The sequence below is a fragment of the Nitrospira sp. Ecomares 2.1 genome, assembly GCF_965152585.1.
On sequence record NZ_OZ224219.1, the window covers coordinates 1 to 57,671 of the forward strand.

Consider the following 57,671-nt stretch of genomic DNA (forward strand, 5'->3'; position numbering starts at 1 on the left):
GAAAGTGGTTTGAGTTTTAAAAATATCTGGGTGAAAGTTGTGGATAGAGGGCATGAAGTTTATGGTAGAGGGTGTTGATAGGAATCGGAAAGAGTCTAATAAAAAATGGCAGGACCATGATTGGTGTCGTTACTATTAACATCTGTGAATAAAATTGTGAATAAGTTGAATTTACCTAATATTAACAATGAAAAAGTTTGGGTAGACGTGTTGAATTTTGTCAGCCCACGTGTGGGGGATGACACCATTGAAACATGGTTTCAGCCTTTGGTTTTAGAGGGTCTTAATGAAGATCAGGCTCAGATCCGTGTTCCAAATAGATTTTTTGGGGAATGGTTGGGCAGAAACTATAAGGATTTACTCAAAGAAGCCTTTCAGTATGTCGAAGGGGTGAATCCGGCAGAGATTATTTTTGTCATGAAAGAGCAGGATGGGGAAGGGAAACCTTTGCCCGAGCTTAAAACTGAAGTTCGAGAAACCCGTGGGCCCGTTCAACTTCAACGGGTAAGACGGCAACCTCTTCCTAATCCAAAATATACCTTTAAAAACTTCGTGGTGGGAGCAAGTAATCAATTTGCCCATGCGGCATGTCTTGCTGTAGCGGAATCCCCTGCCAAAGCATATAACCCGTTATTCATTTATGGCGGCGTAGGATTGGGGAAAACCCATCTTCTCAACTCTATAGGGAATTATATTGCCGATCATGGTGATCTCCGTATTGCCTATGTCACAACAGAGCAATTCACTAATGAGGTCATTAATTCCATACGCTATGACAAAATGATTGAATTGAGAAGGCGATATAGAAATGTGGACATGCTGCTCATTGACGATATTCAATTTTTAGCAGGAAAAGAACGTACTCAAGAGGAATTTTTTCACACATTTAATTCTCTCTATGAGGCTGGAAAACAGATCGTGTTGTCGAGTGATCGTTTTCCCAAAGAAATGCCCTCAATGGAGGAACGGCTTCGGTCCCGGTTTGAGTGGGGGCTGATTGCCGATCTTCAACCACCGGATGTGGAAACTCGAATTGCCATTCTCCGAAAAAAATCGGAAGAAGAAGGTATTGCGATCAATGAGGATGTCATCCAGTTGTTGGCAGCGAATTTAAAAAGCAATATTCGCGAGATTGAAGGAGCACTTATTCGGCTTGGTGCCTATGCGTCGCTCACGGGTCAAAAAATCACTGTGGATATGGCAAAACATATTCTCCGTGATCTCCTGGGTGGGAAACGAAAGGTGATTACGACAGAGGATATACAAGAAGTGGTCGCCAACCGCTTCCATGTCAAAATATCCGACTTGAAGTCGAAACGACGGACGAAAACGTTAGTGTACCCTCGCCAAATTGCCATGTTTCTCAGTCGTGATATGACGGACTCCTCCTTTCCGGAAATAGGAAGAGATTTCGGGGGAAAAGACCATACAACAATTATTCATGCCTGCAAGCAAATGCAGAAGGCTCAGGAAACAGATTCCACTCTTCGAGCCACCATCGAAAGCCTGAAGGAAGAAATCGGCAAGGGATAGAACCACCGTTCATAGGAAACATATGAAAATTCAAATTACCAGGGAGGATTTGTTAACCGCACTCCAACGGGTGCAGGGTGTGGTGGAGAAGCGGAATACCATGCCGATCCTGGCGAATATTCTGTTGGAGGCCAAGCCGGAAGGCCTGGATATTGTGGCGACTGATTTAGAAATTGGCATGAGAGGATTATATAAAGCCACGGTTCATGAGCCGGGGTCGGTCACATTCTCCGCTCGAACACTTTTTGATATTTTAAAAGAGATCAGACATTCCGACATTGAATTGGTCGTGGGTGAAAATAATTGGGTGACGGTGAAGGCCGGGAAAAGCCAATTTCGTGTGGTGGGCTTACCCAGTAAGGATTACCCTGCCCTTCCAACTATTGAACGGGAAGGGTTGATGGCGCTCCCCGCCCAAGGGTTGTTGCAGCTTTTAAAAAAGACGGTATTTGCCGTGGGCGAAAAAGATACACGTTATGTGTTGAACGGGCTTCTTCTCACCCTGATTCCTACAGGAGCCACGGTGACACTTCGTCTGGTGGGCACCGATGGCCATCGGTTAGCCTGGGCTGAGCAGGAAGTGACTCCCGAGAAAGCCGCAATCCCCGAAGCCGAAATTAAGGTCATTATTCCCAAGAAAGCTGCCATAGAAATTCGGCGACTCCTGGAAGAAGACGACGAACAACCGTTCCTCGGGTTTACCAAAAATATGTTAATCTTTCGGAAAAGCGGGTTGGTGTTAACTTCCCGGATTATGGAAGGGACCTATCCCAACTACCAGCAGGTGGTACCGAAAGAAAGTTCCAAAAAAATTACCGTCAATAAGTCCGATCTGGAGGGTGCCCTTCGAAGGGTAGCTATCCTTTCGAAAGATAAGGCCCATGCCGTGAAACTGTCCATCAACCCCGATCACATTCATCTTTCTTCAAAAAGTCCGGATTTAGGAGAAGCAGATGAGGACATCCCGGCTAAATTTGTGGGAGAAGGCTTTTCAACCGGATTCAACGCAAGATATTTTTTGGATGTGTTATCTGTCATTGAAACGGAATCGCTGACCCTTCAAATGGAAACACCCTTAAGCCCGTGTTTGATTCAGGAGCAGGGAAATCCCGCGTTCAAAGCGGTGGTGATGCCCGTGAAGGTTTGACGGATTTGACCCAACAGACATTTCTTCTTCCACACGTAGCCAAAGCCTAAAATTGTATGGAATCCGAAACAAACCCTAGCCAAGAATCTGCCCACTCGGCAGACCGCCAACATTCTGATGTTCGGTACGATGCCGATCAAATCCGTGTCCTGGAAGGACTGGAGGCGGTTCAAAAACGGCCCGCCATGTATATCGGCAGCACAGGGGTCGATGGCCTGCATCATATGGTGTACGAGGTTGTTGATAACAGTGTGGATGAACACATGGCAGGCTATGGAAGTGAAATACAGGTTGTGCTTCAGGTGGATGGTAGTGTCCTGGTCTCGGATAATGGAAGAGGGATTCCCACCGGCCTGCATTCCACACAGAAAAAATCGGCAGCCGAAGTTGCATTAACAGTTCTCCATGCCGGCGGAAAGTTTGAGGAGGGTGCCTATAAGGTGTCGGGAGGATTGCATGGTGTCGGGATATCCGTCGTGAATGCCCTCTCGGAATGGCTGGAATTGGAAATTTGGCAAAATGGGGAAGTATTCGAACAACGATATCATCGTGGGAAGCCGCAGACACCATTAACGGTTGCGGGGATCACTAAAAAACGCGGAACAAAAGTGGTCTTTAGGCCGGATCCCCTCATTTTTGAAACTGTGGAATTCAGTTTTGATGTATTGGCGCAACGACTTCGTGAATTGGCCTTCCTGAATAAGGGGTTGGAGATCTGCTTAAAGGATGACCGGGCGGGAAAAGAAAAAGAGCAGGTATTTTGTTACATAGGAGGAATCGTCTCTTTCGTCGAACATCTGAATGAAGCCAAATCTCCCCTTCATCCTCCCATTGTCGTGGAAGTGGAAAAACCCGAGATGATTCTCCAGTTGGCCCTTCAATACAACGAAGGGTATTCGGAGAATTTGTATTCCTTTGCCAATAATATTAATACCCGCGAGGGCGGCACGCATCTCATCGGATTTAAGTCCGCCTTGACGCGCACCATCAATAGTTACGCGACCGCCAATGATTTGTTTAAAAAAGATTCAGAATCGCTGAGCGGAGAGGATGTGAGAGAAGGTCTGACCGCCGTGGTGAGTGTGAAAATCCGCAATCCGCAATTTGAGGGCCAGACCAAAGCCAAATTAGGCAATAGTGAGGTTAAGGGCATTGTGGAGTCGGCCGTCAATGAAGCCTTGGGATCGTATCTTGAGGAAAATCCCTCGGTAGCCAAAAAAATCGTCGGGAAGTCTGTGGATGCGGCACGGGCCAGGGAAGCGGCAAGAAAAGCCAAAGAGCTGATTCGCAGAAAAGGCGCGTTGGATGGGGGGTCACTTCCTGGAAAATTGGCCGACTGCTCAGAAAAAGATCCGCAATTCAGTGAACTGTATCTCGTAGAGGGTGATTCGGCAGGAGGGTCTGCGAAACAGGGGCGCGATCGACGTTCACAAGCCATCCTTCCACTCAAGGGCAAAATTCTGAATGTCGAAAAAGCCAGATTTGATAAAATGCTTGCCAGTGAAGAAATCCGAACCCTCATCATGGCGATCGGCACCGGAATAGGGCGGCCACGGGAAGATGCTGAAAAAGGCAAGGAAGATAAAGACGCCTTTGATATCAATCGAGCCCGGTACCACAAAATCATTATCATGACCGATGCGGACGTCGATGGCAGCCATATACGGACCCTGCTTCTGACGTTCTTTTTCCGGCAAATGCCGGAACTCATCGAGCGAGGCTATATCTACATTGCTCAGCCTCCCTTGTTTAAGGTCAAAAAAGGGAAGGGAGAAAAGTATCTCAAAGACGAAGCGGCAATGAATACCTATCTGTCCAATCTCGCCGTGGAGGATACGCAACTCTTTCTTCCGGAACAAAACGAATTTGTGACCAGAGATGAACTTATCCCGATTTTAGACAAGCTGGTGGCCTTTGAGGGGCTCTTAACTCGTCAGGGGCAAAAGCAAATTGAACCGGCGCTGCTCCGCGTATTGGTGGATTTTCCACAATTAACGAAAGATCTGTTAAAAAATCGTGGTGACTTGGAAGTATTAATTGAGGAGGCCACTCGTCGGCTTCGACTGGCGTTCCCCGAAGGCACCGTGGATCTGACGATTCAGATCGATGAAGAGCATCAGGCTCACCACATCCTCTGTCGGGTGGCAGGGAATGGCAGTCAGAAGTTTTTGAACCTGACTCACGACATGGTGGGTTCTGCAGATTTCAGAGAATTACAAAAAATCTCTCCTTCGGCGTTGGGGTTGGGACGACCCCCTTACCGGTTAAAACGCAAAGACACGGAAGCGGAATTTTCCACCAGTCAGGATCTGGTGACAGAGTTTTTAGAAACCGGGAAAAGGGGCATGTCCATTCAGCGCTACAAGGGTTTGGGCGAGATGAATCCGACACAACTGTGGGACACCACCATGAATCCGGAAACCCGCAGTCTTCTGCAGGTGACATTAGAAGATACCACCGGAGTGGATGAAATCTTTACCATATTGATGGGTGATGAGGTTGAACCCCGCCGGAATTTCATTCAACGACATGCCTTGGAAGTTCGAAATTTAGATGTCTAGCAGGTGCCTTCGTTTGCTTACCGCTCTGTTGAACCGAAGGTCGAATCCTCGGCTTGGTCTTGAGTGCAGAGAGCGATGGGCCGGACCAAGTCCCGTGAATGTGCGGAACATGAAGTGCGATGATCTCTTTCGAGGAGTGACGTATGCCGGTTGAACCACGTCTGACGCAAGTTGCCATTGAAGATGAAATGCGTTTGTCCTATTTGGACTACGCTATGAGCGTCATTGTCGGACGGGCATTGCCGGACGTGCGAGACGGACTGAAGCCGGTTCATCGGCGCATCCTGTATGGCATGAATGAAATGAGTCTGGGTTCCGGGAAGCCCTACAGAAAATCCGCAAAAATTGTCGGTGAAATCATGGGTAACTATCACCCGCATGGTGATTCAGCCATTTACGACACGTTGGTCCGCATGGCCCAGGATTTCAATATGCGGTATCCCCTCGTGGATGGTCAGGGAAACTATGGGTCGGTCGATGGGGATCCACCGGCAGCCATGCGCTACACCGAAGCCCGCTTAACCAAGCTGGCCGAGGAAATGCTGGTGGATATTGACCGGGAGACCGTCAACTTTACTCCGACGTATGACGAGTCGTCCCAAGAGCCCGTCGTATTGCCGGCTCGGATTCCGAATCTATTAGTAAATGGAGCGGGAGGAATCGCGGTCGGGTATGCCACCAATATTCCTACGCATAATCTGGGGGAAGTCGTGGCGGCGCTGATTGCCCTTATTGAGCGACCCGAAGTGACCATTCAGGAGCTCATGGAATTCATTCCAGGGCCTGATTTTCCCACGGCCGGATTTATCTATGGCACGCAAGGGATTAAAGACGCGTATGAAACGGGACGTGGCCTGTTGTCTCTTCGGGCGAAGGCGGACATCGAGGTTGATGAACGCACCGACCGGTCGCGCATCATCGTGACGGAACTGCCTTTCCAGGTGAACAAAGCCAAACTAATAGAAAAAATCGCCGACCTCATCCACGAAAAACGGGTGGAAGGGATTTCCGATCTTCGCGACGAATCCGACCGGGACGGACTCCGCGTGGTGATCGAACTCAAGAGAAATGAAAACGCATCGGTCTTACTGAATCAATTATATAAACACACCCAGATGCAAACCACCTTCGGGGTCATCATGCTGGCCTTGGTGGGGAACCGTCCTGAGGTGTTAACCCTCAAACAGATTCTGGCCGCGTTCCTTGAACATCGTAAAGAAGTGGTGATTCGCCGGACCGCGTACGACCTTCGCAAAGCCGAAGAGCGGGCCCACATCTTAGAGGGCTTAAGACGTGCCTTGGAATTCCTGGATGAGGTCATTGCCCTCATTCGTGGAGCGTCTTCTCCGGAAACCGCTCGCCACGGCCTGATGAGCCAGTTTACCTTAAGCGAGGTGCAAGCCACCGCCATTCTGGAAATGCGGTTGCAACGCCTGACCCAACTGGAACAGGACAAGCTGACGCAGGAATATAACGAACTGGTTTCCCGCATTGCCCATTTGCGCACCATATTAGCCTCTGATGCGATGGTGCAACAAATCGTGAAACAGGAATTAATAGAAATCAAAGATCAATATTCCGATGAGCGACGAACGCAGATTCTCCCGGCCGAAGCCGAGTTACAAATGGAAGATCTGATCGCCGAGGAAGAAGTCGTCGTCACCATTACGCATGCCGGGTATATCAAGCGAAATGCCGTGTCCATCTATCGGGCCCAACGCCGTGGCGGAAAAGGGAAAGTCGGCATGGGGGTCAAAGAGGAGGACTTCGTCGAACAAATCTTTACGGCCTCAACCCATGATTACCTGTTGTTCTTTACCGATGCCGGTCGGGTCTATTGGCTCAAAGTGTATCAGTTGCCGGATGTCGGACGGTCCAGCAAAGGGAAAGCCATTGTGAATTTGTTGACCATCAGCCAGGGGGAGCGGGTCACCGCGACTCTGCCGGTCCGGGTGTTTGCCGAAGACCAGTATGTGGTGATGGCCACGCAAAAAGGCTATATCAAAAAAACCGATCTGGCCGCATTCAGCCATCCCCGGCAAGGCGGAATTATTGCGTTGACGCTGGAGGAAGGTGACCGGCTCATCGGTGTGGATATCACCGATGGCACGAGGGAAATTCTTTTGGGCACCCGCATGGGTATTGTCATTCGCTTTCGTGAGGAAGATGTCCGTCCGGTGGGACGAACGGCCCGTGGAGTCAGGGGCATCACGTTGGCGAAGACTAATGAGGTCATCGGGATGGTCACGATTACCAGTGAAACGCAATCCTCAATTCTGACTGTCACCGAACGCGGGTATGGGAAACGGACGCAGGTCGAGGAATATCGGCTCCAATCTCGGGCGGGCAAGGGCGTCATCAGCGTCAAAGTCACCGAGAAAAACGGGCCGGCCATCTCGTTCCATCAAGTCTGGGAAACGGATGAAATCATGCTCATGTCCGCAGAGGGCATGATCCTTCGTACCCGCATGGGGGATATCAGGGAAATTGGGCGCAATGCCCAAGGGGTTCGGCTGATCCACTTGCCCGATGACGATCGAGTAGTAGGCGTGGCCAAACTCGCAGAGACCGATGAAAGTGACCAACCGGATCCGGATGAACTCAATGGCGAGATGCCGGACGAACCGGCATCCTCAACGGAATAAGGTCACGCGACCTTCTCAAACCTGCAAACCGAAGACGTTGGTGTGTTCCGAGATGACCAGAGAAATTGAGCGGTCATCAATAATACGGCAATCCCTATCCTTGGTAAGGAGGGACGCAAGATTCGATGAGGCCGTGCAAGGGATGGGAGATCGAACTGCCGTTCGCCTGCTCGTTTCTCCCTCATCACTCCCCTACCTCTACCTCACCTGGAAAACGGGAGGAAGCAGGAAAAAGAGATTGCATCCGGGAAGGTTGTAGCGTTGGATTTCCCTCACAAAGCCTCTGAGCCACCAGGAAGACGCAAAAAATTAGACCCCATCGTCATCATGGGATTGGGCATTTTGATCGGAGGAATAGGTGTCATCTCCCTCGGTATGTTTCTCTCAAGACCAGACCGCACCATCCCGCCCTATAGTATCGGTGCCCAAGAGGGGTCGTTGGTAGCCGTCCACGTCCCTTCCTATACCAGTGATCCCGAAATAAAAACCCTGATTATGCGGTTCGGCGATGTCGGCCGCGCCACTCGCGATTTTGGGGACATGAAAATCCGTCCAACCACTCCTGACGATCCTCGCGGACGATACCAAACGTTACAGGTCATCATTTTTTCGGATCCATTCTGGACGGAACCGGATAACCTTCATCAGTATGTCGCCAATGAGGCCGATGACGCTTCGGAAAAGACCTTTCGAAAAAACTTTGAAGAGGCCGTTCGAGCAGGCTATCGTGCTGATGCCGAAGGTCAGGCGGGATGGATCGGTCCCTGGAACCGGAGCGGTTCAACGGATCGAACACTTACCATGCAGTGGGTATTTCAAGAGACCTGGGAGGAGGCGAGTTCTAAACCTCAGGCTTCTTCGCCGGCTCTGTAGTGGAGGACGGTGGTTCAGCCAGGGCTTTAGTGATAGTCTGAGAAAGAAGGACTTGAAGGTCAGGGTCACTCAGGCGTTTAGCTAAGCCGGTGGCAAAGGGCGATGATTCACCGATAAAGGGAGGAGGCTCTTGGGGTATCGGATCCGGTTGAGGGGGAGCCTGTGGAATGGAGCCGATACGTAAGACGACCTCGGTTAAGGCCAGTTCCGGCATCATCGAGTGAATCGCTTCCAAAATAGCCGGTTTCAAAAACATGAGTTGCTGAAGCCAAATGGAATTATCCGCCACCAGGTGCAGTTTTTTAAAGCGGATACTCTCAGGGTAGGAATGCTTGGCCATCGTCGAACCCACAAGGTGTTCCCACTCCTGTTGAAGTTGAACCTCGGAAAGCTTGAGGCCGAGCGGATTACCCTTGGAAAAATCTTGTATAAGGCTCTGAATCGATTCAAAGGAACTCATGGTGAAAATATTGTATCGTATTGTCCAAAATGATTCATCCGTCTTGGGCATATACCCATTTTGTCATCTCGACCCGAGAGAGAGAGATCCTTTTCCCGGCATCTTGTAGGCAGCGGGGGCCTATCGAATAATTGAAATTCTGTTATTTCAGACGACTCTGGTTAGGTATACGATAAAATAAAGTGGGGCTGTTCAAAACTTGTCCTGAGCTTTGCCGAAGGAAGGCCGTCCAGCAAGGCCGCAAGTCGCGAGGAGGGCGAGGCGTACCGGGTAGGTACGTTGAGCCCTTCGAAGCAATGAAAACGACGCTGGCGGCCATTTTCAACAGTCCCGATAGCGGCATCATCCCATACTTCAAGATATAATTACCCATGGCCAAACAAAAAACAGACCCCTCCAGCAAAGTTCTCAGTACTAACCGGAAGGCCTTCTATGACTACATGATAGAAGAAAAGCTCGAGGCCGGCATCGTCCTGGTCGGGACCGAAGTCAAAGCCTTACGGGAGGGCCGCCTGAATTTGAAAGAGAGTTACGCCGCCATCATCAATGGCAAAGCCATCCTGCATAACTGCCATATCGGCACCTACAGCCACGGCAATCAAATGAATCACGAGCCGTTACGCGCACGAACCCTGCTATTGCATAAAAAAGAGATCGAGCGGTTGGCCGAAAAAGTTCAACAGAAAGGACTCACCCTCGTCCCGCTTCGGCTTTATTTCAATGACAGAGGACGGGTCAAGTTGGAAATCGCCCTAGGGCGCGGGAAGAAAAACTACGACCGGCGGGAGACCATCAAAAAGCGGGAAGCCGGCCGCGAAATCGACCGTGCCATGAAAGAGTCGCGCTCATAGTAAATCTGTCAGGGTTACGTTGCAATTGTGAGCCTTTGGCAATAATAGCGGTAGCACTTCCTTAAGCATCATCTTCTCTGGTCGGATGGTCTTTTTTTTGTAAGATGATTGGGTAGAGAAGGGCGACACCGAATAGTCCAATAATCATTATTCTGAATTTTTTCGATACAAAAAGAACGGAAAATTGTTGAATTTCTATTTAAACGGCCTTTATTTCGTTAAGAAGTTTTAGAGTGCCGTTACCAAAAATTTTATTCACCCTGAAGGATTTTTTTGAACAACTTATTAACAAAAACTTAGAAAATGAAAGTAACAACGCACCCAATTCGAAAAAGCATTCTAAATCGCCTGGTTTATCTGAAAGGTCATAAAAAGAAGGGGACTTTTTCCAATATTCCGAAACCTTTTGCAAATAATCACCAGTTGGTGCTTTATTTTCATAGGGATACCACACTCCAAGAGTATGTTGATAATTTACCTGATTTCTTATCATCGAAAGCCAATTACCCTTACAACCGGATTTGGTTATTCCATCCCTAATCATGACTAATAAATCTCTCGCAGCAAGTTTTTGGGAACCTAATGCTGCCGTAGTTTCGATTGTCTTAATTATTTCTTCAACAAGTTTCAAAAAAGACCCCCAGGTATCTTTGTGAGAGTCTTTTATTTTTTTGAATGAGACTGTGCCGAAATCAGGAGCCACATGGATATAATAAAACCCACTTTCAATTTTCCTGACTTCACCCTCCTTGTTTAAAGCGACCGCCATTTCATAAATCTTTTTTAAATGTTCTGCCTCTAGTTGAGAGCAAGATCTACCAAATAGTCTAAGAACAGTATGAGCGGCGAAAAATGCTGCATAATATGAGCGAATTATCCCCCACGCACCACTTCTGGGAAGGCGAGGTTCCTTTTGGATTCCAGCCATAGTTTCAAATGAGGCCATAGCCATTCTATTGCAATCATTTGCTATCGCTGCTTTAAGAGTAGGTGTGTTATTTACCCTAAGAACGAAGGAATCGGCAGAAATATTTTCATCTATTAAATAACTCTGATTTGCAACCCATCCTCTTATATCAATTTTCGTGTTGGTAACTTCTCCAAAAATATCAAGATATGCTAATTGGGCAATGACACTAGAAATTTCCGACATGATCAGAGAGTGAAGGATTTTTTTAATGACTCTTCAAAGATAAGGGCTAATGGTTTATACGCCCCTCCGGGCTTTTTAAGGTTAGAAGACTTAATGGAATCTCCTACGCCTTTCAGGAAATGATGGAAATTGTCGGGAGTATAAATCCCTCCAAAACGATCCTTTACTTTTGCTGCAACTATAGCGAAAAAAGCACAAATAGCTCGGAATACTGTTGTGTTGTAAAGTTGTTCATGCACCCCATTGGCTGACAGGACTGCCTCGTCGAATGCTGTGAGATAGTTATTGAAAATTTCGTATGTTTCTTCGGCCGTTTTTCCGAGAAAAACCTTTATCATAGGCTTAAGGGCTGTATTGAAAGTAGCTCGGGTTATCTTCCCCTTGGCTTTCTGTGATGGTGATAGTCTGCCATACAACACACTCTTTCCATCATGTAAAAAAATATCAAAGACTTCTCGAAGAAATTCTTCCTGGGTGTTTTCGTATTCAGCCAGCTTTTTAATATCCAGTAGTAGTTCAGGCGGGACGCCCTTCTGCTTGGAATTGATATCTATGAAAAGCCTGGTTTCATCTCTTTTTGATAAATCTGAATAAATAACCACAGGTACTCTAAGTGTTGTTTTTGCGTGCATAAAACCAAAAACCCGATGTTGACCATCGATAATTAAAAAGGCTTTTGGAATTTTTAAAAAACTGACACTCTTTTTTTTGGAATCATATTTCAGTTCTGCTTCTTCTTGAGCCGAGAGTACAATTGAGCTTGGTATTGTGCCTAAGCCACTATCAATATATACGGCTATCTCCTTAGCTCTTTTTTCATCTAACTCTCGCTGGAAACCCTCAATTGGGTCTTCTTCACGGTTCACTACAAAACACGTTTTTTCCAAAATTTCACTAGGCATTGTTAAGGAGTAGAATCGATGGGAACCTTGGCGTACTAGACTGACACTGCCGAAACTTTCTCTTTCTTCATTTGCCATTTTGGTAATCTTTCAAATAATTTTTTCTGGCTCTCAAGCAATGGTAAGGGATTTTAGGGAGGTGGGGAAATTTAATCAAAGCCTTGGGAAAGTATTATCGTTCGGAGTAATAAGGTAATTTACTAAAACAACCCTCTTTGTCTAAACAACTGGCGAAGGATCACATGAAACCTTTTCTGGTCATTTAACAAAAAGGAAAAACCTTCTAGACACCTAAGCTGTAGCAACTTTTATTGTTAAATTTTAAGCCATTTTTGAGGCAGATCTAGTTGCTCCACGTGGACCAGGATCTCCAATAAAGCGTCGCACAAGTACATGAGTGATAACTGGATGTCCTTTTGAAGTATTAACGGAATCATCCCAGGCATCAGCAATCTGAGTTTTCACATATCCATAGAAACATGTCTTATATTTGTCGTATGGGACATCATGGGCTCCCTCGACGTGCTTCTTAAGGGCGCCACCTTTTCCACAGTTCAACCCGCAGACGTTGCACATTACACCCTTCCCTGATCGTACAGCCCCCTTTTTTCGTCCTGACATGCATCACCTCCAATTCCTTATTAAAGCTGATGTTCCATCTCGTATAAAAGAAGTAGGTAATTGTTTCCATAGTTCGTGGAGTTCCCAAATTTAGCCTAAAAAATATAGAAACATGGCGAAAGTCATTAGCCGAAAGACTAGCATTATTACAACCATTATTGGCTTTCATAGAAAGATGGACCATAACAATAAATCCGTAGAATGAATAACGGGCTAGTTAATCAACATGGCACACCGATCTGCAAGTCATGTGTTCAGATACCACCTGACATGAGGTTTTCGTTGCCAACCTTGGAGTGAGCTTCTACACTCCCTGTTATGTCCAATCCCACTGATCAGCTCTCTTCACCAGATCCGGCGGCGCCTGTCTTTCGGCCTGGAGAGTTTAAAGGCCGTGAGGGATTAGTCCGCAATATGTTGCGGCGGCTGGAACGAGGGGAATCTTTGAGCCTTGTTGGAGGGCCAAAGTTAGGGAAAACTTCTTTACTGCTCCACCTAGCCTGGCAACTGAATCATGCAGGCCCTTCTCCCAAGTCAACCGGGCCTTCTGCGTTGTACGTGGATGTTGCCGACGAAGCTGATTGGAAACGATTCCATTCCCGTCCGCCAAATCCTGATACCATTCTTCTCCTTGATAACTGTGACCTGCTGGTTGAAGGGAAGACTCGTTCGCTTTCAGACATTGATCTTTTGCCTGGAGGATCCACGGTCTTTGCCGGAGGACGAGCATGGAGGGAGGTGGTGAGAGAAGGCAATTTGCCACACACACTGAAGTCTATTCCGTTGGCAGTGTTTTTGGAAAAAGAGGCCCAGCAGCTATTCAGCCCGGATCTTTCCATAGAACAGCAGGCCACCCTCCTCACCTATGCAGGGACTCATCCTTATATCTTCAAGGTCTTCCAGGCTGAAATATTACGTGAAGGAAACCATGGTCGATCTGAACAGGTGGTTAATGATGTCAAACAATCGCTTTCTTCATTTTTTCAGGACTGTGTGAATCAACTGCGGGAACCCCTCGAACATGAGGTGCTGGCCTATGTGATTGAAGCGGACAAACCGGTGAACCCAAGCGAGGTGGCGCGGGCCGTTGGCTTGCTGACGATCAAGCCGGTTGCCGATACATTGTGTGCGTTGGGATTGGTTGCCAGGTGGATTCGGGATGAAGAAGCTACGCTTTCAGCAAGCAGCCGGTTGTTTAACGAATGGTATAGGGAAACGCTGGCCTCCTAAGATATGATGGCCCGGTGGCCTCATGATGACTCATGCAGGATGGTCGTCAACTTCTCTGTTCGTCTATTAATGAAAAAGAGGAACTGATCGTGGGAGCGTTTAAAATATTTTCTGCTGAATTCAAGGCGAGTTGCGGGACGGTTGAGCAATTCCTGAAACCGACGCTTCCGGAAGTGGCCATCGTTGGCCGGTCCAATGTGGGGAAATCATCGGCCATCAATTGCCTGGTCAATCACAAAGGGTTGGCCAAGGTCGGGAAGACTCCCGGGAAAACACAAACCATTAATTTTTTTGAGATTGCCACGAACGGACCCCGGTTTATGCTAGTCGATCTTCCCGGGTACGGATTTGCCAAAGTGCCTGAACGGATTCGAGAGCTTTGGGGGCCTTTAATTGAAGCCTATCTCAGTAAACGCCAGAACCTACAGGGTGTCGTGGTGCTGGTGGATTCCCGCCGGGTGCAGGAATCAGATCGGGCCATGGTCGAGTGGCTGATGGGATTGAGGATTCCCGTGATGGTGGTGGCCACCAAGGCCGATAAGGTTACGAGGGGAAATCGCCAGGCGGCGCTTCGGGAATTACGTGAGGGGTTGGGCATGGAGGAGGATCCGCTTTTCCTATCGGCCTACACCGGGGAAGGCAAACAGATGCTGTTAGACCAGTTGCGGGAGCTGCTCACACTGGACTCTCCCCTTCCCTAAGGGAATGTTGAAAAAGGCCGCCAGCGGCGTTCTCGCCGCGTGGTCGTGCTCACGTACTCCTCCGTACGCTCCGCTCGCCCAAGCGGCTGCGGCCTTCCCTTCGAGAAGCACCAGGACAGAACGTCCCTTTTTGAGCACTCCCTCAATTTCCTTTGCGAAGTCTTTGTCACACATAGGCCGATGAAAAGCCCAAATATTTGATATATTTAATAGCCTCCGACTCTCATTCTTTCGGTATCCGCCACATATGCTTTCCTGGCTGTTTTCCTTTGGAAGTTGAAGAACTTCCATGAGATCTCCTATTCTGACGAGTCCCACAATTTTTACCATGCTGTTTTATTCATGCCTGGCCGGCAAATGAAATCGCCGGCTCTGCCTGTGTATGTATCCATTTCTTAATATGAAGGTAAGCCATGCCATTGTTTGGTGATACGAATACACCCATGACCTTTTCCCCTCCCTCCAGACTGGACCGGATCGGACCATCGCAAATTCGCGAAAATATGCGAATTGCCATGGAGCATGAAGCCATTAACCTGGCTCAAGGCCGTCCGGACTTTCCCACTGCGCCTGTGGTGAAACAAGCCGCGATTGATGCCATTGCCCATGATCTCAATCAATATTCCGTGACCTGGGGATTGGCAGAGTTGCGCGAAGCCATTGCCAGACATGTCCATGAACGTCATGGTCTTACCTTTGACCCTGAGACAGAGATCACCATTACCTGTGGGGTGACGGAAGCGATCGTGGCGGCGATGCTGGCGTTAGTCGAGGTTGGCGATGAAGTTATCATCATCGAACCCGCCCACGAAAATTACGTTCCGGCTGTGTATTTTGCGAGCGGGACGCCACGGTTTGTGACCCTCCGCCCACCTGATTACGCCTTACCGCTGGATGAACTGCGAGCAGCCATCAGTCCTCGCACCAGAGCCATTATCCTGAATACTCCCCATAATCCCTCCGGCCATGTGTTCACGCGGAAAGAACTGAACGCCATTCTGGCTTTGGCCGACCAACATGGGATCTATGTGGTGACGGATGAAATCTACGATCATCTCTACTACGAACCCTATCGGCATATTGCCCCGGCCACCCTTGCGCCGGACTGGAAAGGCCTGGTTATCACCGGGGGCTTGTCCAAAATTTACGCGGCAACCGGATGGCGTCTTGGCTATGTCTTGGCCTCAAAGGATGTGACGACGGCGATCCGGACCGTCCATGATTACCTCACGATCTGTGCGCCGACGCCCTTTCAATACGCGGCGGTCACGGCTCTGGCCTTACCCGAGAGCTATTACACCGACCTACGCGCGAGATTCCTGCGGCGTCGGGACCTCACCATGCAGATGCTGATTGACAGTGGATTTGAGCCCTATGCCCCTCAAGGGGCTTATTACCTGTTAGCCGGTTACGGGCCATGGAAACACCAGGGTGATTCCCAATCGTTTGCCAGGCGGTTGATTACGGAGGCGAAGGTGGCGGTGGTTCCCGGTGGTGCCTTTTACTATCAGGCGACAGATCTGGGACAGCACCTCGTCCGCTTTGCTTTTGCCAAAACGAGCCAGGTTCTCAAGCAAGCCGGCGAGAATCTCGCAAAGGCGTTTCACAATCGTTGAGGGAGAACTTACCGGAACGGTTTCATGCCCCTCTGTTTGAAAACCCTGGCAACTCCAAACCAACCGTCTAGTGTAGGGAAGGGAATGGTGTATGACCATATCAGTATGGGATGAACTGTCTCAGCAGATTGCCGAACTGGATACCCTGGCAGGCATTGGAGGGCTATTGGGTTGGGATCAGCAAGTGACCATGCCCTCGGGGTCGGCAAGGGGCCGTGCTCAACAAAGTGAATTGATCGGACGGTTGTATCACGAACAAGCCACCTCACCTCGACTGGGTGAACTGATTGAGGCGGTTGCCGCCCTACCTGATTTGACTCCGGAGCAACAAGCCGCAGTTCGTAATATGCGCCGAACCTACCGCCGGGCGACTTGTGTGCCGTCGAAACTCGCCAGCAGGATCGCGAAGGCCGGTGCCAGTGGTGTCGCCGCTTGGGGAGAAGCGAAAAAAGAAAAAAATTATCTTTTGTTTGCAGAGAGCCTTCAGACGAATGTGGATTTGGCGCTTGAGCGAGCCCAAGCCATTGATCCCAACCGTCATCCTTATGATGTTCTACTTGAAGACTATGACCCCGGCACGACAGTCGAGGAGTTACGCCGGATGTTCGGGGCCCTGCAACAAGGCCTGACCGATATCCGGCAACAGGCCCTGGCCCGGAAAGGGTCGGTTGACTTCAACGGCCAATTCGATCAGGCCAAACAATTGGCGATGCACCAGGATGTCATTAAGGCGGTGGGATACGACACGACACGAGGTGCGTTGCACGAGGCGGAGCATCCATTTTCATGCCGGGTGGGCAGCGGGGATGTGCGTATTGCCACGCATGTTCACGAACGGGATCTGCTCAGTGGATTGGCGGCGACGATGCATGAACTGGGGCATGCGCTGTACGAGCAGGGTATCCCGGAGGGACGAGGTGGATCAGCCGTGTATGCGGCGACGTCAACCGGCATGCATGAATCACAATCCCGCCTGTGGGAAAACATGATTGGACGATCCCGTGGGTTCTACCGGTGGCTGCGGCCGGTGTTCGACCGACATTTTCCTGGCCAGGCGTTTGATCCGGAATTGGTTTTCCTCGCTTCCAATCGGGTGAAGTCTGGAAGCATTCGGATTTTTGCGGAGGAAGTTTCCTACAACCTGCATATCATTCTGCGGTTTGAAATGGAGCTCGCTCTGTTGGAGCGACGCATTACGGTTGAAGATGTTCCGGCTGAATGGGCCAAATTGAGTGAGCAGTACCTGGGAGTGCGACCAAAGGATGATGCGGAAGGTGTGTTGCAGGATGCCCACTGGGCGGGTGGGGCTTTTGGGTATTTTCCGAGTTACACATTGGGAAATCTTTACGCGGCTTCGCTCTTTGCTGTCTTACGGGAAGGCTTCCCGGATTTGGAGCACCGTATCGAAGAGGGGGATTTCGCGACCATTCTGAATTTTTTGCGGGAACGGGTTCACCGCCATGGCCACCTCTATGAAACCCCGGATCTTCTCCGAATGGCCGTAGGAACTCGTGACCATGTGAAAGATTTATTGAGCTATCTCCGGGAGCGGTATATCAACCCTTGAGCCCCGGTGGCCTCCTCCCTTCAATCTTTTAATTCTGAATTCTTATTTCGAAAATTTTGTTTGTCGATGTGGTAGGCATTGAGCTTGCGCAGGAGCGTTCGGCGACTCATGCCGGCCTGATTGGCTGACTCGGCAATGCGACCGCTATTTTTGGACAGCACGGTTTCCAAATACTCTTTCTCCAGGGTGGCGAGGTGTGGCTCAAGGTAGGCCGCCAGCGTGAGGGCCGGATTGAGGGACGGAGTGTGATCACCCTGGCTTTGGAGGGGTTGGTTCACGCTTTCTGTTTCAAGAGCGGTCGGAGCTGAAGAAGACCCAGGAATATCCTGTGAATACAACACCTCAGCCAGATCTTCCCCGGTCAATTCACGGTTGTGGCCTTTTAAGACCAGACGTTGCGTGAGGTTTTCCAATTGTCGGACATTGCCTGGCCAGGTCTGCTCTAAGAGCAGATCCATGAAGGATTGGTGCAATTCCGGACAGTCCATTCCATAGTCGGCACAGACGCGTTTCAGAAAATGCCCGAACATATAGAGGATATCCTCCGGTCGCTCTCGTAAAGGCGGCACTTCTAAGCGAATGACGTCAAGCCGGTAGAAGAGATCTTCGCGAAAGGAGCCGGTTTGAACGGCGTTGGCTAACGAGGCGTTGGTCGCGGCAATGACACGCGCATCAATGGGTACTTCATGATGAGACCCAACCGGCCTCACCGTCTGTTCCTGCAATACCCGTAAAAGACTGAGTTGAGTTTGAACCGGCATATCCCCAATCTCATCCAGAAGGATGGTGCCGCCATCGGCATACCGAAATAATCCCTGCTTTTGTTGATGGGCTCCGGTGAAAGCCCCGCGTTCATGGCCGAACAATTCCGATTCAATAATTTCCGGACTGATCGTGCTGCAATTGACGGCCACAAATCGTCCGGTTCGCCCGGACTGACGGTGAATCGCCCGAGCCAGTAAATCTTTACCCGTTCCGGTTTCCCCCACAATTAACACTGTGGCGTCCGAACTCGCGGTGCGGGTAATGGTTTCAAAAATATCCCACATGGCTCCGTTACGGCTGAGAATGCCTTCAAAGCTTCCCACCCTTTTGCGTGTATCACGCAAATCCGGGGTATCGGGAGAAAACTTTTGATTGTTCTGAATGGCCTCTATGGCTTGATGAAGTTTTTCATGTGAATCCTCGTAAATCACATCCGCTGCGCCGTTTTTCAAGACAGAATGAACATAGCCGGCATCGGCGCCCGGCTTAAATACCAGCACATCAAGATAGGGTCTGTGTTCTTGTATGGTCTTCATCATCTCAAACATCCGGGAGTCTCCAAGATGTTGACCGTCGAGTATAACCAGGCGGGTCTGTGAACCAATCGACAGGGTCTTCACATTTTCCGGGGTTTCCAACCGTACAACCCCAAGGCCTTCACGATTCAAAGCCTGTTCCAGCTCCGGGGAACCCATAATGACTATAGAAGTTGAATCCGGCATTGAGACAATGTTGTCTCATAATATGCAAATGAGTCAAGTGTGTCCCAATTGTAGGGACATTGCAGTCCCAAAATTCAATAAATTTTCAAATATCAACCATTTAACTGCTGGAACAGGTCTTGCGAAGTGTTAGTAGGTATTAAGAGGTATGGATAGATGAATTTTGGGGATGACCATAAGACATACCTTACAAATGAATGGTTTGAATGTCTCTGTGAGGTGTACTGGTTTTAATTCAATTCGGTGATCGAGCCAAGACCATTTGACTGGTTGCGCTTGATTACCATGAGTTGAGGCAATGTGAATACGGTGTGCCGTAATTTCCCATGCGCCCTCATACCTTACGAAAATGGAATGAAGACTTCATTAGTTTTCGTAAGAAATTTTCAAAATCTTACGCAATGTGAAATGTCGGTGTGAATAAGGGGATGCTCACACCAATTTTCCCTCTGAAAACAATTATAAGAAATTATAAGAAATAGGCAAGAATCCTAGGGCTCGGCTCTTTAGGAGCATGAGTCCGTGGCACAAATTTAAACAAAGGATCAATCTTTATGATGCAGAATCAAACGGAAATAGGGGAACGTCTACATCGAAGAACCGGTAGGAGAATTATTCATCGGCGGCTGGATATTCAGCCGGCCAAACGTCATGAGATGGTTATTGCTGCCAATATCCTCAGATCTTCTGCTGACTGGTATCGACCCTTTCTTCATGAGAAGGATATGGCACAGCATGAGGTGGATGAATCCTGGGGGGAACGGGAGTTTGCTCGGCGGCAGTTTTATATCGGGCGAGAAGGGAATGCGCCGGTCGGCATCGTATCAACACAGTCAGTCGGAGACATGTTTTATATTGGGTACATCTATGTCTATGATCACCAGACCGGCAAAGGGTTTGGGCCTCAATTACTCAATCACGTCCGCGATGTGGCCCGGCGCGAGGGAAAACGTGGCATGGTGTTAATTGCCCATCCCAAGGCCTTTTGGGCCACGCGCTCCTATCGCCGTTTCGGTTTTGAATGTATTGCGTCCACTCGTGACGAAGTCTTAGAGTGGGGCGGCGGTTGGTTGAAGCCCTACCATGAAGAGGGTTTTGAGCTGTACCAATATCTGTTCTAACACGTCCTTCCTCCCAAACGAGCGAATTATCATTGCTGATGGGTTCTCCATTTGTCTGCTAGCAGCGACAGCATGGAGGAGTTTATTCGATATGTCCCCCACTTAAGGAGATTTGACATGGAAAAGAAAGCCCCAGTGGTCAAGAAAGCCCGGATAGGAAAGAGGGCCCCAGTGGCTCTGCTCGGCTATAGCTTGGAAACGATGGAAGCAGCAAAGGAACACAACATCCCCTTCGTCGCGGTGGTACCGGAGGGTTTTGATATCGCATTAAAAGAGGATGGGGTGGATGTGGTGACCTGGGACTTTTATGTGCACAATCAGAATTCCGACCGACTCTATGAAAAGTTGGTGGAGCGGGGGGTGAGTCATGCTGTTCCGCTGTATGAAGAAACGGTAGAATGGGCCGGGTCCCTCAACACCCGTCTGCTTAAAGATCCACGTGCCTTTCAACGGGCTCTGCTGTTCCGCGACAAGGCCATGATGAAGCGCAATGCGCAAATGAACGGCATTCGTGTCGGGGTTTTTGAAGAAATTCGCTCACGGGAAGAAGCACTCGCGTTTTTTGATGACATCAATGAGGCTAGACTTCGCTTGCAAGAGGAAGCGCCGGAACCGGTTCATCTGAAACCTCTCTCCGCGGCTGGGAGTGTGGGCCATGTGTTTGTTCGAAGTCGACAAGACATCATCTCCCTTCCCGACGATGCCTTTCCTTGTCTGGCCGAGAGCCATTTGGCCGGTCAGGAATTTTCGGTCGAAGCCTTTATCCATAAGGGAAAAATCGAATTTATGAATATTACCGAGTACGTGCATCTGGGCTATTCCCAGATCGTGCCGGAAACGCCGAAGCTCAGCAAACACCGGACAAAGATTCGTAAGGCGATTGAAAAACTTATGAAGGCATTTGGCATCGTTAATGGTATGATTCATCCGGAATATTTTTTGGATCCGGAGGGGGAGTTGCATTTTGGGGAGGTGGCGGCCCGTGTACCCGGCGGCCATATTTTTGAACTCATTCAGCGTGCCCATGGCTTTAATCCATATGCAGCTTTATTGTTATGCTCTGATCCCAATACCTCTAAAACAGAATTGGACCGGTTTTTCCCAAAAGAAAAAGACCATAAAGTTTTTGCAGCTAATTTAATGGTGTATCCTCGAAAAGCCAGCGTCCATCAACTACAATTTCCAAAAGAATTGGAAGCCCATCCCTATATGGACCGGCATACCATGTTTGAACCTGTCACCGCCAAAGTGGCAGAGCGTGTGGGTTTCGGTAATCATTATGGCACCGTCTTTCTGGCGGGAGAAGATCCGGAAGCCCTGCGTGAGCTCGTCCAACGTTATGAGGAGTATGATTTCTATGAGTGATTCCCCCCAAGGCTCTTCTCAGCCTGAATTAATGGACGCCACTGCCCGTCAAGAACAAGCGTTACTTCAGGCCCTTGAGGCTTTGGAGCAGGCGGAACCATTTGCCAAGGCCAAGTATCAGCCAGAGGTTATTCGTCGTGCCACGGATTTGTTTGAAAGCGACGAAGGTCTGCAAATCGTAAGAGGACAGGCCCATCGTTTTGATTCCGCAGGGGTCTTTCATGCCGGACCCTGGGAACATCCTGACCGGCTTCTAGCCGAGTTGGTGGGTGGGGGGCTCCGTGCCGAAGGGCAGTATTCGTCATTAGAAATGCTGAGCGAGCTTCGGGTTTTATCCATTGCAGCCGGCGACTCGCAACACCCGAAATTTTCTGCGCAACTTGCTCAAGCATTTTTACAGACGGTTATGGGGCTCAATCTTGATTTGCTGTACGGCAGTGAGACCGAGGAGTCCCGTCTGCGCCCGAAGGTCTATGCACGAGCCCGCAGAATATTAGCCATGATTGAGCAAGAGGTTTCCTCGGAAGGGTTGCTGGAACATGTTCTTGATGATATTGATGCGCGAGTGGCTCAGCGTCCTATTGATGTAAGCCTCACATTAAAAATGATTGAGCAAGCCAAAAACATTCAGGGGGATCCAGACCCCAAACTGGCTGCTAGACTGGACCGGTACCTCAAGGCCACGGGCGCTCCCACACCACTGGCCCAGAAAGCGGGCTCTCCCACGAATTATCGCAATCTTTTGGCTAAAGCCACCACACATGAGATTGAGAATGAGGCCAAGGTGGTGGGAAAATTGTTGACGCTGACCGGTCTATCCAGCGAATACCATGTCGCGTTCCTCCAGCATGTCCTCAAGAATGACGAAACGGGAATCCTGGCGATTGCCTTGGATTTGACCGAGGTAGGCCAGGCCCACATGGAACAGTATCGGGAAAAGGTCTTTGAGTTAATGCGCCTGACCATTCATCCTGCTACGAGTTGGATCATCTACGGGTTTCAACAGATGTTAGAGCGGATGCTTCTTGCACGACCAGAGGTCGCTGATGGTCTGACTAAATTGCTTAATCTTGATTTGTGTTCAACTGCCCAACAAGTCACCAAGAAACATCTGCCCCGCGGGACTGGGATTACGGCCAATGCTGCCATTGTGGGTGGGGCGATTGCCATGTTAGGGCAGCCGTTGGGAGTCGGCCAGGGAAACAACCCGACCTGTCAGGGCGCCCGTGCCCTGAGTCTCTGGAGTCTCCATGATCCTGGGTATTTGCTCCAATTATTGACCAGCGCGGCTCGGGACGACACTGTTGAATTTCTTTTTGAGGGGCAGCGGATCTTATCCGGAGAAATCGGGGGAGGAGTCGCGGAAGGAAAATTTGATTTGAAGCTCGATCCGGTATCACGCATTCTGGTACCGCATCTGGATCGTATCTACGATGAAAAGATGAGGCGTGCGGCGTTGCGGGGTGAAGATCCACACAAATGGGTGAACCCGGCTTTGTATGGTCGGTGGGTGGCGACCAGTCTGGCTTCAATTACTATGGTTAACCAGACGGTCTCCGGGTATGAGGAATTTTTACGGTTATTTTATGCCACCCATCATCCTTTATACGACGGGGGGCATGATTTGGTGTATCCGAATCCAGTTGGTCTCCTTATTACCAATGTGCATGGGGTCTTTTTAGGTTATCACGCCGTCTCCATCCAGCGTGTTGCCGAGGATGAAGAAGGGAAGGTTCGCGTCTATTTCTTCAATCCGAATAATGAGGGCCGTCAAAATTGGGGGAGAGGGGTTGAACCGTCTGTGGTCGGTCATTGGGAAATTCCGGGAGAATCGTCATTAACCTTCGAGCATTTTGCCGCTCATATTTATGCGTTTCATTATAATCAGATGGAGGTGGGTGACCCAAAAGCCGTTCCGGCCGAAATCATCGCTGAGGTGACCGCACATGCCAAGGAAGGGTGGGGGCAGGCCTTCACCTGGTTGTAGACCTTTGAACGGTTACGATTGAAAGGGGTGAGCATGTCTTTTGTACAGGTCAGGCAATCAACCCTCACAGGGGAACGAAAGACCTTTATCAGTGCATCGGCCATTGCCTATGTTCAAGAACTGAAGCCTGATCAGGATCTTGGTTGGCAGATTGGTGTGGAACCATCCAGGGCACTCATTTACTTGCATCAGAAGCTTGAGCCCATTATTTCCCTCGATAGTTTTGATGACATTGTGAGGCAAACAAAGTCCACTACTCTGGGTGTCGGGGTAGCTGGGCAGAAATTAGCCAAAAAGACCAAGTAGCGTTTCCCTTCCCTAAAATCAGGTTTGTCCCATTACCAAACAACCCTTATCTGTAGATCGTGGAAATGGCCATGGTCCACTCGTGTGGCTCATGGTGTCCGGTGCGGTGGCTGGCGGGGTGCTCGGAGCCCTGGCTCCAGAAGTCGCTCGCCATGTGGAAATTCTGGGTGAGCTCTGGATCCGGATGTTGCGGATGCTGGTGGTGCCCTTGATTGTGGCTTCGATAATCCAGGGCGTTGGATCCCTGGGTGATATTCGCCAGTTGGGAAAATTAGGAGGAGTGACGGTCACCTACTATTTAATTACTTCCGGTATGGCCATTGGGCTGGGAATGATCCTGGTCAGTCTCATTAAACCTGGAGCGGGAGCCGATATTGCTGCGGCGATGACCCCTTCCGGAGTTGAGGCGGCGGTGAACATCGGATGGCTCGACCTCATAAAGGGAATCTTTTCCCCGAATTTATTCGCGGCAGCTTCGCAGGGTGAATTATTGCCATTGGTCATCTTTTCTTTGGCATTCGGGGCGGCCCTGACGACGGTCGGGGAAAATGGTACATTAGTGCTCAAGTTTTTCGAAGGGGTGTTTGGGGCGATCATGAAGCTGGTTCACCTTGTGATGTGGATCGGTCCCATTGGCGTGTTTGGCTTGGTGGCAGGGCGCTTAGCAAATGCCGGTGGAATTGACGGTATTGTCGCGCTGTTAGTTGGTTTAGGGTTATTCACGATCACCGTGCTACTGGGATTGGCCATCCATGCAGGAATTATTCTGGGGTTCATCTTGCATTTTGGAGGTCAACGGAATCCTTTGACATATGTGCGTGCTCTTGGTGCAGCTCTGACGAGTGCGTTTGCGACCGCGAGTTCGTCTGCGACCTTGCCTCTGACAATGGAGGGGGTCGAAAGTGCCGGGGTGAGCAGTCGATCAAGTCGGTTTGTTCTTCCAGTCGGTGCGACGGTCAATATGGATGGATCCGCGTTGTATGAAGCCGTAGCCGCAGTGTTTATCGCGCAAGCCTGGGGGATTGAATTAAGTGGAGGGGCGCTTATTGTCCTGTTTGTGGTGGCGACCGTGTCTGCCATTGGCGCTGCAGGGATTCCTGAAGCTGGGCTTGTAACGATGGTTGTGGTCTTTCAAGCTGTCGGGCTTCCACTCGAGGGGCTCGGACTCCTCTTGGCCATTGACTGGTTGATCGATCGGTTTCGAACCGCAGTGAATGTCTGGGGTGATGCGGTAGGTGCCGCCGTGGTCGATCGCTATGTCACCGTCTAGCATCGAATTCCTTCATCTTCTTGGGTTATTATTCAATAAAAAAGCGAGCTCTTGCGGTTGACACATGGTGAGGGCTCAATAAATGTACACAACCTTATTTTAGGTGAACACGGCATGGAATCAAAAATCACGTATCAGAAAATTGCATCTCACGAAGCCAAAAAGGGAACGTTTGATAAGTGTGTTTTACTGTACTCGGGAGGACTGGATACCTCCATTATGCTTAAATGGATTCAGGAAGCCTATGCCTGTTCCATTGTGGCACTGACAGTCGATGTAGGCCAATTACATGAGGATCTTGAAGCGGTCAAAGCGAAGGCGATCAAACTGGGTGCTGAGGAGGCGGTGGTCATTGACGCCAGGGAAGAATTTGCTGAAACACTGCTGTCTCGGGCCATTAAGGCCAATGCGGATTACCAGGGGGGATATCCTCTCTCGACTCCCCTAGCCCGGGTAACGCTTTCGGAAATTGCCGTTCGCGTGGCCAAGGAGCGGGGAATCAAAGTCATTGCTCACGGCTCAACGGGAAAGGGGAATGACCAGGTTCGCTTTGAAAATTACATCACGACATTGGATGCCACGATGAAAGTGATTGCTCCGGTTCGTGAATGGAGTATGGGCCGGGATGAACAGATTGATTATGCCAAACAACACGATATCCCCATTAAGCAAACTAAAGAGTACCTGTATTCGCATGATGACAATATGTGGGGCTCCACTAATGAGGGAGGGGATATTGAGGACCCGGCCTGCATTCCTGATTTACGAAAATTTCTGCAGGTGTGCATTCCCCCGGAACAGGCACCGGATGAACCGGAAATTGTCGAAGTTGGGTTCAACAAAGGAATCCCTTGTTCAATCAATGGTGAAGAGCTTTCCCTTTGCCGGGTCATTGAACGCGCCAATGCTGTAGGGGCAAGGCATGGGGTAGGCATTGTGCATTTAACGGAGGACCGTTTAGTCGGATTGAAGGTTCGTGGCGTCTATGAAGCTCCTGGAGCGGAAATCCTCATCAAAGCGCATTTTAATCTGGAAAAACTTGTCAATACCCGTGACTTAAACGAACTGAAAAAATTCATTGATGAAAAGTGGGCGTACACCTGTTATGGGGCCAAATGGTTTGATCCGTCAATGGATGCCATCCATGCTTTCCAGGATTCCGCCAACCAGCGTGTGAGGGGAACGGTGAAAGTAAAGCTGTTTAAAGGAAAAGCCGATGTGGTCGCGATGAAATCTCCCTATTCTTTATTTGATGCCAATTTGGCCACGTTTAATAAGGATGCGAGTTTCAACCAGAATGCGTCTGCAGGGTTTATTGAGATTTACAATCTGGCCCAAAAGACCTATCGGCGCTTTGACCAGGTGTAGGATGGAGAATGAGAGGGATTCGTGATGGAAGAAGGTCTTGGGCCAGCAGGGGTGAAATGAACCTCTCTATTTAAGCCTCACATCGATGAAGGCTTTTTGTTTTATATCGGCCAGCCAATTCCGATACGCTTCCTCGGATCGCTGTTTAGTCAGCAATCCACGGATATCTCGTTCCACGGCTTCAAGGGGGAGCGGTTGGGGTTGCTGAATTTCTTCCACCAGGACGAGGTGAAATCCTAAGAGGGTTTCAATGGGGGCCGAGATGTGTCCCGGTTTCAGTTCCTTGACTACCTGCTTCAGAGGGGCCAATAACTCGTTTTCCCGCACCCATCCCAATTCACCCACTTGCTCGAAATGACTGGTGGCGAGGTCCTCTAACGAGGTAGTCGGAGTCCATGCGGCATACATGGTTTGGGCTTTCTTTCTTGCTCGCTCGCGTTCAAATCCTTCTTTTCCGGCTATCAGGCATTGCTTGAGTCGGTAGTGTGGGGATGTGAGAAATAGAGTTGGGTTGGCGTCATAGAACCGTTTAATTTCCTCCTCCTCGACAACGACGTTTCGGCGAACCTCGAAGTCATAAAGTTTTTTCAGGAGCATTTGATGGGCGAATTCTTCTTCGGTTTGGGTAGGTGGCAGAGGGGTTCGCTGTAAAGCGGCATCAATCTCGTCCTGGGTGACGGTGACCCCCCTGGCTTGGGCTTCTTGAATTTGGAGCCGATCATCGATAAGTCTATTTAGGACTTCTCGTTGTTTTTGGTGGTATCGGCGGTCCAGTTCTTCTCCGTGATATTTGGCGGTCAAGCGCTTGTACTCGTCCCGTATTTCCTTATCCAGATCGGACCAGGTAATCACCTCTTTATTCACCACCGCAATAATCCGGTCGGTCAGACTCAGGCCTACGCCGGGAAAGAAGAGAAGGCATGCCACTACCCAGATGAGAAACGTGTGTGAAGAGCAGCCTTTCAGGCATTCGCGCACGCCCTTCATGTCAGCGTTTCACTTCCTCTTTGGCCATCGACTGATAGAGTTCTTGTAATATCGTATTGGCCCTGGGGTACATGGAGGCCCAATCCTGTTCGGGAAGAGTCAAGCGATAGGCACGAGGAGAAAGACAGTCCAGACGATCTTTCCAGCTGTCCATCAAAGCACGAATTCCCTGTTCCGGAAGTTTGGCCCGTTCATGAAAGCGCACGTTCATGAGTCCGCCACGGACTTCGACGTACTCGAGTTGAAGGGCCTTGGCTAATACTTTGATTTGCATGACTTCAAATAGGCGTTCCATGGCGGTAGGTGGCGATCCAAAGCGGTCGAGCGTTTCCCCATATAATAAGGCCAAATCCCCTAACCGTTCACTCCCGGATAATCGTTTATAGAGTCCAAGCCGCTGAGAGGCATCTTCCACATAGTCTTCGGGAATGAAGGCTGAGACATCAAGTTGAAGAGTGGGTTCCCATTCTTCCTCCACTTCCTGGCCCTTAAGCTGCTGAACAGCCTGCTCCACCATTTGTAAGTACAGGTCCAATCCGACGGCGGCGATATTGCCGGACTGTTGTTTCCCGAGTAAATTTCCCGCTCCACGGATTTCAAGGTCAGCGGCCGCGATCCTGAACCCGGACCCAAGTTCGGCAAATTCTTGAATGGCGTTCATGCGTTTTTGTGCGTCGGTACTCAGGGTTTCCTCGTTTGGAATGAAGAGATAGGCAAAAGCTTGTTGCCCGCTTCGCCCCACACGTCCGCGAAGTTGATACAGTTGGGAAAGCCCGAATAAATCCGCTCGATCAACCAGGATGGTGTTCGCGCTTGGAATATCCAATCCTGATTGAATGATGGCAGAGGCCAGCAGGACATCGGCTTCCTGGTGAAAAAATCGTAACATCACACGTTCCAACAATTGTTCATTCATTTGGCCATGCGCCATCAATACCCGTGCTTCCGGAACCAGATCTTGTAACCAGGCTCCGGTTTGCTCCATGGTTTCAACCCGATTGTGCACGTAGTACACCTGCCCTCCCCGGGCGAGTTCCCGTGTGATGGCCTCTCGTACCACAGTCGGATCAAACCGGAGAACCTGTGTTTCCACCGCCAAACGACCTGGAGGTGCGGTCTCAATGACGGATAAGTCTCTCACTCCTGAAAAAGCCATTTGCAGAGTTCGAGGGATTGGGGTCGCGGAAAGCGTGAGCACATCGACCTGGGTCCGGAGTTGTTTCAGACGTTCTTTATGGCGGACGCCAAACCATTGTTCTTCATCGATAATCACCAAGCCCAATTGTTTAAAGACGACATCTTTTTGCACGACCCGATGCGTCCCGATCACAATGTCGATCACGCCGGCAGCCACGTCTTTCAATGTCGCTTTGATCTCATTGGCAGATTGAAACCGCGATAAAATACCGATTTTGACCGGGAACGGGGCAAACCGTAACGAGAAGTTTTCAAAGTGTTGTTGAGCCAGTAAGGTCGTGGGAACCAGGACGGCCACCTGCCGGTTGGCCTGGATCGCCTTAAAGGCTGCACGCATGGCGACCTCTGTTTTGCCGTATCCCACGTCTCCACAGACCAGGCGGTCCATGGGTTTCGGGGATTCCATGTCTCGTCCTATTTCTTCAATGGCTCGAAGTTGGTCAGGCGTTTCTTCATATTCAAACCCAGCTTCAAATTCATGCACCAGGAGAGTGTCCTCCTGATACGCCGTTCGTCTGGCGACTTCCCGGTTGGCATAGAGTTCAACGAGTTCCTCGGTCATGTCCTCGATGCCCTTTTTGATTTTCGCCTTGGTTTTGCCCCAAGCCGTACCTCCCAGCCGATCCAATCTGGGAGACCGTTGTTCTGCTCCCCGATACCGGTGGATGTGGTTCAGGCGGTCCAGGGGAACATACAGGGTGTCGGTTCCACCGAATTGCAACAGCAAATAATCACTGGTATAGCCCTGCACCTCCAAACGGCGCAAACCCAGATACCGGCCAATCCCATGTTGGAGATGGACGACGAGATCGCCTTCTTTTAGATCCTCCAACGACGAGAAAAATTTGGCAGTAGGTGATTTGGTGTGGGGACGGTGCCGGATGCCTTTCCCAAATAATTCTTCCTCGGTGACGAACGCGATATGTCCATCAGGTGAAAGGAACCCTGCTGAGAGGTCTCCTTCAAGACAGTAAAATGGGGCACGAACATCTGGGACTAGTTGAGGGAAGGGGTATTCCCACTTGTTGGCTGGGAAGCCGTGGTCATGCAATAAGGACAGCAGGCGTTCCACCTGTCCTGGACTGCGAGCGACAAAAAAAATCTCGGAGTCCGCTCGCAATTGGTCCAGTTTGGAAAGGGTTTCCTTAAAGGGAAGTCCGCGAATGCCTACCCCGACACTACTGGGAGACTGGGCCTGTAAGGAAACAGGCACACACGGCATGGTGCTGGTATCAGGAGCCACGCTATCCCACCAAACCGTCGGACACATGCTGGTATAGGTTTTAATGGTCTCCCACATCTCATAGAGTTGATCGGGGTCAGCATGGGCAGCGACGCCCCCCGGGCCGGGCTGGAGCTGTTCCCATGTTTCGAGTAACGCATTCCAAAATTGCACTGCCGCAGCATCCAGATCAACCGGGCGGTAGAAAGAGACGGTGACGGGCGTGTGAATGTAATCAAACAATGTGACAAGTTTGGGATAATACCGGGGAAGATCCCATTCAATGCTTGCCTGAATGTGTTCGATAGCGCTATCCGGTTGGCCGGAATCTGGAGGAATGAACTCCCGAGTGGGTAGGACCCAGGTTTCTTTGAGATGGGTGATGGATTCTTGAGTTGAGGGATCAAACGTCCTGATGGATTCGACCGTATCCCCAAGAAATTCAACACGGACGGGATGGTCCTGAGCTGTGGAGAAAATATCCACGATACCGCCACGTACGCTGAATTCACCGGGGACTTCAGCCAACGATCCACGTTCATACCCTAACCGGATTAATGAACGAAGAAGCACCTCACGCTCGCACGTCTCGCCGATCTTGAGGGAAAAACATGCTTCAGCGAAGACCTCCGGCGGAAGCAGTTTATGCAATATGGCGGGTAGTGAGGTCACCATGACGGTGCTCTCACCCCGGGACAACCGGTGGAGAGATCGGACGCGCTGGCAGATGACGCTGTGGGACGGCAGTGCAGGATTATAGGGAATGGTGGCCCATGGTGGGAATAATGCCAGTGTCTCGTGATCTCGCCTGATGAACGAGAAGAAAAATTCCAGGTCTTCATATAATTCTTCGGCTTGTTCTTGCGTTGGCGTGATGATGAGGTGTGTGTGGCCCTCAATGCCGGCCGTCTTTTTCTCCGGAAGGGTGAACAGGGTCATGGCCAGGGCGAGGCAGGCCTGTTGTGTGCTCAGTAAACAGGGCGGGGGTGTACGTTCCGGGATCGCTGGAACGACCGTTCGCAGCTGGTTTGCAAAATGATGGAAGACGAAAGGGATGTTCATGATCTGAAATACACCACGAAAATGTTTATCTGCGTGCTGACTAGGAGGATGGGTTTATTCCCTGCGTGGTAAGAATCCGTTCAATAATCGCGGTGGTAGAAACATCTGAGACAAGTGGAATTGTTCTCACAAATCCTCCCCGTTCCTCAATAAAATCTTTTCCGACTATTCGTTCCGGATTCCAATCTCCACCTTTCACAAGGACATTGGGTTGGATCGCTTTAATGAGATTCAAGGGATCCGGCTCATCAAATAGTATCACGTAATCTACGCACCCTAATGCGGCAATGACCTCTGCTCGCTGAGCATCGCTTTGGATTGGCCGATTTGTCCCCTTACCCAGTTGACGAACTGAACTGTCGCTATTCACTCCGACCACTAATCGATCTCCCAACTCCTTGGCTTCTGCCAGATATCGCGTATGTCCTATATGAAGCAAGTCAAAACACCCATTCGTAAAGACAATGGATTCTCCCGCCTGCTGATGAATGGTAATTCGTTGTAATAGACTATCGAGGGTATGAATTTTTGAGTGCATAATGATAAATCGTTGAATCCTTTCATGAGGTCTCTATCTCACATATCCTGACTTCTGTATGATACCTGCTGCATACTTCCAAATCCTAGAGAGGTTACCCGACAAGGCCATTTAGGCATACACGGAAAAGAGGATATACGGTCGAGGTCTCTAGGCCTACCGGACTTCCTAAGTTTGATCGCGTCCATCCCAAGAGCTGCATGAGCCAATCTGGTCCAGGTTCACAAACCGCCATTCCTACGCATCAATTTGGTCTTTTTGCCGGCCCCCTCCTTGCCGGGTTGATGTTTGTGCTGCTTCCCGAATCATTGCCCGAATCTGCGAGAATTCTGGCAACAATTTTGACCTGGGTGGTGGTGATGTGGATTACCGAGCCTATTCCTCTGCCCATTACCGCTTTGCTGGGCTGTGGACTGTGTGTGGTTGCCGGATTGGGGACGATGCACACCGTGTTTTCTGCCTTTGCTCACCCCATCATTTTCCTGTTTATTGGTAGTTTTTTTATTTCTGAGGCCCTATCCGTTCATGGGTTGGACCGCCGGTTTGGCAACTGGCTTTTGTCACGTAAGTGCGTGGGCTCTAACCCTATTCGTATCATGATGGCCATGGGTTTGGCAGTAGCCGGCTTGTCCATGTGGATTAGCAATACTGCGGCAACGGCGGTCATGTTACCCATTGCGCTCGGAGTGTTACGTGCACTTCGACAAGGTTATCCTAATATGGGGACCTTTGACACCGGGTTTTTGCTTTGCCTGGCTTATGGCGCTGGTATTGGGGGAGTGGCCACTCTTATTGGCACCGCGCCGAATTTAATCGGGGTGGGCTTATTAGCCCAGCAGGCCCATATTACCATTTCGTTTGACCGATGGATGCTGATTGGGTTGCCGTTGGCCTGTGTGATGCTGCTTGTGATGTTCACTCTTTTATATTGGTTGCATCCGCCCCCTTCTTCCTCGTCTTTTCACGAAGAATCTCCTATTCTCAAGATTTCGGCACCACTGCCTTGGTCACGTGGGGAGCAATATACATTTGCGGTCTTTGTGTTGGCGGTCATGTTGTGGATCCTCCCGGCCTTACTCTCAATATGGTTTGAAGGTGATCATGTGGTCGTGCAATGGGTTCGTGCTCATTTGCCGAAAGAGTTGGTGCCTATTTTTGCCTCCGGGCTTTTGTTTCTTCTGCCCTTGAATTTTCGACAGGGGAAATTCACCTTAACCTGGAAAGAAGCCGCCAATATTCATTGGGGAACCATCCTGTTATTCGGGGGAGGTATCGCCTTTGGCGAGTTGATGGTCGAAACTGAATTGGCGAAAGCGATCGGGCAGGGTATGGTGAATATGTTTGGCATTCAGTCGATCTGGGGTTTAACGGGTGTGGCTATTCTTACAGCCCTGGTTCTCACGGAACTTGCATCAAATACCGCAGCGACCAGCATGATTGTGCCGGTGCTCATCGCCATTGCCCACACGGCCAATTTTTCTCCTGTCCCTCCAGTGCTGGGTGCCTGTATGGCTGCAAGCCTGGCATTTGTGCTGCCTGTTTCTACCCCCCCGAATGCCATTGTCTATGGAACGGGCAGGATTCCGGTTCTCCGAATGGTGCAAGCGGGATTGTTGTTGGATGTGATTGGAGGCATGTTGATTTGGGGTACATTACGTATGTTGGGTCCACTTTTTGGAATTGATTGATCTTCCCAACCCAGAAGATAGACCTCAATTGATTTTTAAATAATGTTCCGACATAATCCTCGTTTGCATTTCACCTGACCAAAATACCGTGCCCTTTAACTCTTCTCACATACGGTTTGCTCTGCTAACCCAAGATCCCGATCTCAAGTCCCGGGTTCAAGGTCCAGATCTTCAGAACACCATTACGGTGTTGGATGACTGTTCCTCCTTGGAAGCGGCGATGCGTTCTCAACAATTTACCGGAGTGATTCTGGATGAGTCCGGGAAGAAATTTTTTCCTGCCTTGTCGGCATTGAATGGCCAATTGAATTTGTCGAAAACATTTATTTATGCCGGACCCCTGCCCGCCTGGAGTACCATGAATCAGATCCGGCAGGTCATGGGAGATCAACCCTCGGAAGAGGCGGCTATTGATCCGAAAGATGTGAGCCTGGCCAGTTATGTGGAAAAAAAGTTGGGGGATTTTGTTCGAGCGATGAATGTCGGTTCAGGGAAAAATCTCTATCCCACTTTAATGAGAGCTGTTGAACGGCCCTTGATTGAGCTCGCTTTAAGGGAAACGCATGGCAATCAGATTAAAGCAGCCAGGCTTCTGGGCCTCAATCGGAATACACTCAGAAAAAAAATTACAGAGTTTCAAATTTCCGTTAGTCAGGTAAAGGAATCTTTTGCCGGAAAACGCAAGAAGCCGGAATCGGACTCTGCTGGATAACCTTTCCTTTTCCCCTTGAAAAATAACCATTTCTTGACAAGACCACCAATGCAGTCTAGCATATGGCCGGTAAGAATATAGGCGCGTAGCTCAGGGGGAGAGCGCTACCTTGACACGGTAGAGGTCGGCGGTTCAATACCGCCCGCGCCTACCATTGATCTTTCTCCAACAAAGCCTGACAGGTATCCAGCTTCTTTCATAGGAGTGGTGCCTTTTCTTGCGTTCCATCACGGAATGTAGAATTTTGTATTATTTGGTGTTTGTACTCTAATGGAATCTATTCAGGTATCACTGAAAGGCGAAAGTAGTCAGGCCCTTCCCAAAGGGATCTCGGCGAAGGCCGCAATAGAACAACTGAAGGGAGCAGTTCCTAAGGATGTGTTTGCCGTTAAGGCTAATGGTGTGGAAATAGACCTTCTGGCCTCCCTTGAAACCGATTCAACCTTGCAGCCGTTGATGTTCGATTCACCGGAAGGCAAGGAAATTTATCGTCACAGTAGCACGCATATCATGGCCCAGGCGGTGAAGGAGTGTTTTCCTACGGCACAATTGACCATTGGTCCGGCCATCGAAGAGGGCTTCTTTTATGACTTTGCCTATGAACGCCCGTTCACGCCTGAAGATCTGGAAAAAATCGAAGCTCGAGCTTTGGAAATCATCAAACGTAACCTTTCGGTTTCAAGACGTGAGTTCTCCAAGGAAGAGGCGATAGAATTTTTCAAAAGTCGTGGTGAACCCTATAAAGTAGAACTCATTCAGGGGTTTCCTGATGGAGAGCCGGTGTCCGCTTATACTCAAGGGGATTTCGTCGATCTCTGCCGTGGCCCCCATCTGCCAGCCACTGGCTATGTCAAAGCATTCAAACTCCTGAATAGTGCAGGAGCCTATTGGCGGGGGGACGAACGAAATCCCATGCTGCAACGGCTCTATGGCACCTCCTTTCCTTCAAAAGAAGCCTTACAGGCTCATTTGGACAATTTAGAGGAGATCAAGCGTCGGGACCATAGAAAGCTTGGGAAAGACCTCGATTTATTTAGCATCCAGGACGAAACCGGTCCAGGTCTTATTTTATGGCATCCCAAAGGGGCACAGATCCGTCTGCTGATTGAAAATTTTTGGCGGGAACAACATTTGGCCAACGAGTATGAGTTGGTCTATTCGCCACATGTTGCTCGGTTGGATTTATGGAAAACCAGCGGGCATGTGGATTTCTACAAAGAAAATATGTTCGCCACCATGTCTGTGGAGTCCAGTGAATATCAGTTGAAGCCTATGAATTGCCCGTTTCATATCATGGTGTATAAATCACATTTGCGCAGTTATCGCGATCTGCCTATCCGTTACGGGGAATTGGGAACGGTCTACCGGTACGAACGATCCGGAGTCCTCCATGGCCTGATGAGAGTTCGGGGCTTTACCCAGGATGATGCTCATTTATTCTGCCGCCCTGACCAGCTGGGTGAAGAGGTGGAAAAAGTCCTGAAATTTATTACGAGTATGCTGGGAACTTTTGGATTTACGGAATTCAAGATGTTTCTCTCCACTCGGCCCGAAAAAGCTGTGGGGACGATCGACCAATGGGACCAAGCGACGTTAGCGTTGGAAACTGCGCTGAAAAACGGCGGCTATACCTACCAGGAAGATCCTGGGGAAGGGGTCTTTTACGGGCCTAAAATAGATGTCAAAATTCAGGATGCTTTAGGCCGATCCTGGCAATGTTCGACCGTTCAGGTCGATTTCAATAATCCCGATAGGTTTGGTCTGACCTACGTGGGTGATGATGGAAAAACTCATCAACCCATTATGATTCACCGGGCCTTACTCGGATCGATTGAGCGATTTTTTGGGATTCTATTGGAACATTTTGGGGGTGCCTTTCCGGCCTGGTTGGCCCCGGTTCAAGTTATAGTCCTCCCAATTTCAGAAAAACATCAAGGGTATGCCCAAGAGGTTGAAAAAAATCTTCGTCGGGAGGGCTGTCGCGTCTCCATAGACTTGCGAAATGAAAAGATTGGCCTTAAAATCCGTGAGGCAGAAAAGGCAAAGATCCCTTTCATGATTGTCGTGGGGGATCGTGAAGCTGAAGCAAAAATGATTGCGGTACGACAAAGGAACGGGAAAAATTTGGGGACGATGCCTATTATTGATATGGTGACGCTTATTCGGGAAGACATGCCCGAGTCTGTTAAGAAGGGTTCTTTACTTTTCGAATGACTCGTCCGGTGACCCCCAAACAACGTATTAATCATTTCATCAAAAATCCTGAAGTCCGGGTTATTGGTGCTGAAGGTGAACAGCTTGGAATCCTGAAGACATCAGAGGCGATTCGGCAGGCGAGGGAAATTGGATATGACTTGGTGGAAGTGGCTCCTACCGCGGACCCTCCGGTCTGCCGTATTATGGATTATGGGAAATTTAAGTATGAACAGAGCAAAAAAGAACATCGCATGCGACTTAACCAGAAATCCACCCAGGTTAAGGAAGTTAAATTTCGGCCTCGGACAGACAAGCACGACATGGAGACGAAAGTCAGGCAAATACGGGACTTCCTGGAAGAAGGGAATAAGACCAAAGTTACGGTTATGTTTCGGGGGCGAGAAATGGCCAATCAAGAGCTTGGGTTCAAAGCGATTCAGAAGGTTATTGAGGAGTTAAAAGGCGCAGGAAACATTGAGAGTCCTCCCAGGATGGAGGGACGGAATCTTTACATGGTGGTCGCCCCGAAGTAATTGGCTAATTGTGGGAGTCCGGCAATTTGTCGGTCGTTGAATAAGGAAATAAAGTATGGCAAAAATGAAATTAAAAAATCACTCAGGAGCCAGTAAACGATTTAAACGAAGCGGCTCGGGTAAGTGGATGCGGCGGAAGGCAGGAATGCGTCATATCCTCACTTCCAAGTCGCCTGGAGTAAAATCCAGACTAAGCGGCGCAGCAGAGGTCAGAAAAGAAGACCGGACTTCGCTGTCTCGGTTACTCCCCTATAAGTAATTTTTCAATAATAAAGGAGAACGTGTCATGCCAAGGGTAAAAGGTGGGCCACAAACTCGGCAGCGCCGGAAAAAGCGGCTCAAGCTGGCGAGTGGCCAATATGGAGGAAAAAGTAAGCTTTTCCGGACGGCTACCGAATCAGTCGATAAGGGGCAAGCCTATGCTTATACCGGACGAAAACAGAGAAAACGTAATTTCAGACAGCTCTGGGTGACTCGAATCAGTGCGGCAGTTCGAGCGCAAGGCGTCACCTATAGTCAGTTCATGAATGCGCTGAAGAAAGCCAATGTGTTGTTAAATAGAAAAATGCTTTCAGAAATGGCGATTCACGATCCTCAAGGCTTTTCTCACCTTGTGTCAAGCACTAAGGGAGATGGACAACCCGTCCCCGCTTAAGCTTCAGGCTTTCGTATCTCGAATTCAAACCCGGAAGTGGGCATATCGATTTGCCAGGCTTCGAGTACTTCCGGGTGAAACTCTCCAATATATCCCACTGAATGCCCATGACAACGGATTCGGCCGACTCGTCCTTCTAAGAATGAGGGATGAGTGACCGGCTCCAGTTCGTAGGGCCACACCATGTAATACATCAGCAAATCCAGATAGCTATGGATCTCTGAAAAGTTTGCCCCGGAATTGGCGCTGATGGCAGCTATGGATAATGTCGTGCGAGAACCCGCATTGGCTTCCAAATCCAGTTGAGCCGTTTCTCCAACCTCAAATAGCAGATGGGGATAAAAGACGCGAGGCGATAGGGCTTCCACCCGAAGCAGGCACGGCAAAATGGAAGGTCTGAGACAGGCATAGGTTTGGGACATCAGGTTATCCACTTCCACCAGTTGCGCATACTCCGTATCAGCAATACGCATTCTGTCTACCAATTCCTGATGAGAAGCCATGATATTGGAAAAAATTTCCTGAAAGCCAAATCCGACCAGAAGATCACGAACACGATCGCTGGTCTGTTCTTCCACGGAGAGACTTCCAACGGTGAAAGACTGGGGCATAATAGGGGAAAAGGAATCATAGCCTCGGGTAATGGCCACATCTTCCGCCACATCCATCACATGCATGAAATCGTTTCGAAAGGCGGGTAAGGTGACGGATACTGTTTGTCTGGTGGCTTTCACCAGGTATCCATAAGAGGCTAGGGCTTCCTGAATAGCCTCCGAGCCAAGCGGCATTCCTAAAGCCTGTTCGATCGCCTCTAGGGAAATACGTTGTGATTGATTCATGCTCAGGGGGGTTTTAACGGTTGTGCCGAACTCGGTTTCATAGGGATACGTAATATTCACGGATTCGATGGTCGCCCCGCGATCGGCTAAATTACAGGCAAAAATATTCAAGGCCAACACCACCATACTCAGATCGGTTCCTGTGACTTCCACAAATAAATCGGTGTCTCCCTGCTGCACTTCACCGAGTTCCCGGCTGTTGATAATGGGAGGAAAGGACAGCACCTGTCCATCCGAATCCCATAGGAGCGGCAACCTGTCGCATTCAGCGAGGATCGATCCATATTCAAGGCCTTTGGGGTGGACGGTGAGAATTTCGTGAGGAGTCATTTTTTCCTCAAATCCCAATGGCGTAAATCGAATTTCATCGGGTTTCACGAGCCCGTACGTGACAGGAAACGAAATGGAAGAGTACCGATAAAGGCCAATGGAAACCGTTTCACGTTTTCGTCCATAGGCGTCGGCCAATTTTTCTTGGGTTTGAATGCATTGGTCGAGGCCCTCAGCTGTCATGGCATATCCCAACGAGACGCAAGCCGCCACATAAGGTCGAACGGTTTCCATGCCTTGGGCCACTTGAATCCGTCTTTTCGCCCCCTTCTTATCCGAAAAGAAGGAGTAAGGGGGCATCCCTTTATTTAAAACGGATCGAATTTGTCGGGCAATCCCTTCCACGCACCATAAATCAGGCCGATTGGTATCTTGAAGCTCCACGCGCACTTCACCCGTGTCCTGTGAGACGTCTTTCACCTCCCCTTTCACATAGGGCATCCATTGTTCAATGTCGGACATGGAGGCATTTCGACCGACAAGTCGACAGAAATCTTTTTGGAAAATGGAAATGGTTGGCATCGTGGGTATTTAAAATTGACGGCGCATATTGCGGACCGCTTCTAGATCGGAGGTGAATAAATCGCGAATGTCCTGTATGCCAAGGGCGACCATGGCCATCCGATCCAACCCGAGTCCCCAGGCAATAACCGGAACGGTCACTCCCAAAGGTATGGTGACTTCAGAGCGGAAAAGCCCCGCGCCCCCCAGTTCCATCCATCCAAGTTTTGGATGACGAACATGCAATTCGACGGAGGGTTCGGTAAATGGAAAATACGCTGGGAAAAATCGAATCTCTTTGGCTTGTGCCATTTCCGTGGCGAACAATTGCAGGAGACCCAAGAGTGTCCGAAAGTTGATATCGGAACCGAGCACGATCCCTTCCACCTGAAAAAAATCAGTGGCGTGCGTGGCATCGACATTGTCATAACGAAAACACCGGGCAATAGAAAAAAATTTGCCGGGAATCGGCGGATTTTGTGCCAACGTTCGAGCGGAGACTGCGGTGCCTTGGCTGCGGAGAACTAAGCGCTTCGCCCGCTCGCTGTCATATTCGTATTTCCATCCTTTCGATCCACTCGTTCCGCCATCCCGGTGGACTTGGGCGACCTGGCTGAGAAATGGCTCAGGAATATTCTTAGCCATCTTGGGATTTTTAACAAAATACACATCATGGATGGCACGAGCAGGATGGAATTGAGGCATAAAGAGTGCGTCCATATCCCAAAATTCCGTTTCAATGAGTTCGCCACGCATTTCCTGAAATCCCATGCTCGTGAGTTTGTACTTCACGGTATCCAGAAACTCCCGATAGGAATGGCGTCGGCCAACTGCCAATCGGGGAGGTCGGAGATTAATGGAGTATTTGCGAAAGGACACGTTCCGCCAGGATCCGTCTTTTAAGAGTTCCGGGGTTAATTGTGAAATTTCCTGGGCGGCGCCTTCCCGTAAATGAGGCAGTAGAGTCCGGCCCTCCGCTGTGAGGACATAAGTCCGTTCGGTATGATCATCGATGCGAAAGGGTTCTTGCGTATTGCCGCGTTTGACGGCGTATTGGCGAAGCAATGCCTGGTGATCGGAAGTAAACGAATCCAGGGGGCGTGTGCCTTCATGAACCTGATTGATGAGGCTTCGCAAATCCTTCACAGTGTCACTGTCCTTGCTGGTAATTTCCAACATTCCACCCGCACCCATCTGAAGGACGCCTTCCTTCTTAAGAATCCCGATTGCCCGGCTTAGCTCGGAGGGTTGGAATTTCCCCGTGGCTTGAAGGTCCTTTACGGTGGGTGGGGAGCCTTCGGGATCAGCATTCTTCACCGTCTGGATGATCCACTCAAGAGGAGAAGAGTCCGGCTGGTGGTATTGGGTCCCAACCGTAGTGAGGGACACATAGGTCGTCGTGGATTCGGTCGACAGGCTCACTAATTGTTTCGTGAGTAGCCACCCGACAGCCATGCTGACTTGTGAGGGAGCAAGCTCGGTGTGGGTGGCAAGTTGAAGGTCTGAGAGTGGCTTTGGGTCTTTCCCCAGTGCACGTAGGACCTGAATTTCGAGAGGATGAAGGCTGTCGGTGTTATTGGGGGAATTCATGGGCCCGATTAGACAATCACGGTCTGAGCGGCTGTTCGCATCTGGCGAATGGTTTCGGGGATATTCTTGCTGCCAAAAATGGCGGAACCGGCAACCAGGACATTCGCGCCCGCGTGAATCACCGAAGCCACGTTAGTCAGGTTGACTCCCCCATCCACTTCTAAATGGGCCGAACTGTGGGAATTGGTCATCATCGTCCGGATACGCCGGATCTTCTCCAGGGAGGAGGAGATAAATTGTTGGCCACCAAACCCGGGATTCACGGACATCACTAGGATTAAATCCACGTCGCCAAGTATTTCCTCAATGGCGGTGACCGAGGTCGCAGGGTTTAAGGACACTCCGGCTTTGACCTGTCGTTCCTTAATAGATTGAACGGTTCGGTGTAAATGTGGACAGGCTTCGACATGCACGGTCAACAGATCAGCGCCGGCATCGACGAACTCAGAAATGAAGGCATCTGGATTGGTCATCATCAGATGAACATCCAAGGGCAAGGAGGTCACCTTGCGGAGCGCTTCAACCATGGGCGGACCGACGGTCAAATTGGGAACGAAATGGCCATCCATCACATCCACATGAATCCAATCCGCACCGGCGGCTTCTACCATCTGTACGGCTTCCGCGAGCCGGGCAAAGTCAGCAGAAAGAATAGAAGGGGATATTAAAGGGGTGATTGGCATTGTCATTCAGATTTTTTCAATCGGCACGCAAAAAATCCGTCCATGTTCAACGTCTGAAAGGCCGTACACAAATGCCCAGGGTCAGTAATGAGTGATTGCCCCGCAACGGGCACCCAAGGTGTGACGGATTCCTGAGAATATTCAGGATGTTTCTGACAAAATTCGGAGATGATCTCCGTGGTCTCCTCCGGTTCGACTGAGCAGGCACTATAGACCAAGATTCCCCCTGGTCTCAAGAGGTCACTGACCCGATCAAGAATCTCGCGTTGAGAAGCTTGGGCATGTTGGATGGTCGATAACGATTTTAGTAATTTTCCTTCCGGATGTCGGCGAAGAATCCCGAGAGCAGAACAAGGCGCATCGACCAGAATACGGTCAAATGGTTGCGCCAGCATGGATGGGACCCTGAGGGGAGTAGTTGAGGAATCTTCAGCCGGGCCGTGGCCGGAAGAGGGGCTTAGATCAACGTGAGCTGGCTGAACAATGGAGATCCCAAGTCTGGCGCAATTAGATACAAGCCGGTCCAGCCGTCCCTGATGACGATCGAGTGCCACGATGGTCCCTTGGTTTTTCATCAATTGAGCCATGTGCGTGGTTTTGCCTCCAGGAGCCGCACAAGCATCAAGAACCCGGTCGCCTGGCTGAGGGTCAAGGAGCAAGGGAATCAGTTGGGCGGCTTCGTCTTCCACGTAGCACCAACCGTCCTTCAAGGCAGATAATTGTCCAGGATTACCACATTTGTCCAAGGTCAGGCCGACAGGGCTCACCGTGGTTTCCTGTGCAAGGATGCCTTCCGATTGGAGGCGGGCAAGTAAATCGGAACGGGAGCCCCGAAGGGAATTGGTTCGAATGGTTAATGGTGGAAGGCCAAGAGACTGTTGGCAAAGGTGTTCCGCTTTCATAAGGCCGAAGGATACTCGCCAGCGTTCAACTAACCATGGCGGGCAGGCATATCGAATGGAGAGGGCCTGGGTGGCATCGACCCCCGGATCGGGCATGGGGGGGGCAGATTGCCGAAGCAGATTACGCAATACGGCATTCACGAAGCCGGACCAATTGTGGCCGGGTTGTTTCCGGATGAGCTGAACAGCTTCATTCACTGCGGCGGAAGCCGGAATGCGATCGAGATAGAGCAATTGGTAGGCAGCGACCCGAAGCGTCGTGGCAACCGTCAGCGGCAGGCGGACCATGGCCTTGCGGGAGACCTGATCTAATCGCCAATCCAGGGTGATGTAATGTCGTAACACTCCATAGACCAACTCAAACGCCAGATGCCGATCGCGTTCGGAGACCACGAGGTCTTTGGTGATGTGATCGAACACGTCATCGCTAAACCCTCGGGATCGTTCAATTGCTTGCAACGTGGCTGCAGCGATTTTTCTCGCACTCCAGGCACGACCGGTCGAAGATGCCGGTGGTTTGGCGGAGGATGTCGATTGTCGCGCTCCCATCTTTACGCCTTGGATATCATGTGGAGCGTGTGGCCAAATTGGCTGCCATTTCAATGGCCTCAACCAAGCTGGTGGGGTCGGCTTTGCCATGCCCGGCAATGTCATAGGCCGTTCCATGGTCAACAGATGTGCGAATGATTGGCAGGCCCACCGTGATGTTCACGCAATGGCCGAAGGCCACGGTTTTTAGGGGAATCAATCCCTGGTCATGATACAGGGCGACAATCCCGTCAAATGATCCTCGTACCGCCTTGCCGAACAAGGTGTCGGCAGGATGAGGACCCGTGCAGGCAATGCCCTGCTTTTTGGCTTGCCGAATGGCCGGTTGAATAACGCGGTCTTCCTCGTCTCCAAACAGACCATTTTCGCCGGCATGGGGGTTGAGGCCCGCCACGCCGATGCGCGGTTTCTGAATATGGAACAAGCGGGTGAGTCCCTGATGGGCCAATCGAATGGCTCGAAGGATGGTGGCTGGTGTCAACACGTTCGGAACTTCACGGAGAGCCAGATGGGTGGTTGCAAATAGAATTTTCAAGGGACCGCCCACAATCATCATCCCCGACTCCTTGGCGTTCGTCAGGTCCGCCAGCATTTCGGTATGGCCCGGATACGTGTGCCCCGCTAGATGAATCGCATGTTTATTAATGGGTGCCGTGACAATGCCCTGCACGCAACCGGCCTGGGCCAACCGGACGGCTGTTTGAATGCATGTGACCGCCATATCCCCGGATCGTGCCGTCACCCGTCCAAGCCTGACCGGACGGATCGATCCGGAAAAGGGATCCAAGAAAGGAAGAGAGCCCCGGCGGAACAGGCGAGGATGAGGGGATGATTCGTGACCGCTCACCGGCACAAGAACAAGGGAGGCCTCCAATGATTGTGTGGTGAGTTCCAGGATTGTCCGGCTACTAATGACCAGGGGGCGACAGACTTGCCAGACTTTCGATAACTGGAGCGCCTTCACGATAATTTCCGGTCCGATCCCGGCAGGATCGCCCATGGTAATCGCCAGAAGCGGTTTGGTCGGTTGAGAGGAGGACATGCGTGGGTTACTTGCGCCTGGCCAATTTGGGAGGAGCAGGTTTGCGGGGGGATGAAATTTTCGCACTAATATAGGTCTGACGTGCGAGGTCGATGATTGTTTGCACAGGCTGCTTGGTGCGCTCAGCCAATGCGACACAATCACGATACTCGGGAGTGGCCTTTGAACGGCCCTGTCCAAGACCGGCAATCTTCATGCGGACAGATCCCCCCAACAGGCTAATTGTTTGGAAGAAGCGAGGCAGAATGGCTCGGTCCATTTCCTGGATCCGTATTCCCAGCGTCGAGGTTTCGGAAAAGAGAATCGACTTTAAGGCCTGAAGGTTCTGTGAGAACGCGATGACGGTCACAATCGTGCCGGGCCGACTCCGTTTCATGATGGTTGGCGTGAATGTGACATCGAGAGCTCCGGCTTCGAAGAGGCGCTCCATGATCACCTCATACAATTGCGGATTCATATCATCGATGTTTGTCTCAAGCTGAATGATGCGTTCCGTAAGATTTTTAGAATCAGAATCTTGAGCACCAACAAACAGTCGAAGCACATTGGGCCAGCCATGAGGGTCGGCCGTGCCCGCGCCATACCCCACCGTTTGTGGTGTTAAGGGTGGGAGCGGTTTACAATCCTGAGAGAGAGTTTTGACCAACGCGATACCGGTCGGAGTCGTGAATTCAATGGCCGGTCCATTGGAGAGAATGGGAATTCCTTTGGCCATATGCGCCACTGCCGGTCCCGGCACCGGAAGCAGCCCATGCGCCGTGGAAATCGTGCCGGCTCCCAGATTGATGGGAGAAAATGACACCGTCGTCACGTTCAGATGGGCAAATCCCAGGAGGGTCCCGACAATATCCACCAGCGAATCGATCACGCCCACCTCATGAAAATGTACTTCATTCAGCTCTTGGCCATGCACCCTGCCTTCAGCCTCAGCCAGCAGTTGGAAGGTTTGAAGGGCCTGAGTCCGAATGGCGTCGGGCAGGGGACTATTTTTTAACGTTTTTTTGATGGTGGCAAGTGATAAGGGTTTGGTAAATCCCTTTTGGATGTCCACATCCACCTTGGTGGCCCGGATGCTGTTGCGGATCACCTGCTGTTCACGAAGCCGATAACCTTTAATGCCTAGGGCTTTGAGGCCTTTTTTAAGAACAGACAATGGTACACCGGTATCTACGAGGGCACCCAAAAACATGTCTCCGCTGACTCCTGAAAATGCGTCGATGTGAAGATGTCTGGTCATAGAATTACATCTGCAAAAGTACAAAGGCGAAACCGTAGCATATCAAAAATCTCAACGCGACGCTGGGCGAATCATTGAGAATTGCACGATAATGTTTTTGAAATTATCCGGGTTTCGCTCCGGCGTACGAGGTCCTTTTGTGACGGCAAAAGGACCCAAAACCATATTGGCCCTTTCGTGGCCCTTCGGGTTCATCGTGCGGTTCACCAATTCCGGCTGCGGCGCAAACTTGCGGAGCCTGTTCTGAACCTTGTCGAAGGACTTAAGCAGTGCGCCGAGGTGCTTCCGAAATCGGCTTGACGGCTCGGGCACGCCAAAGGCCAAAGAAAAAAAATGGCAGAATTAATCTCAAATTAGATTGGTCTCAAGGGAAAAAGTTTGGCACAATGATAAGGATGTCTTCGACACTTAGGAAATTTCAATGGCGGTGGCAGTCTGGGTTGTTGGTGCTGGCCCTCGGGTCATTTCTGGCTCTTTCCCCCTTCAGCTCAAGCGAAGCGAAGTCCAAACGGGTTTCGGTTTCTCCCGTGAAAATTTCTGATGTAGTGGTTTCTCCTGATCCCTTTATCATTGGGAAAAGTGGGTTGAAATTGACCCTGCTCGTGGAGTTGCCGTCCTCGTTACGCGGAGCCAATGTGCTTGAAGTGTCTGCCATGATTACCTCACCGACGCGGCGCTCCATGAGTTTTGTCGCACATCGTCTATTGGTGGACGAACCGGAGGCGAAAAGGGGGAATCTCACCGTTCCGGTGGAGTTGGTCTGGGATGGGAAGGATCAATACCATCAACTCGTGGCTGATGGCTCCTACTTTTATGAACTCCAGGCCAAGTTAATGGAGGATCAAGGGGATGGCCCCCGGACGAAGATCGTCTCACGTCGGGTTCACGGGACACTCGAAGCGTTGGCCTATGTGGGTGAAGTGTTACCTCCCCTTCCTCCGGAGCCGGATATTCCCGAAGAACTTGAGATTCTCCGTGAGGGAGAGAATTCTGAAGAGAATGGCACGGCCACGGAGGAGAGCTTGAAGTCTTCAGACGATCCGGTGGTTCCAGAGGAAGAGGCCCTCATGGACGCTACGGATGTTCTTCAGTCTGAAGAGGCCGGTGGTTCCGGGTCCGAGGTTGAAAGCGTTGAACCGGAGGAGAAAGACGAGAGTACAATCCCTGAAATGGGAGAAGCACCAATGTCGGAACCTTTGAATGAGCCGATGCCTGAGTTACCTACGTCTGAGGAGGAGATTCCCCCTGCCCGTTAATATTAATGCGGTGTGCGAGACAGCCTGCTCCAAATCCGTTATCGATATTCACTACGCCGATTCCCGATGAGCAGGCATTCAGCATCGTGAGGAGAGGGGCCAGCCCGCCAAAATTTGCACCGTAGCCTTGACTGGTGGGCACGGCGACAATCGGGCGATCGACCAACCCTCCCACCACGCTGGGCAACACCCCGTCCATTCCTGCGACGACAACGACGACTCGTGCCTGGTGAAGGCTTTCCTGGCGATCCAAAAGCCTATGTAAACCAGCGACCCCAACATCATAGAGTGTTTGTACCCGGCTTCCCATAACTTCGGCGGTGACTTTGGCCTCTTCAGCCACCGGGATGTCGGAGGTGCCGGCTGTGACAATAAGGATCAACCCCTGCCTGGTACGCTTGCTCTCGGCAAGAGAGACCATCCTGGCCATCTCATGATATACCGCTTTGGGGGCCAATTGCTTGAGACTGCGAGCATTAGCAGGCGTGACGCGTGTTGCGAGAAACGGACCGCCGGCCTTTAATAATTTTCGAGCGATCGCGGTAATTTGTGCGGGTGTTTTCCCCTCGCACAGGATCACTTCCGGAAATCCCTGTCGTAGCGACCGGTGATGATCCACCGAGGCAAATCCGAGATCTTCAAACGGGAGGGTGCGGAGCTGTTGAATAGCCTGGGGGACAGAAACATGTCCGCCTTGAACCCGTTGAAGCAAGGCCGCTAACCTGTCGTGGTTCATGAATGAGCCCTGGGGCCAAAGGTTGCGGTGCTGACAGAGAAAAGGCCATCCGTTTCGCCTTTGGCTAATCGGGACATCAGATCGGTTACGATATGCCGGGGATTGCGCCCTTCAAACAGCATTTGGAACACGCCGCGCACAATGGGCATATCTACATGATACCGTTCAGCCAGGGCCATGGCGGCCCGGCTGGTGGGAACCCCTTCAGCCACGGTTCTGGTGGTTGAGCGCACCGTGGTCATATTCGCGCCTTTGGCCAATTGCATGCCGACCTGGTAATTCCGGCTCAACGTCCCGGTACAGGTGAGCACCAGATCTCCTAACCCCGATAGCCCGTAAAAGGTGGAAACATCGGCGCCCATGGCCCGGCCTAACCGGATCATTTCCGCCAGTCCTCTGGTGATTAAGGCAGCCCTCGCATTAGATCCGAGGTCCAGGCCATCGACCACACCCGCTCCAATGGCCATGACATTTTTTAAGGCTCCCCCCAGTTGCGCACCGATCATATCCCGTCCGGCATACACGCGAAACTGTGGAGTGATAAAGGCTTGTTGCAGACCATTCACCAGATTGAAATCCCGTCCGGCCAGTAAAATGGTCGTGGGTTTCCATCGGCTCACTTCCGATGCGAAGCTGGGCCCGGAAAGAATGGTGATGAACGGATGCCATGATGCGGGGAGATGACTTTCGACTACCTGACTCATTAATTGCAACGTGCCTTCCTCAATGCCTTTGGTGGCGATGATGATGGGAAGGGGTTCCTTTAATAACAGGTTGAGTTGTTTCACCATGTTGGCCATGGCATGGGATGGTGCTGCGAGTAGGATGACATCCGTGCCCTGCACGCAATCCGGAAGACTGATCGTGGCCTGAATAGAATTGGGTAGGACTACTTCCGGGAGATACCAGGAATTTTCTCTGGTGCGCTGGATGGTCTCCGCCACCTCAGGTTCATGCGCCCATAAGCGTATGCTGAATCCTTTAGTGGCCAAGAGGTGAGCCAATGCGGTTCCCCAGGCTCCAGCGCCAATCACGGAGAGGACACGAAAGGAAGTGGGTGTCACGGTGTCTCCTGACAAAGGTGGTTCATGGATGATTGTGGAGTTGGTGCATGGGCCAAGGGGGCGAACGGATGAATAGGGAGAGAAGCGTGCACCAATCTGAGGGAACAAATGAGGGTCGATGTTGGGAATGAATCGTGATCTGTTGGGAAATTATAAAAATGACGTGGGAATTGAGTCAAATCATTTTCCCTGTGTCGCCTGGACGAATCGATGGAAATTGGGCAAGATAGAGAAACCCAGCAATCATGAAACATGTGTCATCTTAACAGAAATCAGGTGCTGTGTGAGTGAAACCAAGCCGTGTCCTTCTTGTGGCTATGATCTTCCTCTCAAAGGACGATTCTGTCCAAAATGTGGGAGTCGGGCGGATCGGAAACAGGTGGAGGAATCCAAACAGGAGCCGCTTAACCTGCGTATTCTCTATATTATGGTGGGGCTACTCATTCTGGCTGTCTTATTCCCTCCTTGGCAAACGCCACCGGAGCAGACGCCGGAATTTTTAGGATTTCACTTTATTACTTCTCCGCCCATGGAAGGGGCCCAACGCAGTCCCATTCTCCAAAACATTCAACTCTTTACGATTGCCGTGGCCGGGCTGTACTTTTCCTGGGCGTTTAGAGGCAAAGGCTAACCGAGGCATTTTCTCCGAATCCGGCGAGGACGTTCTTCTTAAGGGGGGACTCCTGAGGACACGGGATGTCGGGAATACCTGGGTTCCAGGTTTCCCCAACATCCCGTGTAATCTTCCTGTGAGAATCACGATTGAACGTGGACCACAGCGGGTTATTTGGCGACTTGCAGGATTTGTTGAATAGCCTCAGACTTTTGCATCCGGAGAATCTGGTAGATTTTTGGACCATCTTCCAGGACGTATTGCCGGTCTTCGGCCTGCACCTTCGCGCACGGTCCTGGTTTGCCTTGCAGAGAAAGAAAACGGGTGACAAGTTGGGGATTCCGGGAAATCCGTAATATACTCACGGCACAGGCTTCGCCATCATAGGGTGCCGATACAATGTTGGCATCATCCCATTCCTGAATGTCATAGACATGAGTGTGCACTTTGAGTTGGGGCACATTCGAATTGACCAGGGATGCGGTCGAGTCAATACACCGTTTAAATGCTTTCATGCAGGTGATGCGCGAGGTCTGCAGGACATCGTCGGTATTGCCTTCCTTGAGCATCCAGGAGCCCTGGACCTCCACCCATTGTCCCCATTCCTGATCGTGAAAGGTCTGTGGGGGAAGGAATGGGACTACACGATTCAAGACGCGATCATCCTCGGTGAGATGTTTCAGTGTAGGAAAGTCGAGGTCCCCGGTCTGAGAGAGCCCAGATTTTTCCTGATAGGCTTTCAATGCCTGTTTGGTGGATTGGTCGAGCGTTCCTGTATAGGGTCCGACTCCGTATCCAAAACGTCCGAGAAAAATCTGCACGCCGGTCATCAACGTACGAAATTCTTCTGGATTTTTCCTCAATTCATCCAATTCTTCCTGCCCTTTTTTGTCTAATGCCATTTTTGAAGCCTCAGTTTGTGGTGGCTGACCGGGCGAGGGTGTTGAAGATTCAGATGGTGCCTGTGAAGAGGGTGGTGCTTTTTGTTCTTTACCAGAGGCGAAGCAGGAGACATAAGAAAAGAGCACTCCTCCAACACCAATGAATACATAAAGAGACATCAATCTGAATAATTTACCGGAGTGTTGCGACATATCACATTCCCTTCTAAAGAAACTAAAAACCAGAACATCTGTGTGTATTGAATCAATACCTGTGAAGATCAGGATCATTCCAGGTGGAGTTCGTGGAGTCAAGAGCTGAAGCCTGCTCGTTCTTTTCGAGGTGAGCGGTGGTCGGAAAAAAGTTCAACCGGAGAAAATGTGGAAAGAAATAGAGAGGAGAGGGACCGACAAAAAACTCGAAGGGATAGCATCTGCACTGAAGGACGGGAGGACAGATTGATCACAGCAAAACGCCGGATGGAGGCATGCCCCATCCGGCGTCTTGTCCGCACACTTGAAAAATTACCGTTTCTTCGTGGCAGCTTTTTTCTTGGCTGGAGCCTTTTTCTTAGCCGGAGCCTTTTTCTTGGCTGGAGCTTTTTTCTTGGCTGGAGCCTTTTTCTTAGCCGGAGCCTTTTTCTTGGCTGGAGCTTTTTTCTTTGTGGCCAAAACACTCACCTCCTTTCAAATGTAGATGCGACGTGAGAGCCGCAGTGATAGCTCACCCTTGCGATAGCAGTGAGTCTGTGAATAGGAACCCTTGAGCACGGTATTAGTGTATGACGTCACGCGAAAATTTTATTGGCACTATCGTTCGGCAATGCTAAGCGATGTTCTGGAGCGAAATTGGAGAGGGAATTGATGTAAACAAGATGTGTTCGATAGTTGTACATGATGTTATGGAATCTATACTACAACGTCTCAGCAATTAATTCCAGGAATTTTAAATTTTTTTTCGTCATGATGAATGCAGCACAGAGTGTCTTTCAGAAATTAGTGCGATGTGGGGAAACGAAACGTGATGAACATGGTCGAGGAAAGAAGAATTTATTTTCACTGTGTGATGGTCGTCAGTTCATGGGAGGGGGAATAATTTGAATCGGCAGAAAACGCAATGCGTCCGATAATTCGCCCGTCTTCGGCTTCCACATTCACTCGCCATTCACCAGGCTGGAGCCGGTGTTTCATCGTATACATGCGATACCCATGTTCTCTTCCGCCGGTGATGGAAATGGGGATGCGATCCGTGGTGATGAACTCACCTGATTCTTTGAGGGGTCGCCATTCCCAATGGTGATAGATGGTGGTGTGCAAGGTGATCGGAGCAAACACGGATGAAAAGGTATAGACGGGTGTGTCTGTTCCGACACGGTCATCAGATCGTTTCCACACGGCGTACCAGGGACCATCTTCATAGGTGAGCAGGTACTGATCCTGCTGCTTTTCGATGTGATGGTAGATGCCTCCCGATTTGAGTGAGAGAGGAATGGGAGGAATCCAATTTAAAAAATATAACGCGGCGCACATTCCCACCAGGGCAAAAGCCGGGAAGCAAATGATCAAGGAAGCTCTGATAGGAAGATTGGGAATGCCGCGAAGGGTGAGCCGGACGGTTTTCCACACGACGGCAATGGTGATGAGGGCACCGGCTAAAAAAACCCAGGCATTCATCCATCCCGTCAGGACAGGGAGGAAAAAGGTCATAAAGCTTAAGGTGACGATCGAAAAGAGGCCCACCAGCATTTTGAGACTGGAATATCGTCTGGAAAGAAACTCATTAGCGATTAACAACCCGACAATGATTCCCAAAAAGATGGCGGAGGTGGACCATGACGCGCTCTGGGAATAAAGGATGGCATAAGCACTGAACAGTCCCCCTAATAAGAATTGCAGGGCTTTATCAAAGTGCGGGCGGGCTTGATGCATCAGACTAAGGACATTCCATCCGGATCTGTCCGGTATTGAGGGAACTAGTCCCAGTTGAAACCGTCCGGTGAGGATGATGAGCGTGCCGAGAAGCGTAATGTAGAGGAGGATAATCAGATTATCCAACAATCGATCGATGCGTGTTAGCGTGAGGGTATCATAGGTCACCCCTGCGAAAAAAAAGACGGCCGGGAGAATGGGTTTGAGGAATGTCGAGTGCCAGTGCATCATCGTCTGGACCACTGTCGTCGTGAGAGACGTCGTATACGTCGAAGGCAATTTGTCAGTCGTGAGATTCATTGTACCCCTTCCTTGAAAATCCTCGGAAGATTGATGGTCTTTCTTAAAGGGGTGGGTCTAAACGCTTCGGGAGCTTGTACAAGCGGTTTATGAATCAAGACAACAGAAATGAATCGCCTTCCGCTCTTTCTCTGACGCTTGTCGGGATACAATTTGTCCTTATCGGGTTGATTGCCTTCACCGGGCCACTGTGGCCTTCAGACTGGAGCCTTCGAGTCATACTTGCCGTTGGCGGGGTGGTAGGCCCCTGGGCGGTCCAGGTTATGGGACTGCGACAAGTGAAGGTCTTTCCGGAAGTTCCCGGCCAGGGGAAATTGATTGTCCTCGGTCCTTACCGCTGGATCAGGCATCCCATGTATACCAGCGTCTTGTTGGTGACCCTGGCTTGGACTCTGGGAAGTCCGCTTCCCTACCGTTTGCTTTTATGGGTGGGATTAGTGATGACCTTATTGGTCAAACTCCAGCACGAAGAGTGCCCTTTGATGGAACCTTTCCCTGAATATGAGGCCTACAGAGGTCAGACAAAACGCCTCATTCCTTTTGTGTGGTAAAGCCGATCAGGTTGGTGTTCAAAGAGGGTGTAAGGTGTGGTTGGACTGAGAGAGGGCAGTTTTGTCACAAGGAAGAATACATGAAAGATTTCGACCTAATATCCTCAAAAATCTGGGAATCTACCAAGGGTATGTTGAAGACTCTGATCGAATCGAGACTCTTAACGACATCCTGAATGACCTCCACTCATTGGGTTTTGACAGGCTTGTACAAAACTTTTGTACCCAGCCCGATCCTGAGAAGGCATGTGACTTTCTATTTGAAATCTGGATTTGTCAGATGCTCCGCCGTAACCAAGAGGTGCAGGCTTTGCAATATGAGCCGCCAGAGACTCAGAACCCCCCAGATTTTCGTTTTTTCATGCATGGCGTTAGTTTTGATTTGCAAGTAAAGCGGCTTCAAAATGTTACGAATGAACCAACGAAACTTCTTTTCAAGCGGGAGTGTCAAAGGCGCCTCTCCGACATACCCAAGCCGTGGTTTATCAATTTCTGGATTTCTGACCATTTTACGCGGCAAGATTTGAACCCGTTTTTTACATTTCTGAAGGGATTTATTAAACAATTTTCTCCTGTGACGAACTTAGATACTCTTCTGGGAGAGCCTCAGTATTCTTGGGAACCGAACGAAACGACGCTGGTGCAGTTTTCCTTTACCGAGAAGCGTAGCAAAGAACCCGGTATTTCCCCTGGAATAATTTCTTTGATGGGGACCGAGAATGGATTAATGGCACCCATAGATACAGCCGCCTTTCGTAGAAGTGTTGAACGGCTCCTGAAGAAGTCTCGCAAGAGCCTTTTGCGGCCCGTATCACCCACGCAGGCGAATTTGCTCGTCATGCAATCTGTTCACTTCCTCTTTGCAGACAAGACAATGCCCGCTGCACTCTTTGGTGATGAGGTGATGAGGTGATAAGGTGGCAAAGAGGAAGGGATCCAGAAATATTTCGTCAGTCAAACGGATTATTTCGTCCCAATAACTTTTCTAAAATTTTGGTGCCCCCACAAGTGGCCATTTTCAGTGAATGCTTCAAGGGTGACTATTTTCCGCACCCAGCTCATGTTCAAAACATCCGATGTCACCCAAAGCCCTTTGAAGAAATGATGTTCGTTAGACCATGAAAAGTAATCCTCGAAAGCTAATTATCACTGACACTATGGTTTCAACACCCGAAATGTTCTAAAAATCCTCATTAAAAATGCGGAAAGGTTCGCCATTGTGAATGTCCCTACTCTTATTATTCCGGGCATTGGCAACTCTGACCATGCCCATTGGCAAACGTTGTGGGAGTCCGCGAAGACGGAATTTGTTCGTGTGCAACAACGAGATTGGAAAACCCTGTCTGCCATGAGTGGGTGAATGTTCTTAAGCAAGCCATGGCAGAAATTGAGGATAATCCCGGGCTTGTTTCCCACAGTCCGGGATGTTGAGGAGTGCCGGCGGCATTTACCGGGGTAATCTAGTGAGAATTGTCATTGATGTATCTAACTCAGCTAAAATCGTCAGTGGATGCGGTAATCCAACGCAGAACGGAAAACTTGTCTGGAACAATTCGAGCTAGGGGTGGTCAACTTCCCCATTGAGATTGAGTGCCGATTACTAAGTAACTATTTATATAGGATTCGTTATGTTTGAACCCCATTGAAGGAGGTTTTCAGGTGAACCCAACCAATCCCACGATTTTTGATCTGAGTCCGTCCGAAAAACTACAGCTTGTCGAAGATTTGTGGGATGACCTTGCGGCCAGTCCCGAAGCTGTCCCCGTTCATGACTGGCAAAAGGAAGAGCTAGCCCGGAGAAAGGCCCGCCTGATGACAAACCCGGCCTCCGGACTCACGTGGGAAGAAGTCAAACGAAGAGTCCGAAGTCGTTATGGCCGTTGAGTTGATCATTGCCCCGGAGGCCGGGCAAGATGTCGCAGAAGCGCACGCCTGGTACGAAAGTCAGCGAACCGGTTTGGGGGAGGAGTTTTTGAATTGTGTCGATGCGTGTATTGAAGCTCTCTGCCGCACACCCGAGATGTATATGACGGTCTTCGAGAACTATCGTCGCGGGTTGGTGCGACGCTTCCCGTATGCAATCTTCTATGAGTATGTTGAAGATCAAGTGACGGTCTACGGCATATTTCACACCGCTCGCGATCCTGAAAAATGGCGCCAACGTCTTCCTTGAGCTGACGCGGTCTAACGCCGACCACTTAGGGGGCCTTTTCCTGTCAAAAAAAAGGACTCCCAAATGAATGGTGATTACGATAAATTTCCATGGTCTTCTGTGTCTATGGCCCCTCCCCATTGACTGACGCCTGCCGTCCGGTCCTTGGGTCGGACGCTCTCATGGACCGGCGGCCCTTGTTTGAGCGCAGCGAGTTAGGCCGCCCTCTTCAGGCTCGCGTCCGTCCCATCTTAATAAGGCCGGACGGGGCGTCACTGGTTTTGGGTCCTTTTGCCGAAACAAAAGGACCTCGGCCACCGGGCCGAAACCCGGTAGCTATTATAAATTCTAAAAATTCCAGTTAGCGGGTTGTGCTTGAAATTTTGGCGCATTTCGCTCCGACCCAGTCGGAATTTAAAAGGAATGCCTACAAAAGGGTTACGTGTGAATGTCTGATGTGTATGCTGAGGATCAGGGCGAGGGTTTATCCCTCATTGGCGGGGGGTTCTTCGTGGTCAGGATTGTGTGAACGGCGTGTGAGGCTTCTTTGACCAGAATCCCCATTTTAGGGTGAGAAGGTTCGAGGTCCACCGGAAATCCATAGTGGCGTAAACGTTCAGTTGCCACATGGCCGATGGAGGCGACCATCATGCGATGAAGCGCCTTTCTGAACTCATTGATCTTTTCGTCCTTTTCTAACACCTTGATGAGATGTTCAACTTGGATGGCGTTGGTGATCAACAAAACCGGTATGACCCCATCCATAACTTCCTGGAGCAGATGTTTCAGGGGTGCCAGATCCTCAGGTAAGGTCCAACGATAGACCGGAACCGGTCGGACTTTCGCTCCCCGTTCCCTCAGGCCTTCTAGAAATTTCGGGTTACTGACCCCATATTCCTGCACCGCGATCCGTAAGCCCTGGAGCCCATCCGGGTAAGATGCATCAAGAGCGACGAGAGTATCTTTCCAGGTATTGGGTTCAGGGACCAGAATGTTCGGCTGAAGTCCAAGCTCTTTTAATACCAGGGCTGGTTTGGGACCCCGCACGACGAGGACCGTGTCGCGCAATGCGGCTATGATCGCCTCGCGAGTATGCCGGGTTTGTACAACATCCAGCAGAGTCCGAAATCCTACTCCGGTGAGCAGGACAAGTATGTCGACATGACCAGCCAGCAAGGCATCGCCACATTCCAGCGCCTGAGGATTGTCCGATAGAGGGAGTTCCCTCATTGACGGGGCGACGAGGGGCACTCCTCCGTGCCGGACAATCAACCGTTCCATTTCCTTAGCCATCCGGCTTTCAAGAGCCCCGACCCGGAGCCCTTGAAAGCCGGCATTGGATTGTTCACCGTTCATGGGTGGTACTTTCAACGGGTTGTAAGGTTTAGTGGGTTGATGGATCAGGCCCATCCTTGGCGCATCGGAACCCCGTGGAATTATTACGGTCCGTTGGAAGACTTTTGATCCTCGTGAAGATTCGCACCTGGGGTGTCTCCCCTTGCCAGCCTGAACTCCGCAACACTTTGTATGTGCCGGTTTCGGGTCCTGGCGGATTCCGTGCAGGGCTCTTGCTGTAATAGTCTGCTTCGTACCAGTCAGCCACCCATTCCCAGACATTGCCAGCTACATCGTAAATACCATAGGGGCTTTTGCCTTTTTCATAAATACCCACCTGGGTTAATGTGGCCTCTCCGCGCCACGATTGATTGAAATTCAAATGGTCCAGCGTGGGTTCGACGTCACCCCAAGGAAAGCGCCAGTCGTTGGGGCCTTTTGCCGCTTTTTCCCATTCGGCTTCGGTGGGAAGACGTTTTCCTGCCCAGTGGCAATAGGCTTCGGCATCTTTCCAGTCCACGTTGATAACCGGAAGGTCGGTAACCGACTCGGGCATCATATTCTGTTTCCACAGACCCCTTTTCGGATCCGTGGGATGTTGGGGAGTGCGGTGCCCGGTTTCGGTCACGAATTGAAGATACCGTCCATTGGTGAGTTCATACTTATCCATATAAAAGGTACTCACGAACACGTCATGATTCGGCCGTTCGTCGAGTCCCCCATCCCTGGCCGCTTTAGGGACTCCCATCGGGAAGATTCCTTCGGGAATCAAGACCATGGGAGCGCCGTCTTTTCCGACAATTTCCTGAGGGGTCTCGGAAGCGCTCACCATGCTGGAAGCTCCAGCGATGAAGAGTAGGCACGCTCCTACCCCGATATACCCTATCCGTCGATTCCGCATCATTCCTGCCATCTTTTCCTCCAATTCTTTCTGACCATGCCACAATTTTGTATATATTCCATTCATAAAATACCATAAATCCCCCTGATCATGAATGATAGTCCAAAGGTTTTAGGAGGGAAAGTTGAACAGGGTAAGATTTTTAACAGACCTTAGGAACCTTCGGCGTTTGTTTGGCAACTTGCTCCCTTCCAGTGTCCTGGTTATGATGCCTTTCTCCGAAAATACTCTTGAGTGATGCGGTTTCCCTCTTTATCCATTCACGGAATTGAGATGCAGGAAAAAAGAAAAACCCGTGGCCTTCGACATTTGGCCTTGCGGGTGCGGGATGTTCAGGTTTCCCAACGGTTTTATGAACGACTGTTTGAGATGAAAGTTGTGTGGCATCCTGATTCCGAAAATGTTTATCTCAGTACGGGCTATGACAATCTGGCGCTGCATCAAGTGACGGCTGAAGAGTTAAGTCAATTTAACCTTTCCCGGGTTCACCCGTTGGATCATTTGGGGTTTATCATGGATTCTCCGTCAAGTGTGGATGCGCTGTTTTCCGAAGCCACGGAACAGGGCGCCACGATTGTGAAACCCCTGAAGCAACATCGTGATGGCAGTTATTCGTTTTATCTCTCAGATCCGGATTTCAATACAATCCAGGTGTTGTTTGAACCCTCAATCCAATTGTGATAGAGAAGGGTCGAACCCCCGGGGTTCCTTCTTTTCACCATATAC

50 protein-coding genes and 1 tRNA gene are annotated in these 57,671 nt (G+C 50.3%); 31 read left to right on the top strand and 20 right to left on the bottom strand.

Annotated elements, in window-relative coordinates; genetic code table 11:
* Window positions 1-165: 165 nt before the first annotated feature.
* The 5 genes from dnaA to ACWHYD_RS00025 all read left to right on the top strand — a co-directional run bounded on the left by dnaA (window position 166) and on the right by ACWHYD_RS00025 (window position 8,759).
* Window positions 166-1,533 (top strand): chromosomal replication initiator protein DnaA, encoded by a 1,368-nt coding sequence (gene dnaA, locus ACWHYD_RS00005; protein WP_447965907.1) that lies wholly within the window; start codon window positions 166-168, stop codon window positions 1,531-1,533.
* A gap of 22 nt (window positions 1,534-1,555) precedes the next feature.
* Window positions 1,556-2,680: a DNA polymerase III subunit beta gene (dnaN, locus tag ACWHYD_RS00010; protein WP_447963898.1), complete on the top strand. Its 1,125-nt coding sequence runs from the start codon at window positions 1,556-1,558 to the stop codon at window positions 2,678-2,680.
* 56 nt (window positions 2,681-2,736) lie between these two features.
* Window positions 2,737-5,241 carry a DNA topoisomerase (ATP-hydrolyzing) subunit B gene (gene gyrB / locus ACWHYD_RS00015; protein WP_447963899.1) on the top strand — a complete coding sequence of 835 codons (2,505 nt, stop codon included), beginning with the start codon at window positions 2,737-2,739 and terminating at the stop codon, window positions 5,239-5,241.
* 143 nt (window positions 5,242-5,384) lie between these two features.
* Complete coding sequence (gene gyrA, locus ACWHYD_RS00020) at window positions 5,385-7,886, top strand: DNA gyrase subunit A (protein WP_447963900.1); 2,502 nt, start codon at window positions 5,385-5,387, stop codon at window positions 7,884-7,886.
* A 261-nt stretch (window positions 7,887-8,147) separates the two neighbouring features.
* Window positions 8,148-8,759, top strand: coding sequence for a hypothetical protein (locus ACWHYD_RS00025; RefSeq protein WP_447963901.1), 612 nt, complete (start codon window positions 8,148-8,150; stop codon window positions 8,757-8,759).
* On the opposite strand, the gene ACWHYD_RS00030 is transcribed toward ACWHYD_RS00025, so the two are convergent.
* Window positions 8,728-9,219, bottom strand: coding sequence for a DUF721 domain-containing protein (locus ACWHYD_RS00030; protein ID WP_447963902.1), 492 nt, complete (start codon window positions 9,217-9,219; stop codon window positions 8,728-8,730). The genes ACWHYD_RS00025 and ACWHYD_RS00030 overlap by 32 nt on opposite strands.
* 371 nt (window positions 9,220-9,590) lie before the next feature.
* Between ACWHYD_RS00030 and smpB the strand changes: the two genes are divergently transcribed.
* The gene (gene smpB, locus ACWHYD_RS00035) at window positions 9,591-10,070 is read left to right on the top strand and encodes an SsrA-binding protein SmpB (RefSeq protein ID WP_447963903.1); all 480 of its coding nucleotides are present in this window, start codon (window positions 9,591-9,593) and stop codon (window positions 10,068-10,070) included.
* Between the two features lie 199 nt (window positions 10,071-10,269).
* On the opposite strand, the gene ACWHYD_RS00040 is transcribed toward smpB, so the two are convergent.
* The gene (locus ACWHYD_RS00040) at window positions 10,270-11,223 is read right to left on the bottom strand and encodes a hypothetical protein (RefSeq protein WP_447963904.1); all 954 of its coding nucleotides are present in this window, start codon (window positions 11,221-11,223) and stop codon (window positions 10,270-10,272) included.
* A gap of 2 nt (window positions 11,224-11,225) precedes the next feature.
* A complete protein-coding gene (locus ACWHYD_RS00045; RefSeq protein ID WP_447963905.1) occupies window positions 11,226-12,203 on the bottom strand; it encodes a DGQHR domain-containing protein in 978 nt (325 codons plus the stop codon).
* Between the two features lie 861 nt (window positions 12,204-13,064).
* On the opposite strand from ACWHYD_RS00045, the gene ACWHYD_RS00050 reads away from it, so the two are divergent.
* The 4 genes from ACWHYD_RS00050 (at window position 13,065) to ACWHYD_RS00065 (ending at window position 17,860) form a co-directional block, all read left to right on the top strand.
* A complete protein-coding gene (locus tag ACWHYD_RS00050) occupies window positions 13,065-13,976 on the top strand; it encodes a hypothetical protein (RefSeq protein ID WP_447963906.1) in 912 nt (303 codons plus the stop codon).
* A gap of 32 nt (window positions 13,977-14,008) precedes the next feature.
* Window positions 14,009-14,677 carry a ribosome biogenesis GTP-binding protein YihA/YsxC gene (gene yihA / locus ACWHYD_RS00055; RefSeq protein WP_447963907.1) on the top strand — a complete coding sequence of 223 codons (669 nt, stop codon included), beginning with the start codon at window positions 14,009-14,011 and terminating at the stop codon, window positions 14,675-14,677.
* Window positions 14,678-15,090: 413 nt separating this feature from the next.
* A complete protein-coding gene (locus ACWHYD_RS00060) occupies window positions 15,091-16,293 on the top strand; it encodes a pyridoxal phosphate-dependent aminotransferase (RefSeq protein ID WP_447963908.1) in 1,203 nt (400 codons plus the stop codon).
* 91 nt (window positions 16,294-16,384) lie between these two features.
* Window positions 16,385-17,860, top strand: coding sequence for a carboxypeptidase M32 (locus ACWHYD_RS00065; protein ID WP_447963909.1), 1,476 nt, complete (start codon window positions 16,385-16,387; stop codon window positions 17,858-17,860).
* Between the two features lie 20 nt (window positions 17,861-17,880).
* Here the strand turns inward: ACWHYD_RS00065 and ACWHYD_RS00070 are convergent, their stop codons facing one another.
* Complete coding sequence (locus ACWHYD_RS00070; protein WP_447963910.1) at window positions 17,881-19,347, bottom strand: sigma-54 interaction domain-containing protein; 1,467 nt, start codon at window positions 19,345-19,347, stop codon at window positions 17,881-17,883.
* A 554-nt stretch (window positions 19,348-19,901) separates the two neighbouring features.
* Between ACWHYD_RS00070 and ACWHYD_RS00075 the strand changes: the two genes are divergently transcribed.
* From ACWHYD_RS00075 to ACWHYD_RS00100, 6 genes are all read left to right on the top strand, one after another.
* Window positions 19,902-20,468, top strand: a complete 567-nt coding sequence (locus tag ACWHYD_RS00075) for a GNAT family N-acetyltransferase (protein WP_447963911.1) — start codon at window positions 19,902-19,904, stop codon at window positions 20,466-20,468.
* Window positions 20,469-20,585: 117 nt separating this feature from the next.
* Window positions 20,586-21,833, top strand: coding sequence for an ATP-grasp domain-containing protein (locus tag ACWHYD_RS00080; RefSeq protein WP_447963912.1), 1,248 nt, complete (start codon window positions 20,586-20,588; stop codon window positions 21,831-21,833).
* Window positions 21,826-23,820, top strand: coding sequence for a hypothetical protein (locus ACWHYD_RS00085; protein ID WP_447963913.1), 1,995 nt, complete (start codon window positions 21,826-21,828; stop codon window positions 23,818-23,820). The genes ACWHYD_RS00080 and ACWHYD_RS00085 overlap by 8 nt, the downstream gene beginning before the upstream one ends.
* Before the next feature lie 33 nt (window positions 23,821-23,853).
* Window positions 23,854-24,126, top strand: coding sequence for a hypothetical protein (locus ACWHYD_RS00090; RefSeq protein WP_447963914.1), 273 nt, complete (start codon window positions 23,854-23,856; stop codon window positions 24,124-24,126).
* Window positions 24,127-24,217: 91 nt separating this feature from the next.
* Complete coding sequence (locus ACWHYD_RS00095) at window positions 24,218-25,396, top strand: dicarboxylate/amino acid:cation symporter (protein ID WP_447965908.1); 1,179 nt, start codon at window positions 24,218-24,220, stop codon at window positions 25,394-25,396.
* A gap of 114 nt (window positions 25,397-25,510) precedes the next feature.
* The gene (locus tag ACWHYD_RS00100; protein WP_447963915.1) at window positions 25,511-26,764 is read left to right on the top strand and encodes an argininosuccinate synthase; all 1,254 of its coding nucleotides are present in this window, start codon (window positions 25,511-25,513) and stop codon (window positions 26,762-26,764) included.
* A gap of 66 nt (window positions 26,765-26,830) precedes the next feature.
* Here the strand turns inward: ACWHYD_RS00100 and ACWHYD_RS00105 are convergent, their stop codons facing one another.
* Genes ACWHYD_RS00105 through rfaE2 form a run of 3 tightly spaced genes read right to left on the bottom strand, consistent with a single transcriptional unit; the run spans window position 26,831 to window position 31,770 of the window.
* The gene (locus ACWHYD_RS00105) at window positions 26,831-27,751 is read right to left on the bottom strand and encodes a peptidylprolyl isomerase (RefSeq protein ID WP_447963916.1); all 921 of its coding nucleotides are present in this window, start codon (window positions 27,749-27,751) and stop codon (window positions 26,831-26,833) included.
* Window position 27,752: 1 nt separating this feature from the next.
* A complete protein-coding gene (gene mfd, locus ACWHYD_RS00110) occupies window positions 27,753-31,232 on the bottom strand; it encodes a transcription-repair coupling factor (protein ID WP_447963917.1) in 3,480 nt (1,159 codons plus the stop codon).
* Window positions 31,233-31,272: 40 nt separating this feature from the next.
* Window positions 31,273-31,770: a D-glycero-beta-D-manno-heptose 1-phosphate adenylyltransferase gene (rfaE2, locus tag ACWHYD_RS00115; RefSeq protein WP_447963918.1), complete on the bottom strand. Its 498-nt coding sequence runs from the start codon at window positions 31,768-31,770 to the stop codon at window positions 31,273-31,275.
* A 200-nt stretch (window positions 31,771-31,970) separates the two neighbouring features.
* Here rfaE2 and ACWHYD_RS00120 point away from each other — a divergent pair, with 200 nt between their 5' ends.
* The 7 genes from ACWHYD_RS00120 to rplT all read left to right on the top strand — a co-directional run bounded on the left by ACWHYD_RS00120 (window position 31,971) and on the right by rplT (window position 37,554).
* Window positions 31,971-33,458 (top strand): SLC13 family permease, encoded by a 1,488-nt coding sequence (locus tag ACWHYD_RS00120; protein WP_447963919.1) that lies wholly within the window; start codon window positions 31,971-31,973, stop codon window positions 33,456-33,458.
* A gap of 220 nt (window positions 33,459-33,678) precedes the next feature.
* On the top strand, window positions 33,679-34,170 hold the full coding sequence (locus tag ACWHYD_RS00125; RefSeq protein WP_447963920.1) for a helix-turn-helix domain-containing protein: 492 nt from the start codon (window positions 33,679-33,681) through the stop codon (window positions 34,168-34,170).
* Window positions 34,171-34,249: 79 nt separating this feature from the next.
* Window positions 34,250-34,324: transfer RNA gene (locus tag ACWHYD_RS00130), tRNA-Val, on the top strand.
* A 116-nt stretch (window positions 34,325-34,440) separates the two neighbouring features.
* The gene (thrS, locus tag ACWHYD_RS00135; protein ID WP_447963921.1) at window positions 34,441-36,384 is read left to right on the top strand and encodes a threonine--tRNA ligase; all 1,944 of its coding nucleotides are present in this window, start codon (window positions 34,441-34,443) and stop codon (window positions 36,382-36,384) included.
* Window positions 36,381-36,899, top strand: coding sequence for a translation initiation factor IF-3 (infC, locus tag ACWHYD_RS00140; protein ID WP_376753393.1), 519 nt, complete (start codon window positions 36,381-36,383; stop codon window positions 36,897-36,899). The genes thrS and infC overlap by 4 nt, the downstream gene beginning before the upstream one ends.
* A 64-nt stretch (window positions 36,900-36,963) precedes the next feature.
* Window positions 36,964-37,158: a 50S ribosomal protein L35 gene (gene rpmI, locus ACWHYD_RS00145; protein ID WP_447965909.1), complete on the top strand. Its 195-nt coding sequence runs from the start codon at window positions 36,964-36,966 to the stop codon at window positions 37,156-37,158.
* A 27-nt stretch (window positions 37,159-37,185) separates the two neighbouring features.
* On the top strand, window positions 37,186-37,554 hold the full coding sequence (gene rplT, locus ACWHYD_RS00150) for a 50S ribosomal protein L20 (RefSeq protein ID WP_447963922.1): 369 nt from the start codon (window positions 37,186-37,188) through the stop codon (window positions 37,552-37,554).
* Here the strand turns inward: rplT and pheT are convergent.
* Genes pheT through larC form a run of 6 tightly spaced genes read right to left on the bottom strand, consistent with a single transcriptional unit; the run spans window position 37,551 to window position 45,227 of the window.
* On the bottom strand, window positions 37,551-39,245 hold the full coding sequence (gene pheT / locus ACWHYD_RS00155; RefSeq protein WP_447963923.1) for a phenylalanine--tRNA ligase subunit beta: 1,695 nt from the start codon (window positions 39,243-39,245) through the stop codon (window positions 37,551-37,553). The genes rplT and pheT overlap by 4 nt on opposite strands.
* A gap of 9 nt (window positions 39,246-39,254) precedes the next feature.
* On the bottom strand, window positions 39,255-40,814 hold the full coding sequence (pheS, locus tag ACWHYD_RS00160) for a phenylalanine--tRNA ligase subunit alpha (protein WP_447963924.1): 1,560 nt from the start codon (window positions 40,812-40,814) through the stop codon (window positions 39,255-39,257).
* A gap of 8 nt (window positions 40,815-40,822) precedes the next feature.
* A complete protein-coding gene (gene rpe, locus ACWHYD_RS00165) occupies window positions 40,823-41,503 on the bottom strand; it encodes a ribulose-phosphate 3-epimerase (protein ID WP_447963925.1) in 681 nt (226 codons plus the stop codon).
* Window positions 41,500-42,948, bottom strand: coding sequence for a 16S rRNA (cytosine(967)-C(5))-methyltransferase RsmB (rsmB, locus tag ACWHYD_RS00170; protein ID WP_447963926.1), 1,449 nt, complete (start codon window positions 42,946-42,948; stop codon window positions 41,500-41,502). Before rsmB ends, rpe begins: the two co-directional genes overlap by 4 nt.
* 16 nt (window positions 42,949-42,964) lie before the next feature.
* On the bottom strand, window positions 42,965-43,990 hold the full coding sequence (pdxA, locus tag ACWHYD_RS00175; RefSeq protein ID WP_447963927.1) for a 4-hydroxythreonine-4-phosphate dehydrogenase PdxA: 1,026 nt from the start codon (window positions 43,988-43,990) through the stop codon (window positions 42,965-42,967).
* A 7-nt stretch (window positions 43,991-43,997) separates the two neighbouring features.
* Window positions 43,998-45,227 carry a nickel pincer cofactor biosynthesis protein LarC gene (gene larC / locus ACWHYD_RS00180; protein WP_447963928.1) on the bottom strand — a complete coding sequence of 410 codons (1,230 nt, stop codon included), beginning with the start codon at window positions 45,225-45,227 and terminating at the stop codon, window positions 43,998-44,000.
* Window positions 45,228-45,613: 386 nt separating this feature from the next.
* Between larC and ACWHYD_RS00185 the strand changes: the two genes are divergently transcribed.
* Window positions 45,614-46,483, top strand: a complete 870-nt coding sequence (locus ACWHYD_RS00185) for a hypothetical protein (RefSeq protein ID WP_447963929.1) — start codon at window positions 45,614-45,616, stop codon at window positions 46,481-46,483.
* Here the strand turns inward: ACWHYD_RS00185 and larB are convergent.
* Together larB and ACWHYD_RS00195 are read right to left on the bottom strand one after the other, a co-directional pair.
* On the bottom strand, window positions 46,449-47,219 hold the full coding sequence (gene larB / locus ACWHYD_RS00190) for a nickel pincer cofactor biosynthesis protein LarB (protein ID WP_447963930.1): 771 nt from the start codon (window positions 47,217-47,219) through the stop codon (window positions 46,449-46,451). The two genes, ACWHYD_RS00185 and larB, sit on opposite strands and share 35 nt — an antisense overlap.
* Window positions 47,216-48,283: an NAD(P)H-dependent glycerol-3-phosphate dehydrogenase gene (locus ACWHYD_RS00195; RefSeq protein ID WP_447963931.1), complete on the bottom strand. Its 1,068-nt coding sequence runs from the start codon at window positions 48,281-48,283 to the stop codon at window positions 47,216-47,218. Before ACWHYD_RS00195 ends, larB begins: the two co-directional genes overlap by 4 nt.
* Before the next feature lie 118 nt (window positions 48,284-48,401).
* On the opposite strand from ACWHYD_RS00195, the gene ACWHYD_RS00200 reads away from it, so the two are divergent.
* Window positions 48,402-48,914 carry a hypothetical protein gene (locus tag ACWHYD_RS00200; RefSeq protein ID WP_447963932.1) on the top strand — a complete coding sequence of 171 codons (513 nt, stop codon included), beginning with the start codon at window positions 48,402-48,404 and terminating at the stop codon, window positions 48,912-48,914.
* A gap of 152 nt (window positions 48,915-49,066) precedes the next feature.
* Here ACWHYD_RS00200 and ACWHYD_RS00205 read toward each other — a convergent pair whose 3' ends face one another.
* The 3 genes from ACWHYD_RS00205 to ACWHYD_RS00215 all read right to left on the bottom strand — a co-directional run bounded on the left by ACWHYD_RS00205 (window position 49,067) and on the right by ACWHYD_RS00215 (window position 52,006).
* Window positions 49,067-49,798, bottom strand: a complete 732-nt coding sequence (locus tag ACWHYD_RS00205; protein WP_447963933.1) for a peptidoglycan-binding domain-containing protein — start codon at window positions 49,796-49,798, stop codon at window positions 49,067-49,069.
* Window positions 49,799-50,302: 504 nt separating this feature from the next.
* The gene (locus ACWHYD_RS00210) at window positions 50,303-50,449 is read right to left on the bottom strand and encodes a hypothetical protein (protein ID WP_447963934.1); all 147 of its coding nucleotides are present in this window, start codon (window positions 50,447-50,449) and stop codon (window positions 50,303-50,305) included.
* A 384-nt stretch (window positions 50,450-50,833) separates the two neighbouring features.
* A complete protein-coding gene (locus ACWHYD_RS00215; protein ID WP_447963935.1) occupies window positions 50,834-52,006 on the bottom strand; it encodes a DUF2914 domain-containing protein in 1,173 nt (390 codons plus the stop codon).
* Window positions 52,007-52,095: 89 nt separating this feature from the next.
* On the opposite strand from ACWHYD_RS00215, the gene ACWHYD_RS00220 reads away from it, so the two are divergent.
* The 5 genes from ACWHYD_RS00220 (at window position 52,096) to ACWHYD_RS00240 (ending at window position 54,730) form a co-directional block, all read left to right on the top strand.
* Window positions 52,096-52,557, top strand: coding sequence for a methyltransferase family protein (locus ACWHYD_RS00220; protein ID WP_447963936.1), 462 nt, complete (start codon window positions 52,096-52,098; stop codon window positions 52,555-52,557).
* A 190-nt stretch (window positions 52,558-52,747) separates the two neighbouring features.
* A complete protein-coding gene (locus ACWHYD_RS00225) occupies window positions 52,748-53,470 on the top strand; it encodes a hypothetical protein (protein ID WP_447963937.1) in 723 nt (240 codons plus the stop codon).
* A gap of 306 nt (window positions 53,471-53,776) precedes the next feature.
* Window positions 53,777-53,917 (top strand): alpha/beta hydrolase, encoded by a 141-nt coding sequence (locus tag ACWHYD_RS00230; protein WP_447963938.1) that lies wholly within the window; start codon window positions 53,777-53,779, stop codon window positions 53,915-53,917.
* Window positions 53,918-54,216: 299 nt separating this feature from the next.
* Entirely contained in the window at window positions 54,217-54,441 is a 225-nt protein-coding gene (locus ACWHYD_RS00235) for an addiction module protein (protein ID WP_447963939.1), read from the top strand.
* Window positions 54,431-54,730 carry a type II toxin-antitoxin system RelE/ParE family toxin gene (locus tag ACWHYD_RS00240; RefSeq protein ID WP_447963940.1) on the top strand — a complete coding sequence of 100 codons (300 nt, stop codon included), beginning with the start codon at window positions 54,431-54,433 and terminating at the stop codon, window positions 54,728-54,730. Before ACWHYD_RS00235 ends, ACWHYD_RS00240 begins: the two co-directional genes overlap by 11 nt.
* A 450-nt stretch (window positions 54,731-55,180) precedes the next feature.
* On the opposite strand, the gene ACWHYD_RS00245 is transcribed toward ACWHYD_RS00240, so the two are convergent.
* Window positions 55,181-56,065, bottom strand: coding sequence for a uroporphyrinogen-III synthase (locus ACWHYD_RS00245; RefSeq protein ID WP_447963941.1), 885 nt, complete (start codon window positions 56,063-56,065; stop codon window positions 55,181-55,183).
* A 28-nt stretch (window positions 56,066-56,093) separates the two neighbouring features.
* Window positions 56,094-57,011, bottom strand: coding sequence for a formylglycine-generating enzyme family protein (locus ACWHYD_RS00250; RefSeq protein WP_447963942.1), 918 nt, complete (start codon window positions 57,009-57,011; stop codon window positions 56,094-56,096).
* A 207-nt stretch (window positions 57,012-57,218) separates the two neighbouring features.
* Here ACWHYD_RS00250 and ACWHYD_RS00255 point away from each other — a divergent pair, with 207 nt between their 5' ends.
* Entirely contained in the window at window positions 57,219-57,626 is a 408-nt protein-coding gene (locus tag ACWHYD_RS00255; protein WP_447963943.1) for a VOC family protein, read from the top strand.
* Window positions 57,627-57,671 lie beyond the last annotated feature (45 nt).

What these genes read in the sequence shown, in the direction of transcription:
- ACWHYD_RS00205 (WP_447963933.1), bottom strand. Translation starts at nt 49,798, where the DNA reads ATGGCATTAGACAAAAAAGGGCAGGAAGAATTGGATGAATTGAGGAAA.
- ACWHYD_RS00240 (WP_447963940.1), top strand. Translation starts at nt 54,431, where the DNA reads ATGGCCGTTGAGTTGATCATTGCCCCGGAGGCCGGGCAAGATGTCGCA.
- ACWHYD_RS00105 (WP_447963916.1), bottom strand. Translation starts at nt 27,751, where the DNA reads ATGAAGGGCGTGCGCGAATGCCTGAAAGGCTGCTCTTCACACACGTTT.
- ACWHYD_RS00065 (WP_447963909.1), top strand. Translation starts at nt 16,385, where the DNA reads ATGACCATATCAGTATGGGATGAACTGTCTCAGCAGATTGCCGAACTG.
- ACWHYD_RS00030 (WP_447963902.1), bottom strand. Translation starts at nt 9,219, where the DNA reads ATGAGTTCCTTTGAATCGATTCAGAGCCTTATACAAGATTTTTCCAAG.
- gyrB (WP_447963899.1), top strand. Translation starts at nt 2,737, where the DNA reads ATGGAATCCGAAACAAACCCTAGCCAAGAATCTGCCCACTCGGCAGAC.
- pheT (WP_447963923.1), bottom strand. Translation starts at nt 39,245, where the DNA reads ATGCCAACCATTTCCATTTTCCAAAAAGATTTCTGTCGACTTGTCGGT.
- ACWHYD_RS00060 (WP_447963908.1), top strand. Translation starts at nt 15,091, where the DNA reads ATGCCATTGTTTGGTGATACGAATACACCCATGACCTTTTCCCCTCCC.
- ACWHYD_RS00100 (WP_447963915.1), top strand. Translation starts at nt 25,511, where the DNA reads ATGGAATCAAAAATCACGTATCAGAAAATTGCATCTCACGAAGCCAAA.
- yihA (WP_447963907.1), top strand. Translation starts at nt 14,009, where the DNA reads ATGCAGGATGGTCGTCAACTTCTCTGTTCGTCTATTAATGAAAAAGAG.
- ACWHYD_RS00120 (WP_447963919.1), top strand. Translation starts at nt 31,971, where the DNA reads ATGAGCCAATCTGGTCCAGGTTCACAAACCGCCATTCCTACGCATCAA.
- rplT (WP_447963922.1), top strand. Translation starts at nt 37,186, where the DNA reads ATGCCAAGGGTAAAAGGTGGGCCACAAACTCGGCAGCGCCGGAAAAAG.
- ACWHYD_RS00085 (WP_447963913.1), top strand. Translation starts at nt 21,826, where the DNA reads ATGAGTGATTCCCCCCAAGGCTCTTCTCAGCCTGAATTAATGGACGCC.
- ACWHYD_RS00215 (WP_447963935.1), bottom strand. Translation starts at nt 52,006, where the DNA reads ATGAATCTCACGACTGACAAATTGCCTTCGACGTATACGACGTCTCTC.
- larC (WP_447963928.1), bottom strand. Translation starts at nt 45,227, where the DNA reads ATGACCAGACATCTTCACATCGACGCATTTTCAGGAGTCAGCGGAGAC.
- ACWHYD_RS00255 (WP_447963943.1), top strand. Translation starts at nt 57,219, where the DNA reads ATGCAGGAAAAAAGAAAAACCCGTGGCCTTCGACATTTGGCCTTGCGG.
- pdxA (WP_447963927.1), bottom strand. Translation starts at nt 43,990, where the DNA reads ATGTCCTCCTCTCAACCGACCAAACCGCTTCTGGCGATTACCATGGGC.
- thrS (WP_447963921.1), top strand. Translation starts at nt 34,441, where the DNA reads ATGGAATCTATTCAGGTATCACTGAAAGGCGAAAGTAGTCAGGCCCTT.
- ACWHYD_RS00250 (WP_447963942.1), bottom strand. Translation starts at nt 57,011, where the DNA reads ATGAATGGAATATATACAAAATTGTGGCATGGTCAGAAAGAATTGGAG.
- ACWHYD_RS00045 (WP_447963905.1), bottom strand. Translation starts at nt 12,203, where the DNA reads ATGGCAAATGAAGAAAGAGAAAGTTTCGGCAGTGTCAGTCTAGTACGC.
- ACWHYD_RS00090 (WP_447963914.1), top strand. Translation starts at nt 23,854, where the DNA reads ATGTCTTTTGTACAGGTCAGGCAATCAACCCTCACAGGGGAACGAAAG.
- ACWHYD_RS00125 (WP_447963920.1), top strand. Translation starts at nt 33,679, where the DNA reads ATGCGTTCTCAACAATTTACCGGAGTGATTCTGGATGAGTCCGGGAAG.
- rpe (WP_447963925.1), bottom strand. Translation starts at nt 41,503, where the DNA reads ATGACAATGCCAATCACCCCTTTAATATCCCCTTCTATTCTTTCTGCT.
- mfd (WP_447963917.1), bottom strand. Translation starts at nt 31,232, where the DNA reads ATGAACATCCCTTTCGTCTTCCATCATTTTGCAAACCAGCTGCGAACG.
- ACWHYD_RS00245 (WP_447963941.1), bottom strand. Translation starts at nt 56,065, where the DNA reads ATGAACGGTGAACAATCCAATGCCGGCTTTCAAGGGCTCCGGGTCGGG.
- pheS (WP_447963924.1), bottom strand. Translation starts at nt 40,814, where the DNA reads ATGAATTCCCCCAATAACACCGACAGCCTTCATCCTCTCGAAATTCAG.
- dnaN (WP_447963898.1), top strand. Translation starts at nt 1,556, where the DNA reads ATGAAAATTCAAATTACCAGGGAGGATTTGTTAACCGCACTCCAACGG.
- ACWHYD_RS00050 (WP_447963906.1), top strand. Translation starts at nt 13,065, where the DNA reads ATGTCCAATCCCACTGATCAGCTCTCTTCACCAGATCCGGCGGCGCCT.
- rpmI (WP_447965909.1), top strand. Translation starts at nt 36,964, where the DNA reads ATGAAATTAAAAAATCACTCAGGAGCCAGTAAACGATTTAAACGAAGC.
- smpB (WP_447963903.1), top strand. Translation starts at nt 9,591, where the DNA reads ATGGCCAAACAAAAAACAGACCCCTCCAGCAAAGTTCTCAGTACTAAC.
- ACWHYD_RS00070 (WP_447963910.1), bottom strand. Translation starts at nt 19,347, where the DNA reads ATGCCGGATTCAACTTCTATAGTCATTATGGGTTCCCCGGAGCTGGAA.
- larB (WP_447963930.1), bottom strand. Translation starts at nt 47,219, where the DNA reads ATGAACCACGACAGGTTAGCGGCCTTGCTTCAACGGGTTCAAGGCGGA.
- ACWHYD_RS00075 (WP_447963911.1), top strand. Translation starts at nt 19,902, where the DNA reads ATGATGCAGAATCAAACGGAAATAGGGGAACGTCTACATCGAAGAACC.
- rsmB (WP_447963926.1), bottom strand. Translation starts at nt 42,948, where the DNA reads ATGGGAGCGCGACAATCGACATCCTCCGCCAAACCACCGGCATCTTCG.
- rfaE2 (WP_447963918.1), bottom strand. Translation starts at nt 31,770, where the DNA reads ATGCACTCAAAAATTCATACCCTCGATAGTCTATTACAACGAATTACC.
- gyrA (WP_447963900.1), top strand. Translation starts at nt 5,385, where the DNA reads ATGCCGGTTGAACCACGTCTGACGCAAGTTGCCATTGAAGATGAAATG.
- ACWHYD_RS00200 (WP_447963932.1), top strand. Translation starts at nt 48,402, where the DNA reads ATGTTGGGAATGAATCGTGATCTGTTGGGAAATTATAAAAATGACGTG.
- ACWHYD_RS00095 (WP_447965908.1), top strand. Translation starts at nt 24,218, where the DNA reads ATGGTGTCCGGTGCGGTGGCTGGCGGGGTGCTCGGAGCCCTGGCTCCA.
- ACWHYD_RS00040 (WP_447963904.1), bottom strand. Translation starts at nt 11,223, where the DNA reads ATGTCGGAAATTTCTAGTGTCATTGCCCAATTAGCATATCTTGATATT.
- ACWHYD_RS00220 (WP_447963936.1), top strand. Translation starts at nt 52,096, where the DNA reads ATGAATCAAGACAACAGAAATGAATCGCCTTCCGCTCTTTCTCTGACG.
- infC (WP_376753393.1), top strand. Translation starts at nt 36,381, where the DNA reads ATGACTCGTCCGGTGACCCCCAAACAACGTATTAATCATTTCATCAAA.
- ACWHYD_RS00080 (WP_447963912.1), top strand. Translation starts at nt 20,586, where the DNA reads ATGGAAAAGAAAGCCCCAGTGGTCAAGAAAGCCCGGATAGGAAAGAGG.
- ACWHYD_RS00185 (WP_447963929.1), top strand. Translation starts at nt 45,614, where the DNA reads ATGATAAGGATGTCTTCGACACTTAGGAAATTTCAATGGCGGTGGCAG.